The sequence below is a fragment of the Brachybacterium sp. genome, from assembly GCF_036379615.1.
Lineage (GTDB): Bacteria > Actinomycetota > Actinomycetes > Actinomycetales > Dermabacteraceae > Brachybacterium.
The window spans coordinates 1-56,851 of record NZ_DASVGJ010000069.1; the positions used below are offsets into that span (position 1 = coordinate 1).

The 56,851-nt window shown below is 70.1% G+C and carries 53 protein-coding genes and 1 tRNA gene (1 of these 54 cut by a window edge); 19 read left to right on the forward strand and 35 right to left on the reverse strand.

Annotated features, from left to right (window positions below; translation table 11 throughout):
* Positions 1-1,997 (forward strand): 1,4-alpha-glucan branching protein GlgB (glgB, locus tag VF289_RS15600; protein WP_330884822.1); only part of this gene is annotated, 1,997 nt, incomplete at its 5' end.
* A gap of 81 nt (positions 1,998-2,078) precedes the next feature.
* On the opposite strand, the gene VF289_RS15605 is transcribed toward glgB, so the two are convergent.
* From VF289_RS15605 to VF289_RS15615, 3 genes are all read right to left on the reverse strand, one after another.
* A complete protein-coding gene (locus VF289_RS15605) occupies positions 2,079-2,975 on the reverse strand; it encodes a tetratricopeptide repeat protein (RefSeq protein ID WP_330884823.1) in 897 nt (298 codons plus the stop codon).
* Positions 2,976-3,050: 75 nt separating this feature from the next.
* Positions 3,051-4,097, reverse strand: a complete 1,047-nt coding sequence (locus VF289_RS15610; protein WP_330884824.1) for a hypothetical protein — start codon at positions 4,095-4,097, stop codon at positions 3,051-3,053.
* 41 nt (positions 4,098-4,138) lie between these two features.
* Positions 4,139-5,239: a hypothetical protein gene (locus VF289_RS15615; protein ID WP_330884825.1), complete on the reverse strand. Its 1,101-nt coding sequence runs from the start codon at positions 5,237-5,239 to the stop codon at positions 4,139-4,141.
* 192 nt (positions 5,240-5,431) lie between these two features.
* On the opposite strand from VF289_RS15615, the gene nucS reads away from it, so the two are divergent.
* Complete coding sequence (gene nucS, locus VF289_RS15620; RefSeq protein ID WP_330884826.1) at positions 5,432-6,139, forward strand: endonuclease NucS; 708 nt, start codon at positions 5,432-5,434, stop codon at positions 6,137-6,139.
* Positions 6,140-6,256: 117 nt separating this feature from the next.
* Positions 6,257-7,480, forward strand: coding sequence for an N-acetylglucosamine-6-phosphate deacetylase (locus tag VF289_RS15625; protein WP_330884827.1), 1,224 nt, complete (start codon positions 6,257-6,259; stop codon positions 7,478-7,480).
* 98 nt (positions 7,481-7,578) lie between these two features.
* On the opposite strand, the gene VF289_RS15630 is transcribed toward VF289_RS15625, so the two are convergent.
* The 17 genes from VF289_RS15630 to VF289_RS15710 form a co-directional block, all read right to left on the reverse strand.
* Positions 7,579-8,031, reverse strand: a complete 453-nt coding sequence (locus VF289_RS15630; protein ID WP_330884828.1) for a DUF2550 family protein — start codon at positions 8,029-8,031, stop codon at positions 7,579-7,581.
* An 18-nt stretch (positions 8,032-8,049) separates the two neighbouring features.
* Positions 8,050-8,331 (reverse strand): F0F1 ATP synthase subunit epsilon, encoded by a 282-nt coding sequence (locus tag VF289_RS15635; RefSeq protein WP_330884829.1) that lies wholly within the window; start codon positions 8,329-8,331, stop codon positions 8,050-8,052.
* Positions 8,328-9,800: a F0F1 ATP synthase subunit beta gene (atpD, locus tag VF289_RS15640; protein ID WP_330884830.1), complete on the reverse strand. Its 1,473-nt coding sequence runs from the start codon at positions 9,798-9,800 to the stop codon at positions 8,328-8,330. Before atpD ends, VF289_RS15635 begins: the two co-directional genes overlap by 4 nt.
* A gap of 63 nt (positions 9,801-9,863) precedes the next feature.
* Complete coding sequence (locus VF289_RS15645) at positions 9,864-10,775, reverse strand: F0F1 ATP synthase subunit gamma (RefSeq protein WP_330884831.1); 912 nt, start codon at positions 10,773-10,775, stop codon at positions 9,864-9,866.
* 72 nt (positions 10,776-10,847) lie between these two features.
* Positions 10,848-12,473: a F0F1 ATP synthase subunit alpha gene (atpA, locus tag VF289_RS15650; protein ID WP_330884832.1), complete on the reverse strand. Its 1,626-nt coding sequence runs from the start codon at positions 12,471-12,473 to the stop codon at positions 10,848-10,850.
* Between the two features lie 96 nt (positions 12,474-12,569).
* Entirely contained in the window at positions 12,570-13,385 is an 816-nt protein-coding gene (locus VF289_RS15655) for a F0F1 ATP synthase subunit delta (protein ID WP_330884833.1), read from the reverse strand.
* A gap of 9 nt (positions 13,386-13,394) precedes the next feature.
* The gene (locus tag VF289_RS15660; protein ID WP_330884834.1) at positions 13,395-13,940 is read right to left on the reverse strand and encodes a F0F1 ATP synthase subunit B; all 546 of its coding nucleotides are present in this window, start codon (positions 13,938-13,940) and stop codon (positions 13,395-13,397) included.
* Between the two features lie 10 nt (positions 13,941-13,950).
* Entirely contained in the window at positions 13,951-14,181 is a 231-nt protein-coding gene (atpE, locus tag VF289_RS15665; protein ID WP_330884835.1) for an ATP synthase F0 subunit C, read from the reverse strand.
* Positions 14,182-14,288: 107 nt separating this feature from the next.
* The gene (gene atpB / locus VF289_RS15670; RefSeq protein ID WP_330884836.1) at positions 14,289-15,032 is read right to left on the reverse strand and encodes a F0F1 ATP synthase subunit A; all 744 of its coding nucleotides are present in this window, start codon (positions 15,030-15,032) and stop codon (positions 14,289-14,291) included.
* Positions 15,033-15,301: 269 nt separating this feature from the next.
* On the reverse strand, positions 15,302-15,811 hold the full coding sequence (locus VF289_RS15675; RefSeq protein WP_330884837.1) for a hypothetical protein: 510 nt from the start codon (positions 15,809-15,811) through the stop codon (positions 15,302-15,304).
* Positions 15,795-16,919 (reverse strand): MraY family glycosyltransferase, encoded by a 1,125-nt coding sequence (locus VF289_RS15680; RefSeq protein ID WP_330884838.1) that lies wholly within the window; start codon positions 16,917-16,919, stop codon positions 15,795-15,797. Before VF289_RS15680 ends, VF289_RS15675 begins: the two co-directional genes overlap by 17 nt.
* Positions 16,916-17,905 (reverse strand): L-threonylcarbamoyladenylate synthase, encoded by a 990-nt coding sequence (locus tag VF289_RS15685; RefSeq protein WP_330884839.1) that lies wholly within the window; start codon positions 17,903-17,905, stop codon positions 16,916-16,918. Before VF289_RS15685 ends, VF289_RS15680 begins: the two co-directional genes overlap by 4 nt.
* Positions 17,902-18,807, reverse strand: coding sequence for a peptide chain release factor N(5)-glutamine methyltransferase (gene prmC, locus VF289_RS15690; protein ID WP_330884840.1), 906 nt, complete (start codon positions 18,805-18,807; stop codon positions 17,902-17,904). The genes VF289_RS15685 and prmC overlap by 4 nt, the downstream gene beginning before the upstream one ends.
* Entirely contained in the window at positions 18,800-19,942 is a 1,143-nt protein-coding gene (gene prfA, locus VF289_RS15695; protein ID WP_330884841.1) for a peptide chain release factor 1, read from the reverse strand. Before prfA ends, prmC begins: the two co-directional genes overlap by 8 nt.
* A 138-nt stretch (positions 19,943-20,080) precedes the next feature.
* On the reverse strand, positions 20,081-20,293 hold the full coding sequence (gene rpmE, locus VF289_RS15700; protein WP_330884842.1) for a 50S ribosomal protein L31: 213 nt from the start codon (positions 20,291-20,293) through the stop codon (positions 20,081-20,083).
* 179 nt (positions 20,294-20,472) lie between these two features.
* Positions 20,473-21,483 (reverse strand): LacI family DNA-binding transcriptional regulator, encoded by a 1,011-nt coding sequence (locus VF289_RS15705; RefSeq protein WP_330884843.1) that lies wholly within the window; start codon positions 21,481-21,483, stop codon positions 20,473-20,475.
* Positions 21,453-23,465, reverse strand: coding sequence for an aldo/keto reductase (locus tag VF289_RS15710; RefSeq protein ID WP_330884844.1), 2,013 nt, complete (start codon positions 23,463-23,465; stop codon positions 21,453-21,455). Before VF289_RS15710 ends, VF289_RS15705 begins: the two co-directional genes overlap by 31 nt.
* 330 nt (positions 23,466-23,795) lie before the next feature.
* On the opposite strand from VF289_RS15710, the gene VF289_RS15715 reads away from it, so the two are divergent.
* The 3 genes from VF289_RS15715 to VF289_RS15725 are packed head-to-tail and all read left to right on the forward strand — an operon-like array spanning position 23,796 to position 26,946.
* A complete protein-coding gene (locus VF289_RS15715) occupies positions 23,796-25,046 on the forward strand; it encodes an ABC transporter substrate-binding protein (protein WP_330884845.1) in 1,251 nt (416 codons plus the stop codon).
* Positions 25,043-26,026 (forward strand): sugar ABC transporter permease, encoded by a 984-nt coding sequence (locus VF289_RS15720; RefSeq protein WP_330884846.1) that lies wholly within the window; start codon positions 25,043-25,045, stop codon positions 26,024-26,026. The genes VF289_RS15715 and VF289_RS15720 overlap by 4 nt, the downstream gene beginning before the upstream one ends.
* A complete protein-coding gene (locus VF289_RS15725; protein ID WP_330884847.1) occupies positions 26,023-26,946 on the forward strand; it encodes a carbohydrate ABC transporter permease in 924 nt (307 codons plus the stop codon). Before VF289_RS15720 ends, VF289_RS15725 begins: the two co-directional genes overlap by 4 nt.
* Before the next feature lie 166 nt (positions 26,947-27,112).
* Here VF289_RS15725 and rho read toward each other — a convergent pair whose 3' ends face one another.
* The 5 genes from rho to lysA all read right to left on the reverse strand — a co-directional run bounded on the left by rho (position 27,113) and on the right by lysA (position 34,572).
* Positions 27,113-29,329, reverse strand: a complete 2,217-nt coding sequence (gene rho / locus VF289_RS15730) for a transcription termination factor Rho (RefSeq protein ID WP_330884848.1) — start codon at positions 29,327-29,329, stop codon at positions 27,113-27,115.
* Between the two features lie 328 nt (positions 29,330-29,657).
* Complete coding sequence (gene thrB / locus VF289_RS15735; RefSeq protein ID WP_330884849.1) at positions 29,658-30,572, reverse strand: homoserine kinase; 915 nt, start codon at positions 30,570-30,572, stop codon at positions 29,658-29,660.
* Positions 30,569-31,627, reverse strand: a complete 1,059-nt coding sequence (gene thrC / locus VF289_RS15740) for a threonine synthase (protein ID WP_330884850.1) — start codon at positions 31,625-31,627, stop codon at positions 30,569-30,571. Before thrC ends, thrB begins: the two co-directional genes overlap by 4 nt.
* 4 nt (positions 31,628-31,631) lie before the next feature.
* On the reverse strand, positions 31,632-32,999 hold the full coding sequence (locus tag VF289_RS15745) for a homoserine dehydrogenase (protein ID WP_330884851.1): 1,368 nt from the start codon (positions 32,997-32,999) through the stop codon (positions 31,632-31,634).
* Between the two features lie 160 nt (positions 33,000-33,159).
* Positions 33,160-34,572 carry a diaminopimelate decarboxylase gene (gene lysA / locus VF289_RS15750; RefSeq protein WP_330884852.1) on the reverse strand — a complete coding sequence of 471 codons (1,413 nt, stop codon included), beginning with the start codon at positions 34,570-34,572 and terminating at the stop codon, positions 33,160-33,162.
* Positions 34,573-34,894: 322 nt separating this feature from the next.
* Between lysA and VF289_RS15755 the strand changes: the two genes are divergently transcribed.
* Complete coding sequence (locus tag VF289_RS15755) at positions 34,895-37,183, forward strand: bifunctional alpha,alpha-trehalose-phosphate synthase (UDP-forming)/trehalose-phosphatase (RefSeq protein WP_330884853.1); 2,289 nt, start codon at positions 34,895-34,897, stop codon at positions 37,181-37,183.
* 186 nt (positions 37,184-37,369) lie between these two features.
* Here VF289_RS15755 and VF289_RS15760 read toward each other — a convergent pair.
* The 3 genes from VF289_RS15760 to VF289_RS15770 form a co-directional block, all read right to left on the reverse strand.
* Positions 37,370-37,442, reverse strand: a tRNA-Arg gene (locus VF289_RS15760).
* A 78-nt stretch (positions 37,443-37,520) separates the two neighbouring features.
* A complete protein-coding gene (tsaD, locus tag VF289_RS15765) occupies positions 37,521-38,579 on the reverse strand; it encodes a tRNA (adenosine(37)-N6)-threonylcarbamoyltransferase complex transferase subunit TsaD (protein ID WP_330884854.1) in 1,059 nt (352 codons plus the stop codon).
* A complete protein-coding gene (locus tag VF289_RS15770; RefSeq protein WP_330884855.1) occupies positions 38,576-39,538 on the reverse strand; it encodes a M23 family metallopeptidase in 963 nt (320 codons plus the stop codon). Before VF289_RS15770 ends, tsaD begins: the two co-directional genes overlap by 4 nt.
* 346 nt (positions 39,539-39,884) lie before the next feature.
* Here VF289_RS15770 and VF289_RS15775 point away from each other — a divergent pair, with 346 nt between their 5' ends.
* The 5 genes from VF289_RS15775 to VF289_RS19600 all read left to right on the forward strand — a co-directional run bounded on the left by VF289_RS15775 (position 39,885) and on the right by VF289_RS19600 (position 46,702).
* The gene (locus VF289_RS15775) at positions 39,885-40,721 is read left to right on the forward strand and encodes a response regulator transcription factor (RefSeq protein WP_330884856.1); all 837 of its coding nucleotides are present in this window, start codon (positions 39,885-39,887) and stop codon (positions 40,719-40,721) included.
* Positions 40,721-41,812, forward strand: a complete 1,092-nt coding sequence (locus VF289_RS15780; RefSeq protein ID WP_330884972.1) for a HAMP domain-containing sensor histidine kinase — start codon at positions 40,721-40,723, stop codon at positions 41,810-41,812. Before VF289_RS15775 ends, VF289_RS15780 begins: the two co-directional genes overlap by 1 nt.
* A gap of 124 nt (positions 41,813-41,936) precedes the next feature.
* Positions 41,937-45,743, forward strand: coding sequence for a multifunctional oxoglutarate decarboxylase/oxoglutarate dehydrogenase thiamine pyrophosphate-binding subunit/dihydrolipoyllysine-residue succinyltransferase subunit (locus tag VF289_RS15785; RefSeq protein ID WP_330884857.1), 3,807 nt, complete (start codon positions 41,937-41,939; stop codon positions 45,741-45,743).
* 85 nt (positions 45,744-45,828) lie between these two features.
* Positions 45,829-46,473: a GDSL-type esterase/lipase family protein gene (locus VF289_RS15790; RefSeq protein ID WP_330884858.1), complete on the forward strand. Its 645-nt coding sequence runs from the start codon at positions 45,829-45,831 to the stop codon at positions 46,471-46,473.
* A 154-nt stretch (positions 46,474-46,627) separates the two neighbouring features.
* Positions 46,628-46,702: a 50S ribosomal protein bL37 gene (locus VF289_RS19600; RefSeq protein WP_369832988.1), complete on the forward strand. Its 75-nt coding sequence runs from the start codon at positions 46,628-46,630 to the stop codon at positions 46,700-46,702.
* Between the two features lie 104 nt (positions 46,703-46,806).
* Here VF289_RS19600 and rsrA read toward each other — a convergent pair whose 3' ends face one another.
* Together rsrA and VF289_RS15800 are read right to left on the reverse strand one after the other, a co-directional pair.
* Positions 46,807-47,142, reverse strand: a complete 336-nt coding sequence (gene rsrA, locus VF289_RS15795; RefSeq protein ID WP_330884859.1) for a mycothiol system anti-sigma-R factor — start codon at positions 47,140-47,142, stop codon at positions 46,807-46,809.
* Positions 47,139-47,846 carry a sigma-70 family RNA polymerase sigma factor gene (locus tag VF289_RS15800; RefSeq protein WP_330884860.1) on the reverse strand — a complete coding sequence of 236 codons (708 nt, stop codon included), beginning with the start codon at positions 47,844-47,846 and terminating at the stop codon, positions 47,139-47,141. Before VF289_RS15800 ends, rsrA begins: the two co-directional genes overlap by 4 nt.
* A gap of 273 nt (positions 47,847-48,119) precedes the next feature.
* On the opposite strand from VF289_RS15800, the gene VF289_RS15805 reads away from it, so the two are divergent.
* The 6 genes from VF289_RS15805 to VF289_RS15830 all read left to right on the forward strand — a co-directional run bounded on the left by VF289_RS15805 (position 48,120) and on the right by VF289_RS15830 (position 54,270).
* The gene (locus VF289_RS15805; RefSeq protein WP_330884861.1) at positions 48,120-48,686 is read left to right on the forward strand and encodes a hypothetical protein; all 567 of its coding nucleotides are present in this window, start codon (positions 48,120-48,122) and stop codon (positions 48,684-48,686) included.
* 4 nt (positions 48,687-48,690) lie between these two features.
* Positions 48,691-50,016, forward strand: coding sequence for a 3-phosphoshikimate 1-carboxyvinyltransferase (gene aroA / locus VF289_RS15810; protein WP_330884862.1), 1,326 nt, complete (start codon positions 48,691-48,693; stop codon positions 50,014-50,016).
* Positions 50,013-51,170, forward strand: a complete 1,158-nt coding sequence (locus VF289_RS15815) for a ribosome small subunit-dependent GTPase A (protein ID WP_330884863.1) — start codon at positions 50,013-50,015, stop codon at positions 51,168-51,170. The genes aroA and VF289_RS15815 overlap by 4 nt, the downstream gene beginning before the upstream one ends.
* Before the next feature lie 64 nt (positions 51,171-51,234).
* A complete protein-coding gene (gene hisN, locus VF289_RS15820; RefSeq protein ID WP_330884864.1) occupies positions 51,235-52,029 on the forward strand; it encodes a histidinol-phosphatase in 795 nt (264 codons plus the stop codon).
* A gap of 161 nt (positions 52,030-52,190) precedes the next feature.
* Positions 52,191-53,411 carry a pyrophosphate--fructose-6-phosphate 1-phosphotransferase gene (locus VF289_RS15825; RefSeq protein ID WP_330884865.1) on the forward strand — a complete coding sequence of 407 codons (1,221 nt, stop codon included), beginning with the start codon at positions 52,191-52,193 and terminating at the stop codon, positions 53,409-53,411.
* A 31-nt stretch (positions 53,412-53,442) separates the two neighbouring features.
* Entirely contained in the window at positions 53,443-54,270 is an 828-nt protein-coding gene (locus VF289_RS15830; RefSeq protein WP_330884866.1) for a C2 family cysteine protease, read from the forward strand.
* A gap of 12 nt (positions 54,271-54,282) precedes the next feature.
* Here the strand turns inward: VF289_RS15830 and VF289_RS15835 are convergent, their stop codons facing one another.
* Positions 54,283-54,912, reverse strand: coding sequence for an SGNH/GDSL hydrolase family protein (locus tag VF289_RS15835; RefSeq protein ID WP_330884867.1), 630 nt, complete (start codon positions 54,910-54,912; stop codon positions 54,283-54,285).
* 364 nt (positions 54,913-55,276) lie between these two features.
* Here VF289_RS15835 and VF289_RS15840 point away from each other — a divergent pair, with 364 nt between their 5' ends.
* Entirely contained in the window at positions 55,277-55,504 is a 228-nt protein-coding gene (locus VF289_RS15840) for a hypothetical protein (protein ID WP_330884868.1), read from the forward strand.
* Positions 55,505-55,565: 61 nt separating this feature from the next.
* Here the strand turns inward: VF289_RS15840 and VF289_RS15845 are convergent, their stop codons facing one another.
* The 4 genes in view from VF289_RS15845 to VF289_RS15860 are tightly spaced (each overlapping or abutting the next) and all read right to left on the reverse strand, a layout consistent with a single transcriptional unit that may run on beyond the window.
* Positions 55,566-55,943 carry a hypothetical protein gene (locus VF289_RS15845; protein WP_330884869.1) on the reverse strand — a complete coding sequence of 126 codons (378 nt, stop codon included), beginning with the start codon at positions 55,941-55,943 and terminating at the stop codon, positions 55,566-55,568.
* Positions 55,940-56,323 (reverse strand): hypothetical protein, encoded by a 384-nt coding sequence (locus VF289_RS15850; protein WP_330884870.1) that lies wholly within the window; start codon positions 56,321-56,323, stop codon positions 55,940-55,942. The genes VF289_RS15845 and VF289_RS15850 overlap by 4 nt, the downstream gene beginning before the upstream one ends.
* Positions 56,313-56,783, reverse strand: a complete 471-nt coding sequence (locus tag VF289_RS15855) for a hypothetical protein (RefSeq protein ID WP_330884871.1) — start codon at positions 56,781-56,783, stop codon at positions 56,313-56,315. Before VF289_RS15855 ends, VF289_RS15850 begins: the two co-directional genes overlap by 11 nt.
* Positions 56,783-56,851: the end of a peptidoglycan-binding protein gene (locus tag VF289_RS15860; RefSeq protein WP_330884872.1), read on the reverse strand. The gene runs 987 nt beyond the window's last position; 69 of the gene's 1,056 nt are visible here — the last part of the coding sequence; the start codon falls outside the window, past its right edge; the stop codon is at positions 56,783-56,785. Before VF289_RS15860 ends, VF289_RS15855 begins: the two co-directional genes overlap by 1 nt.

Sequence of the window (56,851 nt, forward strand, 5' to 3'; positions counted from 1 at the left end):
AGCACGAGTACGACGGCATCTGGGTGGCCTCGCTCGAGATGACCGCTCTGCCCAGCTACCGGATCCGGGTGACCTGGTCCGTGGGAGAGGAGCCGGTCGAGATCGAGGAGCCGTACCGCTTCCTCCCCACCGTGGGCGAACTGGACCTCCACCTGATCCGCGAGGGCCGCCACGAGGAGCTGTGGCGGGCCCTGGGCGCCCATGCGCGCACCCTGGACGGCGTCGAAGGCACCTCCTTCACGGTCTGGGCACCGAACGCTCGCGCCGTGCAGGTGGTGGGATCCTTCAACGGCTGGGACGGGCGCCTGCACGCGCTGCGCTCCCTCGGCGCCTCCGGCGTCTGGGAGCTCTTCGTCCCGGGGCCCGGGGACGGCGACACCTACAAGTACCGGATCCTCGGCGCCGACGGTGTCTGGCGCGACAAGGCCGATCCGATGGCCCGCTTCGCCGAGGTCCCGCCCGCCACCGGCTCCGTCATCACCACCAGCGACTTCGAGTGGAGCGACGAGCACTGGCTCGCCGAGCGCGCCGCGCACGATGCGGTCTCCTCGCGGATGTCGGTCTACGAGGTGCATCTGGCCAGCTGGCGGCCGGGCCTCGGCTACCGGGAGCTGGCCAGCGAGCTGACCGACTACGTCTCGGAGATGGGCTTCACGCACGTCGAGTTCATGCCGGTGTCCGAGCATCCCTTCGGAGGCTCCTGGGGCTACCAGGTCACCGGGTACTACGCGCCCACCTCGCGCCTGGGCACCCCGGATGAGCTGCGGCACCTCATCGACACCCTCCACAACGCCGGCATCGGCGTGATCCTGGACTGGGTGCCCGCCCACTTCCCCAAGGACGAATGGGCGCTGGGCCGCTTCGACGGCACGCCGCTGTACGAGCACGCCGACCCGCGGCGCGGCGAGCACCCGGACTGGGGCACGTACATCTTCGACACCGGCCGCAACGAGGTGCGCAACTTCCTGGTCGCCAACGCCTGCTACTGGCTCGAGGAGTTCCACGTCGACGGCCTCCGGGTCGACGCGGTCGCCTCGATGCTGTACCTCGACTACTCCCGTGAGGACGGCCAGTGGGTCGCCAACCGCCACGGCGGCCGCGAGGACCTCGAGAACATCGCCTTCCTGCAGGAGGCCACCGCGACCGCCTACAAGCGCGCCCCGGGCATCATGATGATCGCGGAGGAGTCCACCTCCTTCCCCGGGGTCACCCGCCCCACCGAGTCCGGCGGCCTGGGCTTCGGGTTCAAATGGAACATGGGATGGATGCACGACACCCTGGAGTATCTCGGCCAGGACCCGGTGCATCGCCAGTACCACCACGGCGAGCTCACCTTCTCGATGGTCTACCAGTACTCCGAGAACTTCGTGCTGCCGCTGAGCCATGACGAGGTGGTGCACGGCAAGGGATCGCTGCTGCGCAAGGCTCCGGGCGATGACTGGCAGCAGGCGGCGACGCTGCGCGCCTACCTGGCGTTCCAGTGGACCCATCCGGGCAAGCAGCTGGTGTTCATGGGCATCGAGTTCGCCCAGGGCACCGAGTGGTCCGAGCAGTCCGGCCTGCCCTGGTGGCTGCTGGAGTACCCGCTGCACCGCGGCGCCCAGCAGCTGGTCAAGGATCTCAACGCCGTCCAGCGGGAGTTCCCTGCGCTGTATCAGCGGGATCAGGATCCGGGTGGCTTCGAGTGGCTGATCGGCGACGACGCCGCTCACAACGTGCTCTCCTTCGTGCGGCGCGACGAGGCCGGTGATCCGGTCGTGGTGGTGCTGAACTTCTCGGCGCAGCCCTGGCACGACTACCGCGTCCCGCTCCCCGAGGGCGGGACCTGGCTCGAGGTGCTCAACTCCGATTCCCCGGTCTACGGCGGCAGCGGGGTCGGGAACCTGGGCCGGGTGCACGCCGAGGCGCTGACTCTGCACGGCCGCGACCACTCCGTGCGGCTGTCCGTCCCGCCGCTGGGCGCGGTGCTCCTCGCCCCCCAGCGGCTGCGGGGCTGAACCGGTCGCTCACACGGGACGGGGCGGTGGCCAGTGGCCACCGCCCCGTCCCGTGCGTCGCATGCGGGGTGCGAGCAGGAGTCAGTACAGGAGGTTCGCGAGGCGCTTGCGGGCCGGGGCCACGCGCGGATCCTCCGCACCGGCGACCTCGAAGAGGTCCAGCAGCCGTGCCCGCACGATGTCCTTGGTCTCCTGATCCGCGCCGCGCAGCAGGTCCAGCAGGCGCGCGAAGGCGTCCTCGACGTGCCCTCCGAGCATGTCGAGATCTGCGACCAGCAGCTGAGCATCCAGATCACCGGGGTGCTGCGCCGCGGCCTCCCGGGCGGCCGCGAGGTCCGCTCCCTGGGTGCGGCGCATGAGCGTGACGGTGGCGAGGCCCGCCTTCGCCTCGGCATCGGCCGGAGCCTCCTGCAGCTGCTTCTCATAGGCGGCGACGGCGGTCTCGAGATCACCGCGCTCGATCGCCTCGTAGGCCTCGGCGATCAGCGGCGGCAGCGGCTCCTCCTGCGCCTGCGGAGCGGGCTCCCCCTCGGGCAGCTCCATCCCCTGCTGGCGTGCGACCTCGATCACCTGGGTGAGCAGGGTGTCGATCTCCGACTCCGGGAGCACGGACTGGACGATCGGCTGCAGCTGGCCCTGGATCAGCAGCAGCAGCGTGGGCAGCTGCTCGACCCGGAGCGCGGCGGCGACCCGCTGCTGGGTGTCCGCATCGACGGTCCCCAGGCGGACCGCGCCGCCTCGCCCGTCGACCCCACGACGCAGGGAGGCGAGGAAGGCGTCGCCCTCGGGCACCCGAGAGCTGGTGACCAGCAGCAGTGTCGGGATCTGCTGGGAGTCGGCGATGAGCTGCTCGAGTCCCTGCTCGGTCACGGCGACCTCGTGGGCGGCGGGGGCACCGGAGGAGCCCGCACCGCCTGTCGCACCGCCGGCGGGCTTCTTCAGCGCGGCGAGGTCGATGATTCCGTACGGATCGGTCACAGGTGAGCTCCTTCGACGAGTGCAGGACGGACCCAGTCTAGGGAGTCCGTCGGACCGTGCGCTGGGACGGGCGGGTCACTCCCCGCTGGCGTCCAGGGCGGTCTGGGTGGCCCCGACGGGCTGGACCTTCCCGCCGGCGTCCTTCGACGGGATGTACAGCGCGACATGGGTGCCGAACTTGCGCAGGTACTCCGAGGTGAACTCCTTCTTGCCGATCACCTTGGTGTACTTGTTGTCCTCGGCATAGCGCATGGTCGCGCCGTCCTTGATGGCCACCTTGCGGGTCGAGAGCAGGGTGCCCATGACGAGCGCTCCGCCGTCGTCGGTGCGCAGACCGGCGAACTCCTCCTTCTTGACCTTGTAGGTCTCCCGGATGGTCGCCGCCTCGTCCCGCTCCACACCGGCGTTGAGCTCGGAGCGCTCGGTCTGGATGCGCTCGTGGGTCAGGGTCTGGAAGGGGTTCTCGGCGAGCTTGTCATCCGGGTCCGAGCCGTTGCCGCCGGTGAGCACCTTCGCGTAGAGCGAGAGCGCCTTGGCGGGGGTCATCACGAGGCCCTTGGTGTCACGGGTGACCGGCTCCGCACCCACCACGGCGTTCGCGACGGTGGGCATCTCGACGCCCACGGCCTGCTGGGCCCAGCCCCATGCCGAATAGGGGGACTTCGCATCGGCCTGCTGGAGCGCCATGAAGTAGGGCACGCCATCCTTCTCGACCGAGTCCTCGACCAGGGCGATCGCCACCCGCGGGAACTCTTCGGAGACGGAGGTGAGCGGGACGATCAGCTCGGAACCGGGGACCCGGAGCTCCTCGGCCCACTCCTGCGCCTTCTCGATCATCCTGTAGGCGGCGGTGCGGAAATCGACGGCGGAGCCCGAGACGCGCGGCTCCAGCTTCTTCGCGTCCTCGGCCTCGTCCGCCGCGGTGACGGCCTCGTGCACCTCCGGGACGATGCTCGAGAACTGCTCGGTGGTCTGCACCGGGGTCGGCTCGGAGAGCTCCTTGCCGGTGGGCGGCGCCGCGGGCGGTTCCGGCTCGGACCCGCAGGCGGCGAGAAGGCCCGAGGTGAGCAGCGTGCCCGCCCCCAGGAAGAGGCCGCGGCGGCCGACGGGTCGAATGCTCATGACAGAGTCCTTCCGCGCGCTTCGGCGCAGCTCGTGGCGGGTCATCGGCGCTCCTCACCGTCACCGCGGCCGTCGTCCCCGAAGAGGCGGATCGGCTCGGTGCGGTCGATGTCTGCGGGGGCACCCGAGCCGTCCCGGGTGCGCTGGTCGGCAGGAGTGCCGCTCTCCTCGGAGGTCGCCCCCTCGGTGCTGGCCCCGTCCTCGGCGGAGGCGGTCCCCTCGGCGGCGGTCCCCTCAGAAGTGGCGGTCCCCTCGGAGGAGCTCGCCCCGAGCGACCACACGCTCTCCTCACGGACGTCGCCGCCGGGTGCTCCGAGCAGCGGATCGGACCCTGCGGCGGTCTCCGATTCGGGAGCGTCCGTCACGCCGAGGACCTCGGTCGAGTCGTCGATGTCGCTGCGCTCGCCCGCCGCGGTGGTCGCGGCGACGCCGGCTCCCGCCGTCACGACGGAGCTCGTCCCGTGCCGGGGCTGGTGCGGTGCCTCCGCGATCTCGTCGAGGTCGTCCTCGTCGCGACGGCGACCGCCGAGCGAGACCACCAGCATCACGAGGCCGATCACGGCGATCGCGGCTCCGCCTGCGTAGGCGAAGGGAACCCACTCGTTCTCGGCGTCGACCGGCCAGGTGATGGAGACCCTCTGGGCCCCGGCCTCGGTGCCGTCGGTGACGATCAGGAGGGAGCGGTAGACCTGTTCGTTCTCCTCGCCGTTCTCCCCCGCCCAGAAGTCCGCCACGTCGATCGTGTACGGGCTGGGCTTCGTCTCGACGGTGCGCCAGAGGTCCGAGGAGGTGGGGTTCTGCAGCTCATCGGCCCCGTCGGGGTTGACCTCCTGGGTGCTCAGCGTCGTCCAGTCGCTCGCGCCGGTGATCCGGGTGTACCGGACGTCCTCGAGGTAGGCCTCGATGTCGCCGTTGGCCGCCGTGATCACGGAGACGTCGGAGGCGCCCTCGATGACCACCTCACCCTCGTTGTCGCCCACGTAGAGCACTCCGGGATCGATGACGACAGCGGAACCGGGATCGCCGAGCTCCACCGTGGCGGTGGTCTCGGTCGCGGGGGCCCAGGTGGTCTCGCCCAGGCGGCCCAGCGCGAGTCCGATGAGTCCGACCAGGACCAGCAGGACGGCCAGGAGTCGTTGCACGGTAGATGCTCCTTCGGAGGGTCTCGGCACGGGACCGAGCGGGTGACCTGTCCACGATACGAGCGCTACGACATGCGCAACACCCTCGAGTGAGCATCTGCACCTGGGTAAAGCTCTTCTCATGCGCACCTCATCGACCTCTCATGAACGGGGTGCGGCGGGGAGGCCCCTGGGGTGACGTACCCTGGCGGGGTGCGTCTCGTCGTTGCCCGCTGTTCCGTCGACTACACCGGTCGGCTCACCGCCCATCTCCCGCTCGCTCCTCGGCTGCTGATCATCAAGGCCGACGGCAGCGTGCTGGTCCATTCCGACGGCGGCAGCTATAAACCGCTGAACTGGATGACCCCTCCGTGCACGCTGAGCACGTCACGGCGCGGCGACGAAGAGGCCGCGGAGGATCCGGAAGGCGCCTGGATCGAGCAATGGGACGTCGTCCACGACAAGACCGGCGACAAGCTGCGAGTGCGCCTTCACGAGGTCTACGAGGACTCCTCCCATGAGCTCGGCGTGGATCCGGGGCTGCAGAAGGACGGCGTCGAGGCGCATCTGCAGGCGCTGCTCGCCGAGAACATCGACACCCTCGGCGACGGCTGGTCCCTGGTGCGCCGGGAGTATTTCACCGCCATCGGTCCGGTCGACATCCTCGCGCGTGACGAGACCGGCGGCTCGGTCGCGATCGAGATCAAGCGCCGCGGAGAGATCGACGGCGTCGAGCAGCTGACCCGCTATCTCGAACTGCTCAACCGCGATCCGCTGCTGGCCCCGGTGCGCGGGATCTTCGCCGCGCAGGCCATCAAGCCCCAGGCCAGGGTGCTCGCCGCGGACCGCGGTATCGATTGCGTGACCCTCGACTACGACGCCCTGCGCGGCATCGACGACGCCGAGTCACGCCTCTTCTGAGCCGCCCTGTGACGCTGCTCGAGCCCACCTGCCGAGCACGTGGACAACGCCCGACCCTCGAGAACGCAAGATCCTGGAGCGCGCAGGTCCAGGAGAGCGCATGAGCCAGGAGATCGCATGAGCACCGCACCGTCCTCGCCCACCCTCACGGTCGACCTGTCCCTGCACGGCACCGCGGTGCTCGAGCAGGGACTGGTGCCCGGGGCCCTGCTGCTGATCGCCGACGGGGACATCGTCTGGGCAGGGCCGGCTGCGCACGCGCCGCCCCATGCGGCGACCCGCGCTCTCCGCCATGACGGGCTCGTCCTGCCCGGTCTCGTGGACCTCCACTGCCATGGCGGGGGCGGTGCCTCCTTCCCTGACGCGAACGGATCCCAGGACATGCTCACCGCGGTGCGTGAGCACCGCCGTCACGGCACCACCAGCCTGGTCGCCTCCCTGGTCACCGCCGATGCCGCCACCCTGCGCGCACGGGTCACGGACCTCGCGGGGCTCGCCGCCGACGACGAGATCGCCGGGATCCATCTCGAAGGCCCCTTCCTCTCCGTCGCACGGCGCGGGGCGCAGAACCCCGAGCACATCACCGACGGCGACGCGGACCTGGTGCGCGAGCTCGCCCAGCTCGCCGGCGGCGCGCTGGCCACCATGACGGTCGCGCCCGAGGTGCCGGGGGCCGAGTCCGTCATCGAGGCCCTCGCGGAGGTCGGAGCCCTGCCCTCCCTCGGGCACACCGACGGCACCAGCGCCCAGATGACGCGCGCGATCGCCCTCTCCGGGGCGGAGCTGCGCCGGGAGTCCGGACGCTCCGCGCGCCCCACCGCGACCCATCTGTTCAACGGGATGCGGCCGATCCACCACCGCGATCCGGGCCCGGCCCTCGCGGCGCTGGACGCCGCTGCCACCGGTGACCTGGTGGTCGAGGTGATCGCCGACGGCGTGCATCTCGATGCCCGCACCGTCGCGCACGTCTTCTCCCTCGCCGCAGAGGGAAGCGTCGCCCTGGTGACCGATGCGATGGCCGCCGCCGGCATGCCCGCGGGCCAGTACCGGCTCGGCGCGCTGGACGTGACGGTGCAGGACGGCGTCGCCACCCTCACCGATGGCGGAGCGATCGCGGGCGGCACCGCCCATCTGCTGGACGTCGTGCGCTTCGCGGTCACCGAGGCCGGGGTGGACCTGGTCAGTGCCGTGCGCGCGGCCTCAGCAGTGCCGGCCGCGGTGCTCGGGATGCAGGACCGCATCGGGGTCCTCGCTGCGGGGCGACGGGCGGATGTGGTGCTCGTGGATGCCGAGCTGGGCCCGGTGAGCGTCCTGCGCGCCGGCCAGGAGCTCGACGCCTGACCTCACACAGCAGCCGCTGGACCGGTGCAGGCGGTGCAGCGGGTGCAGCGGGTGCAGCGGATCCAGGAGAGGCAGCGAGTCCAGGCGATGCAGTCAGCTCAGTCGGCGTCGCCGAGCACCAGACCGGTCGGGGCCGCCTCCAGCCAGGAGTTCAGCGCCGCGCCGGAGATCAGGTCGACGATCGCGCTGATCTCTCGCCCGTCGGCCATGCTGAACTCGAACAGACTGCTCTCCTCGCCGCCCTCCAGCTGTGAGGGCAGGCGCTTGCGGGTCACGTCACGGATCTCCGAGCGGCGCAGCACCACCTCGGGCCGCAGGTGCAGAGAGAAGGCGCGGAACCAGCGCAGCCGGTCGGTGCCGAAGCGCATCAGACCGTGCTGCCAGCTGCTCCCGCCCACCAGCCCACGCCGCCGCAGGGTGCATTCGAAGGCACCCCGTCGACGGGCGACCACCGGCTGACGCAGCACCAGCACCAGCACCAGCAGCAGCGCCAGCACGACGAAGAGCATCCCGATCCCCATGAGGAGGATCGGGATGCTCAGGTGGTCCATGCAGTCGGCGCTCTCAGCTCAGAGGCGGGAGCCGCTGGCCTGGACGGGCGTGGCGTCGTCGACGCCGATGGTCACGACATCCGCGTCGACGGAGACGAAGCCGCCCTCGACGTCCAGCGCCTCGACGCGCCCGTCCTGGTCGATGATCCGCACCGCGCCGGTGCCGAGGATCGCCAGGGTCGGCTGCATCTGCGGGAGGATGCCCATCGAGCCGTCGATCGCGGGCACGACGACCTGCGCCGCCTGACCGGTCCAGACGGTGCGGTCCGCGGTGACGAAGGTGACTTCGAGCGCACTCACGCGCCGAGCTCCTTGTCGATGCGGTGCTGGTTCTCGAGCACCATGTCGATCCCGCCCACGTTGAAGAAGGCGGACTCGGTGACGTGGTCGAACTCGCCGTCGCAGATGCCCTTGAAGCCCTCGATGGTGTCCTTGAGCGGGACGTCGGAGCCGTCCACACCGGTGAACTGCTTCGCCAGGTGGGTGTTCTGCGAGAGGAACTGCTGGATGCGGCGCGCACGCGAGACGATGACCTTGTCCTCCTCGGACAGCTCGTCCACGCCCAGCATCGCGATGATGTCCTGCAGCTCCTTGTTGCGCTGGAGGACCTGCTTCACGCGCACCGCGGTGTCGTAGTGGTCCTGGCCCACGTAGCGGGGGTCGAGGATGCGCGAGGTGGAGGTCAGCGGGTCGATCGCCGGGTACAGACCACGCGAGGCGATCTCACGGGAGAGCTCCGTGGTGGCGTCGAGGTGGGCGAAGGTGGTCGCCGGGGCCGGGTCGGTGTAGTCGTCGGCCGGGACGTAGATCGCCTGCATCGAGGTGATCGAGTGGCCGCGCGTCGAGGTGATGCGCTCCTGGAGCACACCCATCTCGTCGGCCAGGTTCGGCTGGTAGCCCACTGCGGAGGGCATGCGGCCCAGCAGGGTCGAGACCTCGGAGCCCGCCTGCGTGAAGCGGAAGATGTTGTCGATGAACAGCAGCACGTCCTGGGCCTGCTCATCACGGAAGTACTCCGCCATGGTCAGGGCCGACAGGGCGACCCGCAGACGCGTGCCCGGCGGCTCGTCCATCTGGCCGAAGACCAGTGCGGTCTTCTCGATGACGCCCGACTCGGTCATCTCCTCGATGAGGTCCCAGCCCTCACGGGTGCGCTCACCGACGCCGGCGAACACGGACACGCCGTCGTGGTTGTTGGCCACGCGGTAGATCATCTCCTGGATGAGCACCGTCTTGCCGACGCCCGCGCCGCCGAACAGGCCGATCTTGCCGCCCTGCACGTACGGGGTGAGCAGGTCGATCGACTTGATGCCGGTCTCGAACATCACCGTGGAGGACTCGAGCTGGTCGAAGTTCGGGGCCTTGCGGTGGATCGGCCAGCGATCGGAGATCTCGAGCTGATCGATCGGCTTGTTCAGCGGGTTGCCGACCACATCGAACACGGTGCCGAGGGTCGCATCGCCGACCGGCACCGAGATCGGTGCGCCGGTGTCCGTCACGGCGTGGCCGCGCACGACGCCGTCGGTGGGCTTCAGCGCGATGCCGCGGACCATGCCGTCGCCGAGGTGCTGGGCGGTCTCGAGGGTCAGGGTCGACGCCTCGAGGCCGGAGCCGGTGTCCTCGATCTGGATGGTGAGCGCGTTGTAGAGGGCCGGGATGTTCCCGGGCGGGAACTCGATGTCGACGACGGCGCCGGTGACGCGGGCGACGCGTCCGGTGGCACCGGCCGCCTGGGCGGCGGGAGCCTGACTGTCAGTGGTGGTGGTCATAGCGTTCTCTCCATGTCGTGCCGACGGGGGCGTCGTCGGCCAAAGGTGTCGGCGGCGGATGTCTCAGCGTTCGGTGCGACCGGATCCCGAGAGGGCATCGGCACCGCCGACGATCTCCGTGATCTCCTGGGTGATCTCTGCCTGGCGGGCGGAGTTCGCCAGCCGGGTGAACTTGTTGATCTGCGTCTCCGCGTTGTCGGTCGCGGACTTCATCGCGCGCTGCGTGGATGCGTGCTCAGAGGCCATCGCCTGCAGCAGGATGTTGATGATCCGCGACTCGATGTACCGCGGCAGCAGCTCGCCGATGACGGCTTCCGCGTCCGGCACGAACTCGTACAGCGGGTAGGTGGCCGCGTCCTCTCCCTGCACGTTCCCGATCCCCATCGGCACCATGCGGACGGAGCGGGCGCTCTGGACGAACCTGCTCTGGAATCGCGTGGAGACGACGTAGAGCTCGTCCAGGTGCACGGACGGATCCTCGGTGACGAGGTCCTCGGTGACAGCTGCGGAGATCTCGCGGCCGAGAGTCGGCAGCTCCTCCTCCTTGTACGGCGTCCAGGTCCGCTGCGGCTCGCGGTTGCGGAAGCGGTAGTACGAGTCGCCCTTGCGGCCGACGACGTACATCACCGGGGTCTTCCCCTCGTCGCGCAGGGTGTTCGCGAGCTGTTCGGCCTCACGGATCACGTTGTGCGAGTACGGGCCGGTCATACCCCGGTCCGCAGTGATCAGCAGGATCCCGGCGCGCCCCGTCTGGTGGCGATCGGTGTCCAGGAACGGATGCGAGACCTCGCTGGAATGCGTCGCCACCGAGCCGATCGCGCGGGTGAGCGCCTCGGCGTACGGAGTCGTCGCCTCGACCCGGGCGTGCGCCTTGGCGATGCGCGACGCCGCGACCATCTCCTTGGCCTTGAAGATCTTCTTCATCCCCTGTGCGGAGCGGATCCTCTGTTTGTATACCCTCTGCTGGGCTCCCATGTCTCTCCTCGTGCGGGATCGATGCGTCCTGGGCGGGAGCCGCCGTCCCCTCAGGGACGGCGGCGTCTCGCATCAGCCGCGGACGATCTGCTCCTGCTCGATCCGGTCAGCGGCGAGACGACCATCCTCGTCGTTGCGCGCCGCGTCCTGGCCCTTGCCGGCCAGGAAGTCCTGCTTGACCTGATCGAGGATGCCCGAGAGCTCCTCCTCGGTCGAGGACTCGAACTTGCCGCTGCTGCGGATGGCCTCGAGAACGCCGCCGTTGTGGCGCAGGTGCTCGAGCAGCTGGCCCTCGAACTCGCGGACGTCCTCGACCTCGATGTCGTCGAACTTGCCCTTGGTGCCGGCCCAGATCGAGACGACCTGCTCCTCCATCGGGAAGGGCGAGCTCTGGGACTGCTTGAGCAGCTCCATCAGTCGAGCACCGCGGTTGAGCTGCTGCTTCGAGGCGGCGTCCAGGTCAGAGGCGAACATCGCGAAGGCCTCGAGGTCACGGAACTGCGCGAGGTCGATCTTCAGCGTGCCCGAGACGGCCTTCATGGCCTTGGTCTGGGCGGAGCCGCCGACGCGGGAGACCGAGACGCCGACGTCGACCGCCGGGCGCTGGTTCGCGTTGAACAGGTCCGACTGCAGGAAGCACTGTCCATCGGTGATCGAGATGACGTTGGTCGGGATGTAGGCCGAGACGTCGTTCGCCTTGGTCTCGATGATCGGCAGACCGGTCATCGAGCCGCCGCCCATCTCGTCGCTGAGCTTCGCGCAGCGCTCGAGCAGACGGGAGTGCAGGTAGAAGACGTCGCCCGGGTAGGCCTCACGGCCCGGCGGGCGGCGCAGCAGCAGCGACACGGCGCGGTAGGCCTCGGCCTGCTTCGACAGGTCGTCGAAGATGATCAGGACGTGCTTGCCCTCGTACATCCAGTGCTGGCCGATGGCCGAGCCGGTGTAGGGGGCGATGTACTTGAAGCCGGCCGGGTCGGAGGCCGGGGCCGCCACGATGGTGGTGTAGTCCATCGCGCCGTTCTCCTCGAGCGTCGCGCGCACCGAGGCGATGGTAGAGCCCTTCTGACCGACGGCGACGTAGATGCAGCGGACCTGCTTGTCGGGGTCGCCGGACTCCCAGTTGGCCTTCTGGTTCAGGATCGTGTCGATGCCGATCGTGGTCTTGCCGGTCTGGCGGTCGCCGATGATCAGCTGGCGCTGGCCGCGGCCGATCGGGGTCATCGCGTCGATGGCCTTGAGGCCGGTCTGCATCGGCTCCTTGACAGCCTTGCGCTGCATGACGCCGGGAGCCTGCAGCTCGAGGGCGCGGCGTCCGACGGTCTCGATGCTGCCGAGGCCGTCGATGGGGGCACCGGTGGGGTCGACCACGCGGCCGAGGTAGCCGTCGCCGACGGGGACCGAGAGCACCTGGCCGGTGCGGCGGACCTGCTGGCCCTCCTCGATGCCGGAGAACTCGCCGAGGACGACGACGCCGACCTCACGCAGCTCGAGGTTCAGGGCGAGGCCGAGGGTGCCGTCCTCGAAGCTGACGAGCTCGTTGGCCATGACGTTCGGGAGGCCCTCGACGCGCGCGATGCCGTCGGCGGCCTCGCTGACGCGGCCGATCTCCTCGCGCTCGGTGTTGCCTGCCTGGTAGGTGGACACCGCGGTGTCCAGGGCGTTCCGGATGTCCTCCGGGCTGATCGTGAGCTCCGCCATCTGCTGCTTCGCTTCCTCTCGGTCTCCCCGTGAAGGGGATGGTCTGAACAATGCTGGGGACGCCGGGACCTGGGAGGGATCCGGCATCGAGGTGAGTCAGGCCACGAGCTGCGACCGGGCTCGCGAGAGCCGGGCCAGAACAGTGGCGTCGTAGAGGTCGTCGCCGACCTGGATCCGGAGGCCGCCCACGACGTCGGGGTCCACCTGCAGGTTGAGCTGGACCTCCCGGCCGTAGACGCCCGCCAGGACGGCGCCGAGACGCGACTGCTGGGCGTCGCTCAACGGGACCGCGCTGTAGACCTCTGCGAAGGCGCGTCGACGACGGTCCGAGGCGAAGCGGGCGATCTCCTCGACACGACGGGCCGGCTTGGTCTCCGTACGTCGCCCGACGGCGCGAGCCGCCAGGACGGCGGTGAGCCGGTGGGTGCGGCCCTCCAGCAGAGTCCGCAGGAGGAGGGCGCGACGCGAGGGATCATCCCGTGCCCCGTCGAGGGCGGTGGTGAGGCCGCCGTCGCCGTCGATCAGCTGCGAGACCTCGAACAGCTCCGTCTCGACCTGCTCGAGGGCACCCTCGCGGAGCGCCAGGTCGAGCAGCGACGTCACCCCGAGCAGCTCGAGGGCATCAAGGATGTCCTCCTGCTCGGACCAGCGGCGACGCACGATCTCGAGGGTCGCCTCGAGCGCGCGCGGGCTGACCCGGTTCTCCAGCAGTGCACGGACCGCGGACTCCTTGACCTCAGCCGGGCGGCCGGGATCGGAGAGGGTGCGCACCAGCTGATTGCTGGAGTCGATGGCATCAGCCACCGAGAACAGCTCCTGGGCCTCGGTCTCCAGCGCTGCCCCGTCGGCCGCGGGGGCGGCCTGGAGCTGGCGGAGCACCTCGGCGAAGGAGGTGGAGGAGGTTCCTCGCATCACGGTTCCTTATCGGGTGGTGGTCTGGCTCGACTCGAGGTCGTCCAGGAACCGGTCGATCACTCGGCGTGAGCGGTCGTCATCGGAGAGGGACTCCCCGACGATCTTGGACGCCAGGTCGCTCGCGAGCGTCCCGACCTCCCCGCGCAGCTCGGTCGAGGCCGCGATCCGCTCGGCGCTCAGCTGCTGACGGCCCGAGGCGAGCACGCGCTCGTTCTCTGCCTCGGCACGGGCACGGGCCTCGTCGACGATCTTCTGACCGTCGACGCGGGCCTTCTCGCGGATCGAAGCGGCCTCCTGCCGTGCGGCGGCGAGCTCCTGCTCCTGATCGGACTTGAGCTGGTCAACCTGCTCCTGGACCTTCTCCGCATTGCGGATGCCGCCCTCGATCTTCTCGGCGCGCTCGTCCAGCACGGCGTTCATGCGCGGGAGCACGAACTTCATGAAGACAGCGACGAAGATGAGGAGGAAGATCGCCGACCAGACGATCTCCTCAGGGAGCGGGATGAGCAGCCGCCAGCCGGGGACGGTGTCTGCTCCTTCTGCCAGAATCATGGACTCTGGCTCAGACGAAGATCAGGCCGGTGACGATCGCCAGCAGCGCGAGGATCTCGGTGAACGCGACACCGATCAGCATGGTGGTCTGCAGCTGCGAGCGCATCTCGGGCTGGCGGGCCTGAGCCTCGGCGGTCTTGCCGACGAGGATGCCGAGGCCGATGCCCGGGCCGATCGCGGCGAGGCCGTAACCGATGGTGCCGATGTTGCCGGTCACCTCAGCGAGGATCGTGGACTCCATGGGGTGTTTCCTTTCGTTGTGCCGCGCTGGGGGCGACGATCAGGTCTTTCGGGTCGTGCAGGGGAACCACCGACGCTCACCCTCGGGCAAGCCGCCGGCGAGGAAACTCAGTGCTCGTCGGAGGTGGCGAGCTGGATGTACACCGCGGTCAGCATCGTGAAGATGAAGGCCTGCAGCGCGCCGACGAAGATCTCGAAGCCGTAGATGCCGATCGCCATCGCACCGGCGAAGGGGCTGATCGCGATCAGCCAGTCGCCCGAGAACAGCAGCGCGTGGGTCATGCCGATGAACACGACGATCATCATGTGGCCGGCGACCATGTTCGCGAGCAGTCGGATCGTGAGCGAGGCCCAGCGGATCACGACGACCTGCAGCAGCTCGATCGGGATCAGCAGGATGTAGATCGGCCACGGGATGCCGGGGGGCATGGTCTCGGACTTGAGGTAGCCGAGGAAGCCGTGCTTGCGGATGCCCGCGCCGACGTAGGTGACGAAGGTCCACAGCGCCAGCAGCAGCGGCAGACCGATCACGGAGGTGCCCGCGAGGTTCAGACCGGGGATCACGCCAGCGAGGTTCATCGAGAGGATGAAGAAGAACATCGTGATGAGCATCGGGGCGAAGCGCTTGCCATCCTTCAGGCCCAGCGTGTTCGCGATGATGTTGTTGTTCACGAAGTCGATCATGAGCTCGACGATGCTCTGCACCCGGCCGGGCACGAGCTTCGCGCGGGAGGCGATGACGCACATCGCGATGAGCACCACGGCGAGGACGATGAGTCGCACCAGCTGGACGCGGTTGAACTCGAAGGGCGTACCGCCGAAGAGGATCGCTTCCGGGAAGAACTCACCCAACGTGGGGATGTGGAAGAACGAGTCGTCCTCTGCGTACAGTCTCGGACTGAGGTCTGCGGTGTTCAGCTCGATCTCCCGGGTGCGTGCGGCCGTCGCGGACGGTCTGGATGGTCATGCCGGATCGAGTCCACTCGCGGTGCGGCCACCGTGCGTACGACTTTGGACGTCGCCATGGCATTCCCGGGTGGTCGATCAGCCCTCGTCCTGCTCACGGTTCTTGGCCGTGATCAGCGGTCGAGCGCCTCGAGAAGCATAACAGAGAGTCACGGTCAGCCCTGGGCGTCCACGTCCTCTGCGGGGTCGTCGGCGGGCTGCACATCGAGCGGCCGCCGAGCACGCGCGAACAGCAGACCCTCGACCAGGACGGCCGAGACCGCGCCGACCAGCAATGCGAGCCCGATCCAGCGGGTGGAGACCCCGTCGACCCCTCGGACCGCGAGCAGGACGAGGATCACAATCAGCATCTTGCCCGCCCAGCTGCCGAGGACGGTCGCCGCCATCGAGACGGGCGTGAGCCGCCTGCCGAGGAACGTGATGGCCACGGTGGGCAGAACGATCACGAGCGTCAATCCGGTGCCGACCAGCGCCCCCATGAGCGCGGCAGATTCGTCACGGGAGGCGGCGACACCGATCACGACGGCATCGAGCACCAGTCCGACGGCGAGTGCGATCAACGCGGCGCGCTGCATCGCGAGGTCACCGGCGAGCTGCGGTGACCGCGCTCTGCGGGACGGATCGCCGCCCTCGGGAGTCGGGGCGGTCTCAGGCTGAGGGGACATCGGATTCCTTCCGGTGGCGGCCGGTGCGCCATCTGAGGGGGTCGAAGGTGACCAGGAGGGCGAACAGCAGCCCGATCACCCAGAACAGGACGACCGTGCGCACGGGGAGCATGATCGGGAGCAGCAGCCCCACGGAGATGACCACCGTCCAGGTGTACATGATCAGCACGGCGGTGAACTTGCTGTGGCCGAGGCTGAGCAGGCGGTGGTGGAGATGGGCCTTGTCGGCGTGGAACGGGGACTTGCCCGCCCCGATCCGTCGCACCACCGCGAGCGCGAAGTCGAGGAACGGGATGATCATCACCCCGATGGGGAGCAGGATCGGCAGGAACTGTCCGAAGAAGTCCGCCCCGGAGAGCCGGCCCGGATCCACCTGGCCGGTCACGGCGATGGTGCTGGCCGCGAGCAGCAGGCCCAGCAGCATCGAGCCGGAGTCCCCCATGAAGATGCGGGCGCGGGTGAGGTTGTGGGGCAGGAACCCCAGACAGGCACCGATCATCACGGCGGTCAGCAGCGCTGCGAGCGAGGAGTAGTCGGTGGACGAGGCGCTGCGGGTCAGCGTGTAGGCATAGAAGAAGAAGGCGGAGCCGCCGATCGCCATCACGCCGGCGGCGAGCCCGTCCAGGCCGTCCACGAAGTTCACCGCGTTCATGCTGACCACCACGACGAGCACCGTGAGGATGAGCGCCGAGCGCCCTGAGAGCACGGTCACCCCGTTGATCGGCAGCGTCACCAGGCTCACGCCCTGCCACGCGAGCAGCAGCGCTGCGAGCACCTGGCCGGCGAGTTTGGTGACCCAGTCCAGATCCCATTTGTCGTCCGCCGCGCCGAGCAGGCACACCAGCACCGCGGCGGCAAGGATCGCCCAGGGTTGACGGGAGTCCCGGAACAGCCCCTCGAGGAACGGGACGTTGCTGGCCACCAGCATCGCGCAGAGCACGGCGGCGAGCATAGCGAGCCCGCCCAGCCGCGGGGTCACCGCATCGTGCACATCGCGGTCCCTCACCGCTGTCATCGCTCCGGCCCGGCGGGCCAGCAGCCTCACCGCAGGCGTCACCAGATAGGCGACCGCCGCGGCGAGCAGCAGGAGGAAGAGATAGATCCTCACCCGGGCGTGCTCTTCGAGCCGTCGCCCGTCGACTCGGGTCGGGCGACAGGGGCGGGCGACGGCGCGCCGACGCCGTCGAGAGGAGTCTCGGCAGGTGCGTCCGGTGCGCCGTCGGTCCCGGACGCTGGCTCGGAGGGCAGGTCCAGCACCGAGGTGGCCTGGTCGGCGTCGGGCGCCGTCGTGCCGTCGAGGGCGCCCTCGTCGAGCACCGCGGAGCCCTCGTCCGTCGCGACCTCTGCGGCGTCCGTGGAGGGGGCTGCGGAGCTGTCGGCGTCGGCGGCGTCCGCCTCGGCGTCACGGGCATCGCCGGAGTCGGCGCCGTCCTCGTCCGTGGTCTCGGGTGCGGGCGGGGTGAAGATGTCGCCCACGACCGCGATGATCTGCTCCTTGGTGACGGCGCCCTCGCGCACGATCTCCGCGGGCGTCACCGTGGTGTCCAGGATCGTGGAGCTGGCTCCGATGCGGGCGGGGCCGCCGTCGAGGTAGACCTCGACGGAGTCCCCGAGCTGGGTCGCGGCATCCAGCACGCTCTGGGCGGCGGGCTTGCCGTGGCGGTTGGCGCTGGAGACTGCGAGCGGTCCGGTGCGCCGCAGGAGCTCGAGGGCGACCTCGTCCTCCGGCATCCGCAGCGCGACCGTGCCACGGGTTTCCCCGAGGTCCCAGGTGAGGGAGCGCTGAGCGGTGAGGATCAGGGTGAGCGCACCCGGCCAGAGCGCCTCGGCGAGATCCTCGACGTAGCCGGGAAGGTCCGCGGCGAGGGCCAGCAGCACGGCATGGTCGCCGATCAGCACCGGCGGCGGGGTGTCGCGGCCGCGCCCCTTGGCCTCCAGCAGCGCCTCGACGGCGTCCGGGGAGAAGGCATCGGCCCCGATCCCGTAGACGGTGTCCGTGGGCAGGACGATGAGGTCGCCTCCGCGCACGGCGTCGACGGCGGCGGCGAGGGCGTCCTCGCGGGACTCTGGGTTCTGGGTGTCATGCACGGTCACCGGGACAGTCTCTCACTTCCATCGGCGGGCTCCCCGGGGGCGCGGCGCGCCACCAGGAATCGGTCACGGCCCGTCAGATCGCGGGCGGTGCTGAGGTGGTCGAAGCCGCCGCACTCGTCGGCGGCCCGTCGGGTGGAGGGCCCCTGGACGTCGGCGTGCTCCATGACGAGCAATCCGCCGGGACGCAGCAGCCGGCGGGCCCAGGCGATCACCGCGCGCGGCACCTCCAGTCCGTCGTCGCCGCCCCCGAACAGGGCGCGGTGCGGATCGTGCCGGAGCACCTCGGCGTCACGGGGGACGGCGCCGGCCGGGATGTACGGGGGGTTGGACAGCACGGCATCCACCGGGGCGTGCGCCGAGAGCTCCGGGACGTCCTGGAGGAGGTCGGCACGCAGGATCCGGCCGCGACCGGCGCCGGCGCGCTCGAGGTTCTCGGCGGCCAGCGCGGCGGCGGCAGGGTCGATCTCGACCGACAGCACGCGCGAGTCGGGGATCTCGTCGAGAACTGCCGCCCCTAGCGCGCCGGAGCCTGCACAGAGATCGATGACGTCCGTGAGCGGTCCTCGCGACCGTTCGCGCAGGATGTCCACGGCGAGCTCGGTCTCCGGCCGGGGGATGAACACGCCGGGGCGCACGGCGAGCATCAGGCGACGGAACGGCGCGCGGCCCAGGATGATCTGGAGCGGCTCCCGGCTCTCACGGCGCACGGTGAGCTCCTCGAGCCGCGCCTCGAAGGCCTCCGGCAGCGCATCGAGCAGGACCAGGTGCCGCTCGGTGCCGGCCGCATGGGCGATCAGAGCGCGGGCATCGACGCTCGGAGACGGGACTCCGGCCTCGCCGAGCCGCTGCGTGGTCCCGGCCAGCGCCGAGCGCAGACGCTCCCCCACCTCGGGATCACGCATCAGGCGCCTCCTCCCCCGAGCCGGCCCGCGCCTCGGCCAGGCGCGCAGAGCGCTCGGCGTCGCGGGAGGAGTTGATGAGGTCCTCGAGATCCCCGGCGAGGACCTGGGAGAGGTTCCCGGCCTTGAAGCCCGTGCGGTGATCGGCCACCCGGGATTCGGGGAAGTTGTAGGTGCGGATGCGCTCGCTGCGATCCACCGTGCGCACCTGGGAGCGGCGAGCCGCGGAGGAGTGCGCCTCCGCCTCGGCGCGACGGGCGTCCAGCAGCCGGGTGCGCAGGATCCGCAGCGCCTGCTCCCGGTTCTGCAGCTGACTCTTCTGGTCCTGGCAGGAGACCACCACCCCCGTGGGCAGATGGGTGATCCGTACGGCGGAGTCGGTGGTGTTCACGCTCTGCCCGCCCGGTCCGCTGGAGCGGAAGACGTCGATGCGCAGGTTCGCGGGCGCCATCGCCTCGGCGAGCACCTCGGATTCATCCGTCTCATCGGCCTCGGGCAGCACCAGCACGCCCACGGCCGAGGTGTGGATCCGTCCCTGGGACTCGGTGACCGGAACGCGCTGGACCCGGTGCACTCCGGCCTCGTGCTTGAGGTGCGCGTAGACGCCGGCACCGGGGCCTTCCGCGCCCCGTGCGGCGATCGCGACCGTGACGTCCTTGAGCCCGCCGAGGTCCGACTCGGCGGTGGTGAGGACCTCGACCCGCCACCCCTTGGACTCGGCGAAGGCGCGGTACATGCGCAGCATCTCGGCTGCGAAGAGCGCGGACTCCTCCCCGCCGGCACCGGCCTTGATCTCGAGGATCACGTCGCGGGAATCGTCCGGGTCGCGAGGGGCGAGCAGGTCCTCCAGGTGCTCGCGCTCGGCGGTCAGGCGATCCTCCAGCTGCGCCGCCTCGGCCGCCAGCTCCTCGTCCCCCTCCCCCAGCTCCCCGAGCTCCCGGGCGGTGTCGAGGTCGGCCGCGGTCTCCTCGAGACGTGCGGAGGCTGCGAGGATCCCTTCGAGCTCTGCATAGCGGCGGCCCACCCGCCGTGCGCGAGAAGGGTCCTCGTGCAGGGCGGGGTCCGACATCACCTGCTGCAGGCCGGCGTGCTCACGGCGCAGCGGTGCGAGCCTGTCGCCCTCGTCGTGCACGCCCATCGATGCTCCTGTGTCCACCGGCCTATCCCTCCGTGCTCACATGCGACGACGCCGGTGCACGCCCTGGGGCGCGCACCGGCGTCGGAGAATGCTCTCAGGGGCGGCTCGTCGCCGAGCTCGCTCCTCGCGAGAAGTCCGTCAGGACTTCTTGTTGCCGTAGCGGGCCTGGAAGCGGGCGACGCGGCCGCCGGTGTCCAGGATCTTCTGCTTGCCGGTGTAGAACGGGTGGCACTCGGAGCAGACCTCGGTGCTGATGGCGCCGTCTGCCTTGGTGCTGCGGGTGATGAACGTGCTGCCGCAGGTGCAGGTCACCTGGGTCTCGCCGTAGGCGGGGTGGATCTCGGCCTTCATATCTCTCCTTGCTCGGGGTCGCTGGGTCGGCGCCCGGACGGGCACCGTGAACCAGAACCGAGGACACAGTCTGCCACGGCCCGCCCCGGGCGGGCGAGCCCTCCGGATGCGGCGTGCGCAACATCGCCTTCCCCGCGAGCGGTCGCGCCGGCACCGCCTCCGGTGCGCCCGCCCCTCTCTCAGGTCGAGGCGCGGACCTCGAGGTGGTAGGGCACGGTGCGGCGGGCGTCCTCGCCCGTGAGCGGGACGGTTCCCTCGAGCATCCCCGCCACCAGTTCGACGGTCTCCCGTGCCACCGCGTCGATGTCGATGCTCAGCGACGTGAGCTCCGGGGTGACCAGCTCTCCGAGCTCGAGACCGTCGACACCCACCAGCCGTACCTGACCGGGCACCTCGACCCCCATCGCGCGCAAGGAGCGCAGCAGGCGCACGGCGAGCTCGTCGTTGAAGGCGATGAGGGCGTCGGCCCCGGTGTCCAGGGCCATCTGCAGGGCGTCCTGGTGACCGATGCGGGCATCGACCTCGTGGATCAGCACCTCGCCGTCATCGGTCAGCGCGCTCAGCGCGTCCGCGAGGGTCAGAGCCCGGCCGCCGATCGGGCCACCGGTCAGGTCCAGCACCAGCGGCCGCCGCACACCCACGTCCCGCAGGTGCGCCACGAGCTCGGGCATCGCCTCCTTGAACAGCTGCTCGACCACGCCCCCGGCGTCGACGTGCTTGCGCCCGCCGTCCAGCTGCACCACGGGCATGCCCGTGCCGCCGCGGATGTCGCCCGTGCCCACGCCATAGCCGACGATCGCGTCGACCCGGCGTGCCAGCTCAGCCGCGGCGTTCTCCGGATCGGGAGCGTTCTCCGCCTCGACCAGGACCACGTTCCACCCGTACGGGGCGCAGGCCCGCACCACCGCCGTACCCAGCTCCCCGTAGTACGCGTTGGTCAGGTCCATCACCACGAGACCGAGGGTGATGGGCCCCTGCTCCACCAGGCCCCTCCCGAAGCGGGAGGGGCGGTAGCTGAGCTCCTGGGCGGCTCGAAGAACCCGATCGCGGGTGGCGGCGCTGATGCCGGACATGTCGTTCATCGCGCGCGAGACCGTCTGCCGGGACACCCCGGCGCGCTCCGCGACGTCGATGATCGTGGGCCGGCGCCCCGGCGTGCTCACCTCGTCGGCGACCGCAGATCGAGCCATGCGAGATCGCTCTCGGACAGCTCGACCCCGAGCCCGAGGGTCGACGAGCGCATCTCGGCGATGCTGCGCGGGCCGAACAGCGGGAAGGTCGGGAACTTCTGGTGCAGCACGAAGGCCAGCGCGATCGCGGTGGCGGGGACCCCGCGCTCGGCGCCCAGCGCCTCGGCCCGCGCCAGTCGCTCGAAGTTCTCGTCGCTGTAGTAGCAGCGCACGAGCTCCGCGTCGGAGCGATCCTCGGGGTGAGCACGGCCCGTGAAGAAGCCGCGTGCCTGCGAGGACCACGGGAGCAGCGCGATGCCGCGCTCCTCGAGCCAGGCCTTGGAGTCCGCGTCCGTGGCGTGGACGCAGCCTGCCCAGGGCACGTCGAGCGCCTCGGCGAGCCCGAAGTGGTTCGAGAGGATGGTGAATCCGGCGCGGCCGTTCGCCCGTGCGTACTCGTTCGCCTCGTCCACCCGGGCCGGGGTCCAGTTCGAGCCGCCGTAGGCGCGGATGCGACCGGCGCGCAGGTGCTCGTCCATCACGTCGACGAACTCCCCCACCGGGATGTCGGGGTTGTCGCGGTGCATCATGTAGAGGTCCGCGTACTCGGTCCCCTGGCGCTCGAGCGACTCGCCGAGCTGACGCGTGATCGACTCCGGATCGCAGTGCGGGGTGTGCGCGCCCTTGGTGATGACGACGACGTCCTCGCGCACGCCGCGGTTCTGCACCCACTTCCCGAACAGCTTCTCGATGTACCCGCCGCCGTAGATGTACGCGGTGTCGAAGGTGGTGCCGCCGATCTCGTAGAAGGCGTCGAACATCGCGGAAGCGTGCGCGAGGTTCATCTGGTTGTCGCAGCCCATGACGAGACGCGAGACCTTCTTGTCGACCCCCGGGATCGTCCCGTAGGCCATCGCGGGCCCGGACCGGACGCTCGAGGCGGCGAGCGGACGCCCGGTGAGGGTCGGGATGTCGGCGTCGTCGGCCTCGAACGGGAAGCGCAGGCCGATCTCCTCGCGCCAGAGGTCCAGCGCACGGGCCTGACCGAGTGTGTTCTCGGGCGTGACCTCGGGGACGACTCCTCCGTCGCGCGCGGCCTTCGCCAGGGCGTCGGCCTCCAGGGCGTACGCCGAGGCGGCCGGGATCTCGATGCGCTGGGGCTCCTCGCCGACCACGTCGAGCTCGATGACCTGCTTCTCCGACAGACCCCACGGGTCGGACAGACGGATGACGCCCCGGGATCCGGTGATCGTCGCCGACTGCGGATCGGACAGGCGCACTCCGGTGCGCAGGCTCGCGGTGATGTCGCCGGGGAAGGTGACCTCGGCGGTCGCCCACTCGTCCACGCCCGTCTCGCCAAGGGTGCCGGCACCCTGCAGCGCGGTCGGGTCGACGAACGCGCTGCCCTGGGTGGCACCGGCGACGAAGCGGGCGAACGACAGCGGGTAGCAGCCGACGTCGAGGATCCCGCCGCCCGCGGTGGCGGTGTCGAACAGGCGGCCGCTGCGGCCCCCGGTGTCGAAGGCGAAGGAGGCGTCGACGTGGGTGACGTCGCCGATCGCGCCGTCGGCGACGAGCTCGAGGACGCGCACGGTCTGCGGGTGGAAGCGGTACATGTACGCCTCCAGGAGGACCTTTCCGCTGCGCGCGGCGAGATCGGTGAGCGCCATGGTGGTGCCCGAGTTCGGAGTCAGCGGCTTCTCGCACAGCACGTGCTTGCCGGCCTCGAGGGCGGCCGCGGCCAGCGTGGCGTGCCCGGTGTGCACGGTGGAGATGTAGACGGCGTCGACGTCCTCGGAGGCGAGGATCTCGTCGTAGTCGCCGATGTGGGCCGTGCCCTGGAGGGGGAACTCCTCGGCGAAGGCGCGGGCGCGCTCCGGGGAGGTGCTGCCCACGGCCACCAGGACACCCTCCTGCGAGGAGGGCAGCTGGGAGGCGAAACGGCGAGCGATGGAGCCGGGGCCGAGGACGGCCCAGCGGAACGAGGGAGAGGTGGTGCTCATGGAGACGTGGTCGTCCTTCAAGATCGGGTTCGTTACGAATCGTGAACGTTCACGGGTGCCCTACGCTATCCCGCCCCACCGTGGTCCCACAAGCGCAGGTCGACAACTGCCCGGAGCGAATCGACGACGACGCCGGATCAGATCGCCGATGACTGCACGCGACCGGATTCGTTGACGCACCGGGGCCGCGATGACATGATCTGCGTCACCCGTGAACGTTCACGGTTCTGCGACTGCCACTCGACGAGGAGGGTCCGTATGAGCGCCGCGCTCACACGACGTCCATTTCGAAGTTCCCCACCGCACGGTCGTCCCTCACGACGATCCCTGATGCTCGGCGCCGGGATTCTCCCCCTGGCTCTCGCGGGCTGCGGCTCAGACCCATCGATCTCCGAGGACCCCGACGAACTCGTGCTGTGGTTCTGGGACCGCTCAGCCAGTCGAGATCTGCTGGAGCAGGCGACCCGGCAGATCCCCGGCACCGACCGCCATCTCCGAGCTGACGTGATCGGCACCAGCTTCGACACCAAGCTCCGCACCAGTCTGGCCGGTGACGCCTACATCCCCGACATCACCTACATCAACTCCAACAACTCCCTCTATTTCACCAACGAGGACCTGTTCCTGGATCTGTCCGAGATCGGCGCGGACTCCGTCAAGGGCGACTTCTACGAGTGGAAGTGGAACCTCGGGACGACCCCGACCGGCCGCTTCTGCTTCTTCCCGCTGGACATCGGCCCGACCGGGTTCTTCTACCGCCAGGACGTCTTCGAGGAGGCGGGACTGCCGAGCTCGCCCGAAGACGTCTCGGCGGCGATCACCACCTGGGTGGACTGGATCGCGCTCGGCGCGGAGCTCAAGGGGGCGGCCGACGCCTTCCTCGTCAACGACGCGTTGAACGTCTTCGAGGAATTCCTGAATGCGAGCCCGGAACGCTTCTTCGACACCGACGACAAGGCTCTCTACCTCGAGCCGGACAGCGCCGTCCGTCAGGCGTGGGACACCTCGATCGCCGCCATCGAGGCCGGTGTGACGGCCAAGATTCCGCGGGAACGCGACACCGACCGGAATGCTGCGTGGGCCAGCGGCCGCACCGCCGGGAACATCGGGGCGGCCTGGTGGGCCCAGGTTCTCCAGGAGTCCGCCCCCGACACCGCGGGCGCCTGGCGCCTCGCCTCCCAGCCGGTCCGCCCGGGCAACAGCGGCGGTTCCTTCGCCGCGGTCCCCCACACCTGCAAGGACCCGGAGGCCGCACTCGCCTTCATCACGTGGATCAACTCCGCCGAGAATCAGGCGGCGGCGTACGAGGACGTGCAGCTGTTCCCCTCGACGCCCGCTTCCTTCGAGAACCTCACCTACTCCGGCGACTTCTACGGGGATCAGGACCCGCTCGAGTTCTTCTCCACCGCGGCGGAATCGGTCCCCTCCTCGTTCATCAGCAACGCGGAGACCTTCGTCATGGGCAAGTTCGTCCTCGAGCTCTCGAACGTGGAGAGCTCCGGCAAGGATCCCGACGCCGCCTGGAACGATGCGATCGCCCAGTCGGAGCGGGTCCTCCTGAAGCGAGGAGTCTTCTCATGAGCACCGCAGCCCCGACGCGCCCGCGCGAGGTCCCTGCCGCCGCGGGCCGCACCGCCAGGCGAAAGCGGAGGGTCCGGGAGGTGCTGCCCATGTACGCGGCGATCTCCCCCTTCTACCTGCTCTTCGCCGTCTTCGGCCTGTTCCCGATCCTGTTCTCCATCGTCCTGTCCTTCATGGATTGGGATGGCATGGGAGAGATGTCCTTCGTGGGGCTGGCGCAGTACAAGTTCCTCCTCACCGACGTCCGCTTCTGGAACGCCGTCGGCAACACCTTCATCATCTGGTTCCTCTCGACGATCCCGATGCTCTTCCTCGCGATGGTCATCGCCTTCCTGCTGCACCAGAACATCCGCTTCACGAAGTTCTACCGGGTGGCCTTCTTCCTTCCCAATGTGACCTCGATGGTCGCGATGGCGATCGTCTTCGGCTCGGTCTTCTCCGACACCTTCGGGCTGGTCAACTCGGCGCTCACGGCGCTGGGCCTGGACGCCGTCGCCTGGCTCTCGAGCCCCTGGGGCATCAAGATCACGATCGCGATGATGGTGATCTGGCGCTTCACCGGGTACAACGCGATCATCTACCTGGCCGGTCTGCAGTCCATCCCCACCGACCTGTACGACGCCGCGAAGGTGGACGGCGCGAACCTGGCGCAGGTGTTCCTCCGGATCACGGTCCCGATGATGCGCCCGATCATCCTGTTCACGGTGATCACCTCGACCATCGGCGGGCTCAGCCTGTTCACGGAGCCGCAGGTGCTGCTGGGCGACAGCGGCGGCGCCGGCGAGGCGGGGATGACCATCGTGCTCTACCAGTACAACCAGGCCTTCACCCAGTTCGACTTCGGGTACGGCTCGGCGATCGCCTGGGCGCTGTTCCTCATCGCCGCCGTGTTCGCGATCATCAACTGGCGTCTCGTCTCCGGCCGCGGGGACGACGCCACCGCCCGTCGCCCCCGACTCACGAAGGAGGCGCGCCGATGACCGCCCTCGCCCCCGTCCCCCGCACCGACCCCTCCTCCGGCTCCGGCTCCGGCTCCGATCGTTCGACGGAGGCGGCTCCCGGTGGCCACCACGTGGCCCGAGGTCGGCTCGCTCGCCTGGTCACCCATCTGTGCGTGATCGTCGGCGTGCTGCTGTCGATCTTCCCCTTCTACTGGCTGGTGGTGATGTCGACCTCCACCACCGCGGAGATCTTCGGCTACCCGCCCAAGCTCACCTTCGGCAGCAGCTTCGGGGAGAACCTGCGCAACGTGGTGGCGAGCGTCGACCTGCTGCAGGCGCTGCTGAACACGGTCATCGTCTCCGGCGCCTGTGCCGTGCTGGTGATGTTCTTCGACTCGCTGGCCGCCTTCGCCTTCGCGAAGTTCGACTTCCCCGGGAAGAAGCCGCTGTTCATCCTGCTGATCGCCACGATGCTGGTGCCGGGCAGCCTCTCGCTCGTCCCGAGCTTCATCCTGATGTCGGAGATCGGCTGGGTGGGCACCCTGCAGGCGCTGATCGTCCCCGGTGCGGCGAACGCCTTCGGCATCTTCCTGCTGCGGCAGATGGCGGCCGGCTCGATCCCCGACGAGCTCATCGAGTCCGCCCGGATCGACGGGGCGGGGTTCTTCACCACGTACTGGCGGGTCGGGGTGCCGCTGCTGCGCGGCGGCCTCGCGTTCCTGGGCATCTTCACCTTCATCAGCGCGTGGAACGACTACGTGTGGCCGCTGATCGTGCTGGTGAACCCCGAGCGCCAGACCCTGCAGACCGCGCTGCAGAACCTGAACTCGCTGTACCTCACCGACTACGGGATGGTGATGGCGGGTGCTCTGATCAGCGTGGTCCCCCTGGTGGGCGTGTTCATCATCGGATCGCGGCACTTCATCGCGAACATCGCGGCCGGGGCGATCAAGGGCTGAGCACTCCGGCGCTGAGCGTTCGAGCGCTCAGCGATCAGGCGCTCAGCGATCGGGCGCTCAGCGATCGGTGCCCGGGCCGCATGGTCCGGGTCCCGGTGAACGACGACGGGGCGCCTCCCCGGTGGGAGGCGCCCCGTCATCATCCTCGGACGCGGATCAGCGGCAGTCAGTCGGTGCTGCGAGCACCCACGCTGGGCGTGTTCTTCTGGACCGTCATCAGGAACTCGGAGTTCGACTGGGTCTTCTTGACCCGCTCCATGAGCAGCTCCAGAGCCTGCTGCTGCTCGAGGGAGCCCAGGACGCGACGGAGCTTCCACATGATGGCGAGCTCCTCCTTGCCCATGAGCGCCTCCTCGCGGCGGGTGCCCGAGGCGTTGACGTCCACGGCCGGGAAGATCCGCTTGTCGGCGAGATGGCGCGAGAGCCGCAGCTCCATGTTGCCGGTGCCCTTGAACTCCTCGAAGATGACCTCGTCCATCTTGGAGCCGGTCTCCACCAGGGCCGACGCGAGGATCGTCAGCGACCCGCCGTGCTCGATGTTGCGCGCCGCACCGAAGAACCGCTTGGGCGGGTACAGCGCCGAGGCGTCGACACCACCGGAGAGGATCCGGCCGGAGGCGGGTGCCGCCAGGTTGTAGGCACGGGAGAGGCGGGTGAGCGAGTCCAGCAGCACGACCACGTCACGGCCCATCTCGACCAGGCGCTTGGCCCGTTCGATCGCGAGCTCCGCGACGATCGTGTGATCCGACGCGGGACGGTCGAAGGTCGAGGCGATGACCTCGCCCTTCACCGTGCGCTGCATGTCGGTGACCTCCTCGGGGCGCTCATCGACCAGCACCACCATGAGGTGGACCTCGGGGTTGTTCGTCGTGATCGCATTCGCGATCTGCTGCATGATGATCGTCTTGCCGGCCTTCGGGGGCGCGACGATGAGGCCGCGCTGGCCCTTCCCGACCGGCGAGACGAGGTCGATCACGCGGGGCGCGACAGCGTTCGGCGCCGTCTCCAGGCGGAGACGCTCGTCCGGGTAGAGCGGGGTGAGCTTGCTGAAGTCCACGCGCTGACGCGCGCGCTCCGGGGGCATCCCGTTGACGGTGTCGACCTGGACCAGCGCGGCGTACTTGCTGTTCTGGTTGCCGCCGCCCTTGCCGCGGCGGTTCCGGCCGCCGCCGTGATGCTGCTGCTGAGGCTCGGGCTGATCCTCGCCGTCGCGCGGGGCCTTGACCTGGCCGGTGATCGCATCACCCTTGCGCAGCCCCGCCCGCTTGACCTGGTTCATGGTCACGAAGACGTCGCTGGCCCCGGGCAGGTAGCCGGTGGTGCGCACGTAGGCGTTGTTGTCGCGGATGTCGAGGATCCCGGCGATGGTCATCAGCTCGTCGCCGTCGCGAGCTCCGCCCTCGTCCTGCTGGCTGCCCTGGGGCCTCTGGCCGGCCTGGTTCCCCTGGCCGCCGCGGGAATTCTGGTCGCCCTGCGCATTCTGCTCGCCCTGCTCGTTCGACCCGCCACGGCCTCGACGCTTGCGGTCGCGCGAGCGGTGACGGCTGCGGGAGCGGCCACGCCGGTCATCGTCGTACCCGTCGCCGCCCTGGCGATCGTCGTCCTGCTCGCCCGAGCGATCCGGGAGCTCGATGTCCTCGAGCCGGCGACGGGAGTTCCCGCCACGGCCCTGGTTGTCGCGACCCTGATCGCCACGGTTCTGGTCATCGCGGTTCTGGTCGCCGCGGCCCCGGTTCTCGCGGCCCTGGTCGCCACGGCCCCGGTTCTCGCGACCCTGGTTCTCGCGACCCTGCTCACCGCGTCGATCCTCGTCGCCGCGGTCGGTGCGCTGCTGCTCGTCTCCGCTCTGTGCCGCATCGCCCCCGGAGCGCCGATCGTCCTGTCGGCGAGCCGTACGGCCGGAGGCGGCACCGGACTCTTCGCCCGTGCCACGCGCATCCCCGTTGACGGGAAGCTCGATGCCGAGGTCAGGAGCGGACTCCTCGCCCCGCGCACCACCAGCGGCGGCCCGCGACCGAGAGCGGGAGCGGGTGCGCTCGCCGGTGGCGGATGCTGCAGCGCCGGATGCTGCGGTCTCGGCGGCAGCGGTGCCCGTCTGCCCCTGTGCGGAGCCGTCGTCCGTCGTCGCCGACGCCGTGCTCCGGCGGGCGGAGTCGACCTGAACCGACGACTCTGCGGGCGCGGACGGTGCGGACGTCGGGGCGGCGGACTGCGTCGCGGCGGCCGAGGAGGCGCCGGAGGGCGCTGCGCCCCCGCGGATCGCCTCGATCAGCTCGCCCTTGCGCAGGCGGCGAGCTCCCTTGATGCCGAGCCCGGCCGCGATGGCCTGCAGCTCAGGAAGCTTCTTCGCCGTGAGGTCTGCGCCGGAGGTGGTGTCGTTCACCCGGGTTCCTTCCTGTCGAGCCGATCGTGACGGCTCTTGCGTGGTCTGGGTGCCGCCCAGCACCGGGAACGTCGTGTCTCGGGAAGCTGCGGCAGCGGGTCCGTGCGAGGTTCTCCCCCACGATGCAGTGCATCCTCGGGGACCTGCCGGTGTGATTCGGGGTGCGCCAGCGGTGGCACACGGACCGATCAGTCACATCGTGACAGGTGTGCGAGGTCCGTGCGGGGCGCTGATCAGGGAGCACATCAGAACGCTGAGTTCTGCACGCGGCATCCACCAGGGATCTGCTGCAGGGTTCTGCGTCGTGCGATGTCGCCTGGACGCAGGCTCAACCTACCACAGGCGCGGTGGGGAGCTGCCGCAGCGGCACCTCGGCGATCCGCCAGGCTGCGGCATCGGAGACGAACCGGCGCACCAGCGGGGCGAGCTCCGCCCGGGCCCCGGACATCACCAGCACCGAGGGCCCCGCTCCGGAGATCACCGCGGCGTGGCCCTCACGGCGCAGCACCCGCATCAGCTCCACGCTCTCGGACATGCCCGGCGCCCGCTGCTCCTGGTGCAGCCGGTCCTCCGTCGCCTCGAGGAGGAGCTCCGGGGCCCCACCGAGCGCATGGACGAGCAGCGCGGAGCGGGAGGAGTTGAACACGGCGTCCGCGTGCGGGACCTGCTCGGGAAGCAGCCCGCGCGCCTGGTGGGTGGAGAGCGTCGCGGTGGGCAGCAGCACCACGGGGCGCAGCACGCCTTCGGCGACCTCGAGCGGCACCGCCCGGGCCGTCGCGCCCTGCATCCAGGACAGCACCACCCCGCCGTGGAGCGCCGGGGCGGCGTTGTCCGGATGTCCCTCGAACTCCGTCGCCAGCTGCAGCACCGTCTGATCGTCGAGAGCCTCCGGGGCGGAGACCATCCCGCGCGCCAGCAGCAGTCCCGCGATCGTCGCGGCCGCGCTGGAGCCGAGCCCACGGCCATGGGGGATCCGATTGGTCGCCTGCAGCCGCAGCCCGGTCTGCGGGGCGCCGGCATGGTCCAGCCCGCGCCGCAGCGCACGCACGACGAGGTGGTCCTCCCCGGCGGGCAGCGCGCCCGCTCCCTCCCCCTGCACCGAGATCTCGACCGCACCGGTGGTCGCCTCCACGGTCAGCTCGTCGCAGAGGTCCAGGGCCAGGCCCAGGCTGTCGAAGCCCGGACCGAGGTTCGCGGAGGTGGCAGGGACCTGCACGGACACCTGCGTGTGCTGGATCCTCACAGGCCGATGGCCGCGGCGGCCGCGGCGATGTCCACCGGCACCACCGTCGGGGTGAGGTCGTGCTGGGTCAGCGCGGTGTCGGTGTCCTTGAGCCCGTTGCCGGTGACCGTGATCGCGATCGTCGCGCCCGCAGGGACCAGGCCACGCTCGGCCTGCTGCAGCAGGCCCGCCACGCCGGCGGCCGAGGCGGGCTCGACGAAGACGCCGACCTCGCCCGCGAGGAGCTTCTGGGCATCGAGGATCTGCTGATCGCTGACCGCGTCGATGAGACCGCCGGAGTCGTCCCGGGCCTCGACCGCGAGATGCCAGGAGGCGGGGGCGCCGATCCGGATCGCGGTGGCGACCGTCTCGGGATCGGTGATCGGATGGCCCGCCACGAACGGGGCGGCCCCTGCGGCCTGGAATCCCCACATCTGTGGGAGCGTGTCGGTGATCCCGGCCTCGCGGTACTCGCGGTAGCCCATCCAGTAGGCGGAGATGTTCCCGGCGTTGCCCACGGGGAGGATGTGGATGTCCGGCGCCTTCCCGAGCGCATCGGCGACCTCGAAAGCAGCGGTCTTCTGTCCCTGCAGGCGGTAGGGGTTCACCGAGTTCACCAGCTCGATCGGGTGCTCCGCGTCGAGCTTGCGGGCGATCTCCAGGCAGTCGTCGAAGTTGCCGTCGACCTGGATGAGCTTCGCCCCGTGCACAACGGCCTGGGCCAGCTTGCCGGCGGCGATCTTGCCCTGCGGCAGCAGCACCGCGCAGGTCAGTCCCGCGGCGGTGGCATAGGCGGCGGCCGAGGCGCTGGTGTTGCCGGTGGAGGCGCACACGACGGCGGTCGCGCCGTCGTTCAGCGCCTTGGACATCGCCGAGACCATGCCGCGGTCCTTGAAGGAGGCGGTGGGGTTCATCCCCTCGACCTTGACGTGGACGTCGGCTCCGACGGCCCTCGACAGGGCCGGGGCGGGGACCAGCGGGGTGCCGCCCTCCCCCAGGGTCAGAAGGGTGTCGTTCTCGGCGAACGGGAGGTGTTCGCGGTACTCGGCGAGGACGCCGCGCCACTGATGTGCCATGAGGTCATTCTCCTTCGATGCGCAGGACGGAATCGATGCTCAGCACCGTGGCGGTGGAGGAGAACACGTCCAGCGAGGCGGTCATCGCGGACTCCAGCGCGCGGTGGGTGCTGACCCCGATGTGGGCGCGGGCCTGCTCGCCGGACTGCTCGTCCTGCTCGAGCAGCTCCTGGTGGATGGTCGAGATGGAGATCCCGTAGCCGGAGAAGGTGCCGGCGATCTCTGCCAGCACGCCCGGGCGGTCCTCCACGGTGAGGGAGACGTAGAACGCGCTGCGCAGCTCCTCGAGGGGGATGGACTCCAGCTCCGCGTACCGGGACTCGCGCGGACCGTAGCCTCCGTGCACCCGGGCACGAGCGGCGGAGACCACGTCGCCGAGCACGGCCGAAGCCGTCGGGGAGCCTCCCGCGCCCTGGCCGTAGAACATCAGGGATCCCGCGGCATCCGCCTCGATGAAGACCGCGTTGTACGCCTCGGAGACCGACGCCAGCGGGTGGTGATCGGGAATCAGCGCCGGGTAGACGCGGGCGGAGATCCGCTCCCCGTTCTCCTCCTCGACGCGCTCGACGATCGAGAGCAGCTTGATGGTGCGGCCCATCCGCTCGGCAGCGGCGATGTCCTGGGCCGAGACCTGGGAGATGCCCTCGCAGTGGACGTCGGCCAGCCGCATCCGGCTGTGGAAGGCGAGCGAGGCGAGGATGGACGCCTTGGCCGCCGCATCGTGCCCTTCGACATCGGCGGTCGGATCCGCCTCGGCGTAGCCCAGCTGCTGGGCGTTCGCGAGCGCGTCCTCGAAGCTCGCCCCCGTGCGGGTCATCGCGTCGAGGATGTAGTTGGTGGTGCCGTTGACGATGCCGAGCACACGCTGGATCCGGTCGCCGGCGAGAGATTCACGGACCGGGCGCACCAGCGGGATGGCCCCGGCGACGGCGGCCTCGAAGTACAGGTCCACCCCGTGGGCATCCGCGGCCTCGTACAGGGAGACGCCGTCCTGGGCGAGCAGCGCCTTGTTGGCGGTCACCACGCTCGCGCCGTGCTCCATGGCATCCAGCAGCAGGGTGCGCGCCGGCTCGATGCCGCCCATCACCTCGATCACCAGGTCCGCCGAACGCACCAGGGCCGCGGCATCCTCCGTGAGCAGAGAGGCGGGCACGTGCTCCCCACGGTCACGACCCAGGTCACGGACGGCCACGCCGCTCACCTCGAGCCGCGCGCCGATACGATGCGCGAGCTCGGCATCCTGCTGCGCGAGGAGGCGCAGCACCTCGCCGCCGACGGTGCCGGCGCCGAGCACCGCCACCCGGAGGGTGGGCAGTGCCGAGAGGGTCGAGGAGTCCTGGGGGGCAGGGCTGCCCGGAGGCTGCTGTGACATGTGAGGTGTGGTCCTTCCACAGAGGCCGACGGGTCGGGCGGAACGGGCGTTCGCACTGTATCCGAGCGGGTGGGCGCGATGTGACCTGGGATGAACGAATGCGACGGGGGCCGAGGGAGCGGAGCGCTGACGGGGTGAGGTGCCGACGGGCAGGGCGCAGTCAGCCCACGTCGAGACCGAGCAGGTCCTCCTCCGTCTCACGGCGGAGGAGGGTGCGGATCTCTCCGTCGCGCACGGCGATGACGGGCGGTCGCGGGACGTGGTTGTAGTTCGAGGCGAGCGAGTAGCAGTACGCCCCGGTCACCGGCACCGAGATCAGGTCCCCGCGGCGCACGTCGGCGGGAAGGTACTCGTCCTTGACCACGATGTCCCCGCTCTCGCAGTGCTTGCCGACCACGCGGACCACCTCGGGGACGGCGTCCGAGACGCGGCCGGTCAGCAGGCAGGAGTAGTCCGCGTCGTAGAGGGCCGTGCGCACGTTGTCGCTCATGCCTCCGTCGACGGAGACGTAGACCCGGTGGTGGGGCCCGCCCAGGCGCACGTCCTTCACCGTGCCCACGGAGTACAGGGTCTGGGTCGAGGGGCCCGCGATCGCACGGCCCGGCTCGAAGGACACGTGCGGCACCTCGAGCTCGAGCTCATGGCACTGCTTCTCGATGATCCCCGCGATGCCGGCCGCGAGCGCCTCGGGGCTGGAGGGCGTGTGCTGGGTGTTGTACATGACGCCGAAGCCGCCGCCCAGGTCGAGCTGGCCGATGGTGTGCCCCAGCTCGTCCCGGACCTGGCCGACGAGGTCGAGGACCCGGCGGGCGGCGACCTCGAACCCTCCGGTGTCGAAGATCTGGGAGCCGATGTGGGAGTGCAGGCCCAGCAGGTCCAGGTGCGAGGCCGCGAGCACCCGGCGCACGGCGTCGAAGGCGGCGCCGCCGGTGAGGGAGAGGCCGAACTTCTGGTCCTCGTGCGCGGTGGCGATGAACTCGTGCGTGTGCGCCTCCACGCCGGTGGTCACGCGCAGCATCACCGGGGCCCGCACACCGCTCTCGGCGGCGAGGGCGTCGACCAGGTCGATCTCGTCGAGGGAGTCGATGACGATGCGGCCCACCCCGGCGTCGAGGGCTCGTCGCAGCTCTGCCTCGGACTTGTTGTTGCCGTGCAGCGCGAGGCGGTCCGCGGGGAACCCGGCCCGGAGGGCGACGGCGAGCTCGCCGCCGGTGCAGACGTCCAGGCCGAGCCCGTCCTCCTGCACCCAGCGCGCGACGGCGCCGCACAGGAACGCCTTGCCCGCGTAGTAGACGTCGGCCCCCCGGTGGGGGCGGAAGGCCTCCGCGAAGGCGTCGCGGAAGGAGCGCGCTCGGGTGCGGAAGTCGTCCTCGTCGAGCACGAAGGCGGGCGTGCCGACCTCCTCGGCGATGCGGTGCACGTCCACGCCGCCGACCTCGACGGCACCCTCGGCATTGCGCGCGGTGTTCCGCGACCAGAGTCCCTCGATCAGAGTGTTGACGTCCGCGGGATAGGGCAGCCAGGTAGGGGCCGCATCGTTGCCGTGGAGGGCTCCGGCTTCGTGCGCGCGCATGTCTGCTCCTGATCTCGTACCGTCCCGCCCCGGCGTGATCGCCGGGCGGCTCGCGCCATCGGCGCACTCCGAGCGTAGGTGCGGCGCCGCCGCGGCCGCATCTGTGTCCGGCCTGCGAACAGGGGTGCCGTCCACCCGGTCAGCCGCTGTCCGCGCAGGTCAGAGGTCCAGGTCAGGACGGAGGAGACAGCGGCCGATGGCATGTGGGTGACCGACGGCACTTGATAGTCTCGGGGCGTCGGCGCGGGAGCCGCGGCCCGACCTCTCGGGCTCTCCGTGCACGCTCCCTCGCCTCGAGCTCTCTCTGAGTGAAGGAGACCCGATGCCCACGTCCTCCCCCACCCCCGACCGATCCGATGCACCCGTCCATGAGCTGGTGGTGGTCGCGAACCGGCTGCCGGTGGACTCCCGCACCCTGCCCGACGGCGCGACCGAGTGGGTGACCAGCCCCGGCGGGCTGGTCACCGCGATGGAGTCCGTGATGCGCACCGTCGACTCCGGGGCCTGGGTGGGCTGGGGAGGGTCCCCCGGCGAGGCCCCTGACCCCTTCGAGGCCGACGGCATGGCCCTCTATCCGGTCGAGCTCTCCCAGCAGGACGTCGAGAGGTACTACGAAGGGTTCTCCAACGGCACCCTGTGGCCGCTCTATCACGATGTGATCGTGGACCCGGAGTTCCATCGCGGCTGGTGGGACTCGTACCTCTCGGCCAATCGGCGGTTCGCCGAGGCGGCCGCTCCTGTCGCCGCCGCGGGCGGCACCATCTGGGTCCACGACTACCAGCTGCAGCTGGTCCCCCGCATGATCCGTGAGAAGCGCAGCGATGTGCGGATCGGATTCTTCAACCACATCCCCTTCCCCTCCGTGGAGCTCTTCTCCCAGCTGCCCAAGCGCAATTCGATCCTGCGCGGCCTGCTCGGCGCGGATCTGATCGGATTCCAGCGGGAGAGCGACTCCCTGAACTTCGTCAATGCGGTGCGCAAGCTCCTCGGCTACCACGTGGACGGGTCGACGATCTCCGTCCCGGGGATCGGTGCGGCTCCGGTGCGCGAGGTCGAGGCGCGGACCTTCCCGATCTCGATCGACTCGACCGCGGTCTCGGCCCTCACCGAGGACCCGGAGATCCGGGAGCGCGCCGCTCAGCTCCGCCGGGACCTCGGCGATCCGGATCGGATCGTGCTGGGAGCGGACCGGCTGGACTACACCAAGGGCATCCGCCACCGCCTCAAGGCCTGGGGAGAGCTGCTGGACGACGGCTCGATCGACCCGCACGACGCGGTGATGATCCAGATCGCCACGCCGTCGCGGGAACGGGTGGAGGCGTACCGTCAGCTGCGCGACGAGGTCGAGCTGACGGTGGGACGGATCAACGGCGAGCACGCACCGCTGGGCCGACCGGCCGTCTCCTACCAGCACCATTCCTTTGACCGTCGGGAGATGACGGCGCTGTTCATGGCCGCTGACGTGGTGCTGGTGACAGCGCTGCGCGATGGCATGAACCTGGTCGCCAAGGAGTACGTCGCTTCCCGCCCGGACCTGCAGGGCGTGCTGGTGCTCAGCGAGTTCGCCGGTGCCGCCGATGAGCTTCGCGCCGCGGTGCTGGTGAACCCGCACGACATCGATGAGCTGAAGTCCGCGATCCTGCGGTCCTTGGCGATGCCCGCCGAGGAGCAGGAGGAGGCGATGCGCTCCCTGCGGCACCAGGTGATGGAGCACGATGTCCAGGCCTGGGCGCATCACTTCCTCGAGCGCCTCGAGGCCACGCAGTCCCCCGAGCAGGTCTCGGCTCCGTCGATCCGGATCACCGGCGACCGCCCCAGCGATCCGGCGAGCCTCGAGGCAGCGCTCCGCACCTTCTCCGCGGTGCCGCGCCTGTTGATCGCCACGGACTTCGACGGAGTGCTCGCCCCGATCGTCGCCGACCGGGACGCGGTGCAGCCCGACCCCGACGCGCTCGAGGCTCTGCGCGAGCTCTCCGAGCTCCCGGGCGTCGCGGTCGCCCTGGTCTCGGGACGCGCGCTGTCCGATCTCGACTTCCATACCCGGATGCCGAGCTCGGTGGTGCTGGTCGGTTCCCACGGCGCGGAGGTCGGGGCGCTGCCGCCCTGGATGCAGGCGGAGGTGCTGGACAAGTCGGCCCTGGCGATGTCTCCGGAGAAGGAGGAGCTGCTCGCGGGGATCACGAGCACCCTGCGCAGGATCGCGCGGGCCCATCCCGGGACCGAGGTCGAGACGAAGCCGACGGCCGCTGTGCTGCACACCCGCAATGCCACCGGCCGCGGCGGGATCAATGCCACCGAGTCGGCGCTGGAGTACGCGATGACTCTCCCCGATGTCACGGTGACGCCGGGCAAGGAAGTGGTGGAGTTCGCGGTGGTGCACACCTCGAAGGGCGCGGCGGTCGATGCTCTGGCCCGGGCGAGCGCGTCGGATGCCTGGCTGTACCTGGGAGACGACGTCACCGATGAGTCCGTCTTCGCTCAGCTCGGCGAGAGGGACCTGGGGCTGAAGGTGGGGGCCGGGGACAGCGCCGCGAGCCTGCGCCTGGAGGACACCGAGGCGGTGCGCGGGGTGCTGCAGCGGTTGCTCACGCTGCGCGACGAACAGAGCTGAGCCTCGTCGAGGGCTGAGCTTCGTCGAGGGCCGAGCCTCGTCGAGCGTTCATCCCCGTCGACCGGGGCGCAGCAGCGCCTGCGACGACGAAGTCCCCGGTCGATGGCCTTGATGGCCGTCGACCGGGGACTTCCTCGATGTCCGTGACACTCGATGGTCGTGACGACCGGTGCCTCTGACGATCTGTGCCCGCGACAGGATTCGAACCTACGACCTTCTGCTCCGGAGGCAGACGCTCTATCCACTGAGCTACGCGGGCGGACTCCGGAAGTCTAGCAACACCTCAGCGCGCGTCGAGCCGCGCACACTCCGTGGCCCTCTCGGTGTGAGAGGGACCTCACCGCAGCAGCGGCAGCTGCGCCCCGTGGAGCACGGCGGAGGGGTCCGCGGCGATGCCCAGTCCGCTCGAGGCGGCCCCGGAGCGGACCAGCAGATCGCCGACGGCGGCGATCATCGCGCCGTTGTCGGTGCACAGGCCCGGCCGCGGGATGCGCAGGGCGACGCCCGCCTGGTCGCAGGCCGTCTGCGCCACAGCCCGCAGTCGGGCGTTCGCCGCGACGCCGCCGACGATCACCAGGGTGTCGAGGTTCCGCTCGCGCACCGCCCGCATCGCCTTCTTCACCAGCACGTCGACGACGGCCTGCTCGAAGGACGCGGCGATGTCCGCGACGGGGACCGGCTCGCCTGCCCGCTCGAGGGTCTCGACGGTCCGGGCCACGGCGGTCTTGAGCCCGGAGAAGGAGAAGGTGAACGGAGCGTCCTTCGGGCGCAGCATGGCGCGCGGGAAGGAGAAGGCCGCGGGGTCGCCTCCCACGGCCGCTCGGGAGATCGCCGGTCCTCCGGGGTATCCGAGGCCGAGCAGGCGCGAGACCTTGTCGAAGGCCTCGCCGGCGGCGTCATCGAGCGTGTCGCCGAGGTGCTCGATCGGGTCGCGCACCAGATCGCCGACGGCCAGGAGCGAGGTGTGCCCGCCGGAGACGATCAGCACGATGCTGCGTTCGGGCAGCGGTCCGTGCTCGAGGGTGTCCGCGGCGGCGTGGCCTGCCAGGTGGTGGACGCCGTAGAGGGGCTTGTCCAGTGCCCAGGCGATCGACTTCGCCGCGGCGAGACCCACATGCACAGCTGTCGCGAGCCCGGGCCCGGAGGTCACTGCGATGTGGGATATGTCTGTGGTGTCCACGCCCGCGTCGTCGAGCGCGATCTGCAGGGTCGGGACGACGGCCTCGAGATGCGCGCGGGCGGCGATCTCCGGGACCACTCCCCCGAAGGCCGCATGCTGAGCGGCGCTCGAGGCCAGCCCCTGCCCCAGCAGGACCCCCTCGGAGACCAGGCCGAAGCCGGTCTCGTCGCAGGAGGACTCGACCCCGAGGATGATCGGGGTCCTGGAGGTCGTCACCGCAGGATCGACATCGGGTCGGAGTAGTTGCCCGCCTCGTCCATCTTCGCGAAGTGCAGGTGGCAGCCGGTGGAGCGACCGGTGGAGCCGACGTAGCCGACGGTCTCGCCCGCACTCACCGTGGCGCCCACCGAGGTGTTGAAGCCCTGGAGGTGGTAGTAGCCGGTGACGACTCCGTTGCCATGATCGACCTTGACGCGGTTGCCGGAGGCGTGGTGGTACTCGACGGCGACCACGGTGCCGGCCTGAGCGGCGCCCACGGGCGTGCCGCAGGCGGCGCCGAAGTCCACGCCGTCATGGCCCTTGAAGTAGCCGAGGACCGGGTGCACGCGGCCGCCGTACCCGGAGGTGATCGGACCGCCGACAGGGCGCACGTAGCCGGAGCCGGAGACAGGGGCATCGGAGCCGTCGGAGGTGCTGGAGCCGTCGGAGGCAGCGGCCTCATCGCCCTCGGCCACGACGGGCTCGGGCTCGGGGACGGAGACCTCGATGCCGGTGCTCTGCTCCTCGGAGTCGCTCTTCTCGTCGGAATCGCTCTTCTTGTCAGAGTCGCTCTTCTTGTCGGAATCGCTCTTCGCGTCCTCAGCGGACGTCTCGTCAGAGGAGTCGGCGGACGCCTTCTCCGCGGAGCCGACCTTCTCCTTCGCCGGGGAGGTGCGCTCCTCGGAGCGGGTGGCGCCCTCGTCCTTGCCGCGGCTCTCGACCTCGGCCTCCGCGTCCGTGCCATCGGCGGCAGGGAGCGCGACGGGGGCGGGGGCCTGGGGGGCCGGGGCGGCGGGCTGGGACTGGGCGAGCGTCTCCGCCTGGGGGACGGCGCTCTCGTCGACTCCGGCCGCGGCGGCGGCCAGCGGGGCGGCGATGGTCGCGGTGGCGAGGACTCCGAGGACCCCGACCTTCACTGCTCCCGAGGGGAGGGCGGAGTCTCGGTGGGTGCCTCCGACTGCCCGGTGCTTGCGCACCGTGGCACGTCCTGCAGAGCGATGATTCGCCACGTGCTGACCTCTTCCATTGCGACTGCGTAGATCTCGTGAATGCGTCTGTCCCAGCACGACGCAGGACAGGGGAAGTACGCGTCGCCGAACAACCTCGAACAAACTACGTGCCTGCCACCAGGCATGACGAGCGCGGGGGCCGTGTCATTGCCAAGTTTTTGCCCAGACGCCCCAAAGGTTGCCCGGTCTTGACGGGAGCGCCCTCCGGGACGCGGGACAGGTCACCTCGACGGCGGTGTGCAGACCCCGCAGCGACCTCGACGAGGGGATCGCGTCGAGTGTGCGTCCAGGAGCCGCGGTCTAGAGTGGCGCCATGTCGACCCCGGACAAGAACGTCAAGAACGCCGCCCTCGGCTCCGCGCCCGTGCGCGTGGTGGTCATCGAGGACGAGCCGACGATCACCCGTGCGATCGCCGATCGGCTCACCGCCGAGGGCTGGGAGGTCTCCACCGCCCTGGACGGGCCCTCCGGAGTGCGGACCGTCGCAGAGGTCCGCCCCGACGTCGTGGTCCTGGACGTCATGCTCCCCGGGTTCGACGGACTCGAGGTGTGCCGTCGGATCCAGGCCGACGAGCCGGTGCCGGTGCTCATGCTCACCGCCCGCGACGACGAGACCGACATGCTGGTGGGCCTCGGCGTCGGCGCCGACGACTACATGACCAAGCCCTTCTCCATCCGCGAACTGGTCGCACGCCTCAAGGCGCTGCTGCGCCGGGTGCGCCGGGTGGGGGCGCCCGCCCCCAGCGAGACCGAGAAGCAGGAAGCCCTGCAGATCGGTGACCTGGTGATCGACCGCGCCGGCCGACGTGTGATGCGCGCCGGCGCCCCCGCGCACCTCACCCCGACGGAGTACGACCTGCTGCTGTGCCTGGCGAACGCTCCCGGCACCGTTCTCACCCGCGAGCAGCTACTGGCGGATGTCTGGGACTGGGTGGACGCCACCGGCACCCGCACCGTCGACTCGCACGTTAAGGCGCTGCGGAGAAAGCTCGGCTCCGACCTGGTGCGCACCGTCCACGGCGTGGGCTACGCGCTCGAGATCCCGGAGGATCCCGAGGAGCCGGAGGACGGAGGCGTGCCCACCTCGGACCCGACCGCCGGTGGGCTCTCGTCGATGGCCACCCCGAACCTGCCCACCGACGGCTCGTGATCGCGCCGGCGGGCCGGGATCCCGAGAGCCACCGCCGAGTTCCTGAACGCCTGGACGTCCGCCCCCTGGATCGCTTCCGCTCCTTCAAGGTCAAGCTCGGAGTCCTGGTCGCGGCGAGCGTCACGGTCGCGGCTCTGCTCACCCAGCTGAGCATCCGGGCAGGAATCGCGCCGCTGCTGGCGCTGCCACTGGTGGTGCTCGCAGCGCTCGTGTTCACCCAGGTGCTCGCGCGCGGCATGACCTCCCCGCTGCGGGAGATGACCGGAGTGGCCCGCGCGATGGCTCGCGGCGATTACAGCCGCACCGTCCGGACCACCAGCGCCGACGAGGTCGGTCAGCTGGCCTCGGCGTTCTCGACCATGGCCTCCGAGCTCGAGCAGACCGACCGCATGCGGCGGGACCTGGTCGCGAACGTCTCCCACGAGCTGCGCACCCCCGTCGCCGGGCTGCGCGCCCAGCTGGAGAACCTCGTGGACGGGGTGACGGAGCCGGATCCGGCGGCGCTCGAGGTGGCGCTCACCGAGACGGAGCGGCTCTCCCAGCTGGTGGATCATCTGCTGGACCTCTCGCGTCTCGACGCGGGAGTGGTCGACCTCGATCTCGAACCGGTCGAGCTCACTCCCTTCCTCCACGAGGTGGTCGATGCGGCGGCTCTCGCCTCGGGCGGCCGCGACGTGCGCTGGATCATCGACGTCGAGCCCGCCGATCTCTCGGTTCCCGCCGATGCCGCGCGCCTGCACCAGGTCATCCACAACCTGCTCGAGAACGCCGCCCGCCACTCCCCCGCCGGCGGACGCATCCACGTCTCCGCGGCGCGCGCCGCGAAGGACGAGGGCGTCCACATCGACGTCCACGACGAGGGCCCCGGCATCGCTCAGGAGGACCGCGCCCGGGTGTTCGAGCGCTTCCAGCGGGGCGGCTATGCCGACTCCTCCGGCGGGACCGGTCTGGGACTGGCGATCGCGCGCTGGGCGGTGGGGCTGCACGGCGGCACCATCGAGGTCCTCGACGACCCCCGCAGCGAGGTCGCGCACGAGGGGCGCTCCTCCCTGATCCGAGTGATGCTGCCGGACCCCCAGATCACGACGTGATATCGCGCACCTCGCGGCGTCATGGCCGGTCCCGGCACGAAGGAGCGGACACGAGGGGCGCGTCCTGCCGCTAGGCTGGCACCATTCCGTATCTCTCGACCGTGAGAAGGCTGGCGATCTCAGAGTGTCACAGCAGACACAGGACTCCGACTCCGCGGAGTTCGGCCCGAATCAGTGGCTCGTGGACGCACTCCGCGAGCAGTGGCAGCAGGACCCCTCGAGCGTCGATCCCAGGTGGGCGGAGTACTTCTCCTCCCAGGGCTCGGTGACCGAGGACTCCTCGTCTGCCGGGTCCCCCTCCGGCACCTCCGCGACGTCGACGATGACGCCGGCGGAGACCGCGGAGACCGCCTCATCCCCATCGCAGGCGTCCGAGCAGGACGCCGACCCCGCACCCTCCTCCCAGGACGCCGCTCCCGCGGCCCCCTCCCAGCCCGTGAAGGACTCCCCTGCCGTGAACGCCGATTCCTCCCCGGAAGCCAAGGACTCGAAGGAGTCCAAGGACTCAGCTCCCGCCGTCTCCACGACGTCGGACCGTCCTGCGAAGGTCCCCACCACCACCGCGCAGATCCCCGCGGTGGAGCTGCGTGAGCCCGAGGTCGTCAAGCTGCGCGGCCCGGCCGCGGCGGTCGCCCGCAACATGGACGAGTCCCTCGGGGTGCCCACCGCCACCTCGGTGCGCGACGTCCCGGTGAAGCTGCTCTTCGACAACCGCCTGGTGATCAACAACCACCTCCAGCGCCACCGGCTGGGCAAGATCTCCTTCACTCACCTCATCGGCTGGGCCATGATCGAGGCGATCACCGAGATCCCCGACATGAACAACGGCTTCGATGTCGACGAGAAGGGCAAGCCGCTCCTGCTCAAGCGCGAGGACATCAACTTCGGGCTCGCCATCGACATGCCGCGGCCCGACGGCTCCCGCGGGCTGGTGGTGCCGAGCATCAAGGCCGCGCAGCGCTTCGACTTCCACGGCTTCTGGAAGGCCTACGAGGAGGTCGTCAGGAAGGCCCGCGCCGGCAAGCTCACGATGGACGACTTCAGCCACACCACGGTCTCGCTGACCAACCCGGGCGGCATCGGCACCGTCCACTCGATCCCCCGCCTCATGCAGGGCCAGGGCGTCATCGTCGGCGTCGGCGCGATGGACTACCCCGCGCAGTTCCAGGGAGCGAGCCCCGCCACCCTCGCCGAGCTCGCGGTCTCGAAGGTCATGACGATGACCTCGACCTACGACCACCGCATCATCCAGGGCGCCGCCTCCGGCGAGTTCCTCAAGCGGATGGGCGACAAGCTGCTGGGCAAGGACGGCTTCTACGACCGGGTCTTCGCCTCCCTGCGCCTGCCCTACCAGCCCGTCCGCTGGGTGCCGGACAACCCGTTCCGCCACACCACCTCCGAGCGCCTGGCGCGGGTGATGGACCTGATCCATTCCTACCGTGTGCGCGGCCACCTGATGGCGGACACCGACCCGCTGCAGTACAAGATCCGCACCCACCCGGATCTCGACGTCGAGACCTACGGCCTGACCCTGTGGGACCTGGACCGCCGATTCCCCACGCGGGGCCTGGGCGGCAAGGACGAGATGTCGCTGCGCGACATCCTCGGGGTGCTGCGTGACGCGTACTGCCGCACCATCGGCGTCGAGTACATGCACATCTCCGATCCCGAGGAACGGGACTGGATCCAGAGGAAGATGGAGACGCCCCGCCGGCCCTTCGACAAGGCCGAGCTGACGCACATCATGGACCGTCTGAACTCCGCCGAGGCGTTCGAGACCTTCCTCCAGACGAAGTTCGTCGGCCAGAAGCGCTTCTCCCTCGAGGGCGGCGAGGCCGTCATCCCGATGCTCGACGCCGTGCTGCACGGCGCTGCCCGCGACGGGCTCGACGAGGTGTGCATCGGCATGTCCCACCGCGGCCGGCTGAACGTCCTGTCGAACCTGGCCGGCAAGAGCTACGGCCAGATCTTCCAGGAGTTCGAGGGCAACTACGGCAAGAAGCTCGGCTCCGGCGACGTGAAGTACCACCTGGGCACCGAGGGCGAGTACGTCTCGCGCGACGGCAGCTCGACGAAGGTCTACCTCGCCGCGAATCCCTCCCACCTGGAGGCCGTGAACCCGGTCCTCGAGGGCATCGTCCGCGCGAAGCAGGACCGCCTCGAGCGCCCCGAGGAGTTCCCGGTGCTGCCGGTGCTCGTCCATGGCGATGCGGCCTTCGCGGGCCAGGGCGTGGTCACCGAGACCCTGAACCTCTCGGAGCTGCGCGGCTACCGCACCGGCGGCACCGTGCACGTGATCATCAACAACCAGATCGGCTTCACCACGCTGCCGGACTCCTCGCGATCGTCGTTCTACTCGACCGACGTCGCGAAGTCGACGCAGCTGCCGATCTTCCACGTCAACGGCGATGATCCCGAGGCCTGCGTGCGGGTCGCCGAGATCGCCTTCGAGTTCCGTCAGAAGTTCCACCGCGACGTCGTCATCGACATGCAGTGCTACCGCCGGCGCGGCCACAACGAGGGCGACGACCCCTCGATGACCCAGCCGGAGATGTACAAGCTCATCGCGGAGAAGCCCTCCACCCGCAAGCTGTACATGGAGACGCTGATCGAGCGCGGCGACCTCACCGAGGAGGAGACCGACGGACTGGTGCGCAACTTCCAGGAGCACCTGGACGAGGCCTTCGCCTCCACGCGCACCGGTGCCGCCACCGGACAGGAGAACGTGCAGGGCCTGGAGCTGCCTGCCGCACAGCAGGGCAGCACCGCCCCGACCGAGGCGCGGACCGCCGTCGATGCCGAGGTGCTCGAGCGGATCGGCACGGCGCACTCCGACGTGCCGGGCTCGTTCACCGTCCATCCCAAGCTGATGACGGTGCTGCAGCGCCGCACCCAGATGAGCACCTCGGGGAACGTGGACTGGGCCTATGGCGAGCTGCTCGCCTTCGGCTCGCTGCTGATGGATGGCCATCGCGTGCGCCTGGCCGGCCAGGACTCGCGGCGCGGCACCTTCGTCCAGCGTCACAGCGTGATGATCGACCACGAGAACGGCGACACCTGGACCCCGCTCTCCTACCTCTCGGACGAGCAGGCCCGCTTCAACGTCTACGACTCCTCGCTCTCGGAGTTCGCGGCACTCGGCTTCGAGTACGGCTACTCGGTCGAGAGCCCGCAGTCGCTGGTGCTGTGGGAGGCGCAGTTCGGTGACTTCGTCAACGGCGCGCAGACCATCATCGACGAGTTCATCTCCGCCTCCGAGCAGAAGTGGGGCCAGCACTCGAGCGTCGTCATGCTCCTCCCCCACGGCTACGAGGGTCAGGGACCGGACCACTCCTCCGCCCGCATCGAACGGTTCCTCCAGCTCTGCGCGGAGAACAACATGCGGGTCTCGGCCCCCTCCACGCCGGCGAGCTACTTCCACCTGCTGCGCAAGCAGGCGCTCACCGAGCCGAAGAAGCCGCTGATCGTGTTCACCCCGAAGTCGATGCTGCGCAACAAGGCGGCGGTGAGCGCGGTCGAGGACTTCACCTCCGGGACCTTCGAGCCGGTCCTGCCGGATACGACCGTGGATCCCTCCGGGGTGAAGCAGGTGCTGCTCACCTCCGGAAAGGTCTACTGGGACCTCGTCGCCCGGCGCGAGAAGACCGGCGCGACGGACACCGCGATCGTCCGGGTCGAGCAGCTCTACCCGCTGCCCACCGAGCAGCTGCAGGCCGTCCTGGGCGACTACCCGGAGGCGACGCTGACCTGGGTCCAGGAGGAGCCGCAGAACCAGGGTGCCTGGAGCTTCATGGCGCTGAACTTCGCCGTCGAGGTGGGGCGCACCCTGCGGGTCGTGGCTCGTCCCGCCTCGGCCTCGCCGGCCACCGGATCCAATGCGACCCACAAGGTCGAGCAGGAGGATCTGCTGGACCGGGCCTTCGAGGTCTGAGCATCGGACGCGGGTCATGGGTTCGCCCCTGACCCGCGTCGCCGTGAGACAGTTGTCGTCCCCCGTCCCCGTCCAGGAGGTCCCGGTGCCCACCGTGCCCATGACGCCCGCCCCGACACCGGAGTCCCGCATCCGGATCATCGCGCTCGGTGACGAGCTCCTCGCCGGGGTCGGTGATGCACGGGCGCTGGGCTGGCTCGGTCGCGCGGTGGCCAGCGAGCAGGGTGCGGACTGCCGCATCGACGTGTTCAGCGCCGCACTGCCCGGGGAGACCTCCGCGGAGCTCGCGGACCGCTGGGACGAGGACGTGCAGCGCCGCTTCTCGACGGAGGGGCAGGCCGACGGGTCCGTCGACCACCGGGTGGTGCTCGCGATGGGCCACGCAGACATCGAGTCAGGGCTGTCCCTGGCGCGCTCGAGGCTCAACCTCGCCAAGGTGCTCGACGGTCTGGAGCGGCTGCGGATCCCCGCCTTCGTCGTGGGTCCCGCCCCCAGCCGGGATGCGGGGACCACCCAGGCCGTGCGCGAGCTGTCCGGGGCCTTCGAGGACGTCTGCTCGCGCCGCCGGATCCCCTACGTCGACACGGTCGGCGGACTGGTCGGTCACGAGCAGTGGGAGTCGGACCTCGTCCGCTCCACCGGAGATCACCCCGGGCAGACCGGCTACGGTCTGATCGCCTGGCTGGTGCTCCACGGCGGCTTCGGCCGCTGGCTGGGCACCTCCTCCTGAGCGCATCGTGCGGGGTCGGATCGTGACGTGCCGGGCAGCTTCGACTGCCTGGTGACCTCCGACTCACCCCCGCACGGACCCTCACCCGGACGGCGTCGTGCCGGCCCGGTATGGCACAATCGTCTGGTCATCCGGGCGAAGGAAGGAGATCGTGATGAGCAAGCGAGGACGCAAGCGCAAGGCTCGCCGCAAGAACGGCGCGAATCACGGCAAGCGCCCCAACAGCTGACCGTGACGTCGCCTCGAGCGGCATGACGAAGGGCCACTCCCCTGCGGGAGTGGCCCTTCGTCATGCGCGTTCCGTTCCGGGAGCGGGGTTCCGGGAACCCGGAGTCAGGGAGCGGGGAACTCGCGGCGGGTGCTCGAGGTGCGGGTGATCCGCACGGAGGTGCCGTCGGCCTCGGTGCGGGTCACGGAGACCGTGCGGCACTGCACGGCGATCCGCTCGCGCAGATCCGAGGGAGCCTGATCCGCACAGCTGCGGCGCACCAGCTCCTTCATCCTGCGCACCTGCTCCCATTCCTCGGCGCATTCGGAGCAGTCGTCGGTGTGGCGCTGCATCCGCTCGACGAGCTCGGGCGGCAGCTCGCCGTCGAGCGCCTCCTCGAGCCCGTACCGCAGATCGCGCTGCCCCGGCTCTGCACGGCCCCTGGGATCGTCCTGCCTCATCGTTCCCCCTCCCGGTCCATCGGTCCGGTCGTCGTGTCGTCGGTCGCAGCGCCGCCCGCCTGCGGGTCCTCCCGCAGGAAGCCGCTGCGGTAGGCGTAGTCGGAGAGCCTCTCCCGCAGCTGGCGGCGTCCCCGATGCAGACGGGACATCACGGTCCCGATCGGGGTGTCCATGATCTCGGCGATCTCCTTGTAGGCGAAGCCCTCGACATCCGCGAGATAGACCGCCATGCGGTAGTCCTCGCGCAGCTCGCCGAGCGCATCCTTGACCGCGGAGTCGGGCAGGTGGTCCAGCGCCTCCGTCTCCGCGGAGCGCAGCCCGGTGCTGGTGTGCCCGGCGACCTCTGCCAGCTGCCAGTCCTCGACCGTCTCCGTCCAGGCCTCCTTCGGGCGGCGCTGCTTGGAGCGATAGATCGAGATGTAGTTGTTGGTCATGATCCGGTACAGCCACGCGCGCATGTTCGTGCCCGGCGTGAACCGGTCCCGTGCCCGGAACGCCTTGACGAAGGTGTCCTGCACCAGGTCCTCGGCATCATGCGGGTTGCGGGTCATCCGCAGTGCGCCGCCGTAGAGGGAGTCCAGATGGGAGAGCGCCTCGGCTTCGAAGTCGAAGTCCGGGCCGTCGCCGACGGCCGGTCCCTGCTCGGAGAGCTCGGGGCCCGGCAGGCCCGCATCGGGGCTCAGGGCGGAGTGTGTTCGGGTCATCGCCCTCCAACCTACGCCACAGGGCCGGGTCGGAGCGCGATCGAGCACGTCGACGGTCACAGGCAACCCCTCACCCGGCGGCAGCCGGCATCTCTTCACGCGTGCTCACGGGCCACAGCGCGGCCCGCGAGCGGTGCCGGCGGAGCGCCGCACCATGCCCTTCAACGCGACCGGCACGACGAATGTTCCCCGGGCGGTAGTCTGGTCGCCGGTGAACTGGCCGACATGGCCGGCCACCGGACCTCCTGACACCGTTGAGAACGTGAGGACACCATGGCCCTGGTCCGTCGCATCGCACGACCCCTGCTCGCCGCCCCCTTCATCTTCGAGGGCGTGCGCACCGCGCTCCGCCCCGAGCGGGAGATCGATGTCTACCCGCAGGCCTTCGACGCCGTCGACTCGGCCCTCACCAAGAGCGCCGCCCCGGGCTTCGTGGATGCCCGCACCGTGGTGCGCGCCGCCGGTGCCGTCGCCGCCGGTGCTGGTCTGCTGTACGCCACCAACCGCTACCCCCGCGCCGCCGCGGTGGCCCTGCTGGCCACCACCTCCGTCGGCTGGGCGGGACGCAAGAAGGTCTGGGAGCTGCGCGGGGAGGAGCTGACCCAGGAGGTCCAGTCCATCCTCAGCGACGCCGGCCTGCTGGGCGGCGTGCTGCTCGCGGCGGTCGACCACGACGGTCGCCCCTCGCTCGGCTACCGGGCGAACAAGTTCGTCGAGCGCAGCCAGAAGAAGGCCGCCGCCAAGCAGCGCGAGCTCGAGAAGCGGGCCGGCACGCTGGAGAAGAAGGCGAAGGGAGCGGTCGCGACCGCGCAGAAGCAGCTCGCCGACCAGCGAGGCTGAGAGCATGGCCTCCGAGGTGCTGTGGACCGCCCCGGTCGCCGACCGTCCGGTCGATGCACTGGTACGGGTTCCGGGGTCGAAATCCCTGACCGCTCGCTGGATGCTGCTGGCCGCCGCCGCCACGGAGCCCTCCGTGCTCCGTGGCGCGCTGGTCTCGCGCGACACCCGCCTGATGCGGGACGCGCTCGAACGGCTGGGCGCGGTGCTGGAGGTGCAGGACGGGGAGCTGCATGTGACCCCGCTGCCGCCTCCCGGTGAGCATCCGGCCGAGCCGGTGGAGATCCACACGGGTCTCGCCGGCACCGTGATGCGCTTCGTGCCGATGCTCGCGGCGCTCCACCACGGGGATGTCCACTTCACGGGCGACGAGCCCGCGCTGCACCGCCCGATGGACGCGGTCATCGAGGTGCTGCGTCAGCAGGGTGTGGAGGTCACCGAGCACGGCGAGCCGGGCCGGCTGCCGCTGACCGTGCACGGCACGGGCCGTCTCGCCGGTGGCCGCATAGAGGTGGACGCCTCGGCATCCAGCCAGTTCATCTCCAACGTGCTGCTGGTCGCGGCGCGCGCCGAAGCGGACGTGGAGGTCGTGCACATCGGTGACGTGCTGCCCTCGCTGCCCCATATCGAGATGACCGTGGCGACCCTCGAGCAGGCCGGCGTCGAAGCCTCGCACCAGCTCGACGACCAGGGCCGACCGGCCTGGACCGTCCGGCGCGGCGACATCCGGCCGGTGCACGTCACGATCGAACCGGACCTCTCCAACGCCGGCCCCTTCCTGGCCGCGGCCATGGCCACCGGCGGTGTCATCGCGGTGGACGACTGGCCGGCGACCACCACCCAGCCGGGGGACGCCTACCGCGATCTGCTCGCCCAGATGGGCGGCGAGGTCTGGCGGGAGGACAGCACGGTGTGCGTGCGCGGCACCGGGGAGCTGCGCGGGATCGACGCCGACATGTCCGCCGTCGGCGAGCTGGTGCCCACGATGGCCGCTCTGTGCGCCCTCGCCGACTCCCCCTCGAGGCTGACGGGCGTCTCCCATCTGCGAGGCCACGAGACCGATCGGCTGAAGGCGCTGTCCACGGAGCTGACCAAGATCGGTGCCCGCACCGTGGAGCTCGAGGACGGCCTGGAGATCCACCCCGGTGAGCTGAAGGGCGAGATCTTCGAGAGCTACGAGGACCATCGCATGGCGACGGCCGGCGCGATCATCGGCCTGCGGGTGCCGGAGCTGCGGGTGGTCGACATCGGCACCACGCAGAAGACGCTTCCCGATTTCGTGGGGATGTGGCTGTCGATGCTGCATCCGGAGCCGGCGGCGGACGACGCGTGAGCCGCTCCTCCCGCGAGTACGACGAGAGCGACGTCCGCGTCCGGCCCTCGCGCCGGGGCTCGCGCCCTCGCACCAAGGACCGTCCCAAGCATGAGGATGCCGTCACCGCCCGCGTGGTCTCCGTGGACCGCGGGCGGTGGCGGACCGTCCTGGCCGAGGGCACCTCGCAGGAGCGTGCGGTGACCGCTATGCGCGCCCGGGAGCTGGGCCGCTCCCCCATCGTCCCCGGGGACCTGGTGGGTCTGGTGGGCGATACCTCCGGGCGCGACGGCTCCCTGGCCCGGATCGTGCGGATCCAGGAGCGCAGCTCCTTCCTGCGCCGCAGCGCCGATGACGACGACCCCACCGAGCGTCCGCTGGTCGCGAACGTGGACCTGATGGTGATGGTCACCGCCGTCGCAGACCCGGAGCCGCGAGGCGGCATGATCGATCGCTGTCTGGTGGCGGCCTATGTCGCCGGGATCGATGCGCTGCTGGTGCTCACGAAGTCCGATCTGCGCTCCCCCGACGATTTCCTCACCACCTACGCCCCGCTCGGGCTGGAGCACGTGGTCACCCACCGGGCGACCCCGGCAGAAGCTGCGGATGGCGCGGCCGCCGCTGAGGGTGCTGATGGTGCCGATGGTGCCGATGGTGCCGACGGTGCCGACGGTGCCGACGGAGCGGACCTCGCGGATCCCTCGGCTGACGAGATCGTGGGACTGGAGGCGCTGCGGGAGCGTCTGGCCGGCCGCGTCAGCGTGCTCATCGGCCATTCGGGCGTGGGCAAGTCGACCCTGCTGAACGCCCTCGTGCCGGGCACGGATCGCGCCATCGGCGTGGTCAACGACGTCACCGGCCGCGGCCGGCACACCTCGTCCTCAGCACTCGCGATGCCGCTGCCGGACGACGACGGCTGGGTGATCGACACCCCGGGCGTCCGCTCCTTCGGGCTGGGGCACGTGGATCCGGACGAGCTGCTCGAGGCCTTCGCGGACCTCGCGGATCTCGCAGAGAAGTGCCCTCGCGGCTGCACCCATCTCGAGGATGCCCCCGACTGCGCACTGGATGACCAGGTGGACAGCGGCGGAGCCGGCAGCGCCGGCCCCGCCCGCCTGCGCTCCTATCGGCGTCTCGCGGTCGCACTGCGCAAGAACGATCCCTGGGAGAGCTGAGCGCTGCGGCGCCCGGCCCGCGTCGTTCCCCGGAGCATGCCTTCCCGGACCGTAGGGTGTGCGCATGTCCAGTCGATACGCCGATGACCTGCGCCTGGCCCATGTGCTCGCCGATGCCGTGGACCAGCTGACGATGTCCCGCTTCAAAGCGCAGGACCTCGAGGTCTCCACCAAGCCCGACCTCACCGAGGTCACCGACGCCGATCGCGCCGCCGAACAGCTGGTGCGCTCCCAGCTCTCCCGCTCCCGCTCCCGGGACCAGGTGATCGGAGAGGAGTTCGGCACCACCGGCTCCTCACCGCGGCAGTGGGTCATCGACCCCATCGACGGCACCGCCAACTTCGTGCGCGGGGTCCCTGTCTGGGGCACCCTCATCGGCCTCGTCGAGGACGGACGCCCCGTGGTGGGCCTGGTCTCGGCGCCGTCCCTGAACCGTCGCTGGTGGGGCGGCGAGGGCGCCGGAGCCTGGACGGGGTCGCGGATCAACAACGCCTCCCGTCTGCAGGTCTCCTCCGTGAGCTCGCTCGAGGAGGCCTCGCTCTCCTACTCCTCGCTGCACGGCTGGGCCGAGCGCGACCGGCTCCCGCAGATGCTGAACCTCATGCAGCGCTTCTGGCGCACCCGTGCCTACGGCGACTTCTGGTCGTACATGCTGGTGGCCGAGGGTGCGGTGGACGCCGCCTGCGAGCCGGCGCTGGCACTGCACGACATGGCGGCACTGGCCCCCATCGTCACCGAGGCCGGCGGCCGCTTCACCTCCCTGGCCGGTGAGGACGGTCCCTTCGGAGGGGATGCGGTGGCCACCAACGGACACCTCCACGAGCAGATCCTCGAAGCCCTTGCCGCCCGCGACGACTGAGCCCCGACCGCGCGACGACCGAGCCCCGAGCCTGCGAGGAGCGGGCACTGCCCACGGTCGGCCGACGAGGCGTCCACGGCGGGCCGTGCGGCGACGGTCGTCCAGCTCTCCTCGGTAGACTCGGGGCGTCGTGACCCCAACCGTGAAGGGACCCCCTCTCCATGACCGTCAAGCGCGTCGCACTCCTGACCGCCGGTGGCTATGCCCCGTGCCTGTCCTCCGCCGTCGGCGGCCTCATCGAGCGGTACACCGAGCTGGTGCCGGACGTCGAGATCATCGCCTACAAGCACGGCTACTGGGGCCTGCTCTCCGGCGAGAAGCTGGTGGTGGATGACGAGGTGCGCGCGAAGGCCGGCCTGCTGCACAACTACGGCGGCTCCCCCATCGGCAACTCCCGCGTGAAGCTCACCAACACCAAGGATCTGGTCGAGCGCGGGCTGATCCAGGAGGGCGAGAACGCCCTCGAGGTCGCCGCGAACAAGCTCAAGGACGACGGTGTGGACGTGCTGCACACCATCGGCGGCGACGACACCAACACCACCGCCGCGGACCTCGCGAAGTTCCTGCACGACAACGGCCACGAGCTGCAGGTCGTCGGCCTGCCGAAGACGATCGACAACGACATCGTGCCGATCCGTCAGTCGCTCGGCGCGAAGTCCGCCGCGGAACAGACCAGCGTCTTCGCACAGAACATCATCGCCGAGCACGGCTCGAACCCGAAGATGCTGATCATCCACGAGATCATGGGCCGCGCCTGCGGCTACCTCACCGCGCAGGCGGCGGAGTACTACCAGGACTGGCACTCGAAGCAGGAGTGGCTGCCCGGGATCGGCCACCGCGCCGAGCGCTGGGACGTCCACGCCGTATACCTGCCCGAGCTGAAGCTCGACATCGACGCCGAGGCCGAGCGTCTCAAGGCCGTCATGGACGACGCCGGTTGCGTGAACATCTTCCTGTCCGAGGGCGCGGGCATCCCCGAGATCGTCGCCGAGATGCAGGCCCGCGGCGAGGAGCCGGAGAAGGATCCCTTCGGCCACGTCAAGATCGACACCATCAACCCCGGCCAGTGGTTCGCGAAGCAGTTCGCCGAGAAGCTCGGCGCGGAGAAGGTCATGGTCCAGAAGTCGGGCTACTTCTCCCGCTCCGCGGCGGCGAACCCCGAGGACATCCGCCTGATCAAGTCGATGACCGACTTCGCGGTCCAGACCGCCCTCGAGGGCGGCTCGGGCCTGGTCGGCCATGACGAGGAGCAGGGGAACGTGCTGCGCGCGGTCGAGTTCGAGCGTGTCGCCGGCCACAAGTCCTTCGACATCTCCCAGCCCTGGTTCCATGAGGTCATGGAGCGCACCGGCCAGCAGATCGTCGCGGCCGAGGCGCACTGAACCTCGCCATGACGACCGGGCGGCGCTCCTCGTGACCAGCTCCCGCCCGCGCTTGCGCACCTGGCGCCGCACCTTTCGCGCGCTCGCCCTCACCGGGCGGGCGCGCGATGCGCGTCTCGGGGCGCTGGATTCTGGTGCGGCGACGACCGGGTCGGACACCTCCCACGGTCTGCATCACCTCCCGCCCGGTCCGCACGCCACCGCGCTCAAGGAGGACCGCGGGCCGCTCACCCCTCCACGGCTGCTGAGGCCCCGTCAGGGCCGGCTCGGCGACTGCTGGGTGATGGCCTCGATGCTCGCGATCCACGAGACCGCACCGGAGCGGCTGCGTGCTCTCCTCTCCCCCGAGCAGGACGGCATCGTCGCGGTGCGGCTGCCGGCGCTGACGGAACCGATCCGGGTGGACCGGCGGTTGCCGGTGGATGAGCGGGGAAGCTTCCTGTACGGCCGACGGGACGGCGCGAACCCGGGCTGGGTGGGCGTGCTCGAGAAGGCGATCGCCGCCCATGTGGCCGGGGACTACCGCTTCCTGCAGCGCGGCGTCGCGCGCTTCGGCTTCGAGATCCTGCTGGGCGAGCGGGCGCGCTCGCAGCTGCGGATGCCGAGCGCCGCGCAGATCATCGCCTGGCGCGACGAGGGGCGTGCGATCGCCGCCTCCACCCATCCGCTCAGCTCCCGGGTGCCCACCGCTGCCGGTCCGCTGCCGCGCAACCATGTGTTCGCGGTGGTCGGTGCGGACGCGCGCAGCGGACACGTGCACCTGCGCAACCCCTGGCGCCCCGAGCAGCTGCTGGTGCTCGATGCCCGCAGCTTCCGGCGCGGGTTCCTCTCGGTGGACGTGACCGGGCCGCTGGGCTGACCCGGCGCCTGCTCAGCGCCCTGCCGCGTCGAGCCAGGCGTCGGCGATCAGGCGGTGCCCGGGCGGGGTGGGGTGCACGCCGTCCTCCGCGATGCTGTGCGCGGTATGACCGGCAGCGAGCGCCATGGCGAGCATCTGCTCGAGGTCCACGATCCGGTGCCCGTGCTCCTGCGCGAGAGAACGGATGATCGCGACCTTGCCGTCGAGGTCGCTATGGATCTGCGCGGCCTGCCCATCGATATCCGCGACGAAGGGCACGATCATCAGCACTGGTGCGCCGGGCACGGTCGCGGCGAGCTGCTCGAGCAGGTGCCGGTAGCCCTGCTCGAAGGATTCGTCGCTGATGTGCTCACCGCGCGTGAAGCGGTGCCAGGCGTCGTTCACGCCGACGTAGATCGTGACCATGTGCGGGGCGTGGTCGAGGCAGTCGGTGCCGAAGCGGGCCTCGAGGTCGGCGACCTTGTCCCCGCCGATACCTCGGTTGATCACGGTGGCGGTGGGCTCATGGGCGGCGAAGTGCTCCGCGAGCAGGCGCACGTAGCCGTGGCCCAGCTCCTGGGGATCCTCGCGCCGACCGCAGTCGGTGATGGAGTCGCCGATGAACAGCAGCGTGCGAGGGGCGGGAGAGGCAGGCGATGTCATGGGCGTCATGATCTCAGACATGGCAGAAGGCCCGGACAGTGTTTCCACTGTCCGGGCCTTCCTCTTCGTAGCGGGGGCAGGATTTGAACCTACGACCTCCGGGGTCTGACGTCTATATTTCATGAACGCTTCGTGACCTGCAACGATACGACGAATAGACGAGCCGCGCTCATGCTCTAGACGGACCGTTCAGCATTTCAAGACGCCCACCAGCATCTTCCCGCACCACAGTCGAAGGCATTTCCGGCCAATAAGCGGCGTCCCGGTTCGAACCCCCGTGACACTGCCCGAGCCTCCCCCGCCGAGCGTCACCATCGGCACGTACCATCGAGCCACCCCCACCGAACGACCGAAAGCGACGACGATGAACGACTACACCTCCGGGTACCAGCGCGGCTATCAATGGGGCCGCACCGCCGAAGCGATCATCCAGGATGAACCGCTGTGGGCGTACACCGCACTCCTCGACGTAGTCGCGAAGATGAACGAGTTCATGGACGCCGACCATGTCACGACCGAGCTCGAGGCGATCCAGGACGCGATCATCTCAGCACAGGAAGACTGGGAGACGAAGCGCTCCGGCCCGGCCTGACCCCGGAGACGACGAAGCGGCCCCCTCCCGCGATGGGAGAGGGCCGCTCGCGCGCCAGGGGTCAGGGCTGCTCGTCGTCGTTGGTGATCCGCCGGAGCTTCTCTGCCTGTTCGGCGGTGAGGACGGTCTCGGGACGGCCGCTGTCGTTCCGCACCTCGTAGACGCCCGCGTCGTCCTTGGGCGTCGCCGCGAGCCACGGCAGGTAGCGCCGCAGGAACTCGTCGACGATCGGCAGCGTCATGACGCGCTGCACGGCGGCGAGGATCGCGAGGGCGGACGCGACCCATCCGACAGCCTGCCCGGGCTCCTGCTGAGTCGCCGCGGTGTAGATCAGCGGAGCCATGGCCGCGAACGCCACGATCGCCCAGAGGACGGTGCGGAGCGTGGACCGCCAGGGGTAGCGGATCTGTGCGGGGCCGGGCTTGCGGTACGTGTTCACGAGGAATCCTCTCGGGACGGGAAGTGCGATGGAAAGTAGTGGCGGATGGGGTCAGGTGGGGCGGGTGCCCCCTGCGTTCCGAGCGCGCGGGAGAAGTGGTCGAGGAGGGTCTGTGCGTAGCGGACCAACAGCCACTTCAGCGTGCGCTCCGTAGTGAGCTCCTCCTCGACGACTGCGAGGCGGGCTTCGACCTTGTCCAGCCGCCGCTCCAGCCGGTCGATGAGACCCCCGGAAGGGTCCGGGGCCGGCGGCTGGGTCTGCACGTCCTCCGACTTGACGCCCTGCATGCGGGACTCCCGCAGCTGGACGAAGTGCTTGATGGCGGGAGCGGCGATCAGCGCTATCGCACCGATGATCGCGACCCAAATCTCAGTACTCATCCACGGGCACCTCCGGAATCTCCCCGGTCCGCGTGGCGACCACTCGACGGCGTGCCTCGAGGTCGATCAGGGACAAGACGATCGCGCGGCCGAGGGTCCGGCCGAGGCCGTAGACGAAGAACAGCAGGGTCGGAGCGCTGGCGATGATGGTCTCCGTGTCCGCGGCGAGCACGCCCATCGCGGTCACGGCGAGATAGACGCTTGTGCCCATCACGATGCCCCAGCACCCCATCCACTCCCACCGGTACCGATCCCGGGCGACGCCCCAGACGCATGCGAGCGCGGAAGGGAACGTCAGGCCGCCCCAGATGCCGAGAACGACCCAGCCCTCGATGGGCTGCCCGGACGAGGCCACCACGTACAGCACGATGCCGCCCGCCAGCGCGAGCGCCCCGTACGTGAGCAGAGCGGTGACCGTCCACGAGCGGGACGGAGGCACCGGGTACGGCGTCGTCCGCATCACCTCACCGGCTCTTTCCAGGCCGCGGACCAGGTCGCCGGACCGATCTTGCCGTCGACGGTCAGGCC

What these genes read in the sequence shown, in the direction of transcription:
- VF289_RS15610 (WP_330884824.1), bottom strand. Translation starts at nt 4,097, where the DNA reads ATGAGCATTCGACCCGTCGGCCGCCGCGGCCTCTTCCTGGGGGCGGGC.
- VF289_RS15625 (WP_330884827.1), top strand. Translation starts at nt 6,257, where the DNA reads ATGAGCACCGCACCGTCCTCGCCCACCCTCACGGTCGACCTGTCCCTG.
- VF289_RS15630 (WP_330884828.1), bottom strand. Translation starts at nt 8,031, where the DNA reads ATGGACCACCTGAGCATCCCGATCCTCCTCATGGGGATCGGGATGCTC.
- atpD (WP_330884830.1), bottom strand. Translation starts at nt 9,800, where the DNA reads ATGACCACCACCACTGACAGTCAGGCTCCCGCCGCCCAGGCGGCCGGT.
- VF289_RS15645 (WP_330884831.1), bottom strand. Translation starts at nt 10,775, where the DNA reads ATGGGAGCCCAGCAGAGGGTATACAAACAGAGGATCCGCTCCGCACAG.
- atpA (WP_330884832.1), bottom strand. Translation starts at nt 12,473, where the DNA reads ATGGCGGAGCTCACGATCAGCCCGGAGGACATCCGGAACGCCCTGGAC.
- VF289_RS15655 (WP_330884833.1), bottom strand. Translation starts at nt 13,385, where the DNA reads ATGCGAGGAACCTCCTCCACCTCCTTCGCCGAGGTGCTCCGCCAGCTC.
- VF289_RS15660 (WP_330884834.1), bottom strand. Translation starts at nt 13,940, where the DNA reads ATGATTCTGGCAGAAGGAGCAGACACCGTCCCCGGCTGGCGGCTGCTC.
- atpE (WP_330884835.1), bottom strand. Translation starts at nt 14,181, where the DNA reads ATGGAGTCCACGATCCTCGCTGAGGTGACCGGCAACATCGGCACCATC.
- VF289_RS15675 (WP_330884837.1), bottom strand. Translation starts at nt 15,811, where the DNA reads ATGTCCCCTCAGCCTGAGACCGCCCCGACTCCCGAGGGCGGCGATCCG.
- prmC (WP_330884840.1), bottom strand. Translation starts at nt 18,807, where the DNA reads ATGCGTGATCCCGAGGTGGGGGAGCGTCTGCGCTCGGCGCTGGCCGGG.
- prfA (WP_330884841.1), bottom strand. Translation starts at nt 19,942, where the DNA reads ATGGGCGTGCACGACGAGGGCGACAGGCTCGCACCGCTGCGCCGTGAG.
- rpmE (WP_330884842.1), bottom strand. Translation starts at nt 20,293, where the DNA reads ATGAAGGCCGAGATCCACCCCGCCTACGGCGAGACCCAGGTGACCTGC.
- VF289_RS15705 (WP_330884843.1), bottom strand. Translation starts at nt 21,483, where the DNA reads ATGGCTCGATCTGCGGTCGCCGACGAGGTGAGCACGCCGGGGCGCCGG.
- VF289_RS15710 (WP_330884844.1), bottom strand. Translation starts at nt 23,465, where the DNA reads ATGAGCACCACCTCTCCCTCGTTCCGCTGGGCCGTCCTCGGCCCCGGC.
- VF289_RS15715 (WP_330884845.1), top strand. Translation starts at nt 23,796, where the DNA reads ATGCTCGGCGCCGGGATTCTCCCCCTGGCTCTCGCGGGCTGCGGCTCA.
- VF289_RS15720 (WP_330884846.1), top strand. Translation starts at nt 25,043, where the DNA reads ATGAGCACCGCAGCCCCGACGCGCCCGCGCGAGGTCCCTGCCGCCGCG.
- VF289_RS15725 (WP_330884847.1), top strand. Translation starts at nt 26,023, where the DNA reads ATGACCGCCCTCGCCCCCGTCCCCCGCACCGACCCCTCCTCCGGCTCC.
- thrC (WP_330884850.1), bottom strand. Translation starts at nt 31,627, where the DNA reads ATGGCACATCAGTGGCGCGGCGTCCTCGCCGAGTACCGCGAACACCTC.
- VF289_RS15745 (WP_330884851.1), bottom strand. Translation starts at nt 32,999, where the DNA reads ATGTCACAGCAGCCTCCGGGCAGCCCTGCCCCCCAGGACTCCTCGACC.
- lysA (WP_330884852.1), bottom strand. Translation starts at nt 34,572, where the DNA reads ATGCGCGCGCACGAAGCCGGAGCCCTCCACGGCAACGATGCGGCCCCT.
- VF289_RS15755 (WP_330884853.1), top strand. Translation starts at nt 34,895, where the DNA reads ATGCCCACGTCCTCCCCCACCCCCGACCGATCCGATGCACCCGTCCAT.
- VF289_RS15775 (WP_330884856.1), top strand. Translation starts at nt 39,885, where the DNA reads ATGTCGACCCCGGACAAGAACGTCAAGAACGCCGCCCTCGGCTCCGCG.
- rsrA (WP_330884859.1), bottom strand. Translation starts at nt 47,142, where the DNA reads ATGAGGCAGGACGATCCCAGGGGCCGTGCAGAGCCGGGGCAGCGCGAT.
- VF289_RS15800 (WP_330884860.1), bottom strand. Translation starts at nt 47,846, where the DNA reads ATGACCCGAACACACTCCGCCCTGAGCCCCGATGCGGGCCTGCCGGGC.
- VF289_RS15805 (WP_330884861.1), top strand. Translation starts at nt 48,120, where the DNA reads ATGGCCCTGGTCCGTCGCATCGCACGACCCCTGCTCGCCGCCCCCTTC.
- aroA (WP_330884862.1), top strand. Translation starts at nt 48,691, where the DNA reads ATGGCCTCCGAGGTGCTGTGGACCGCCCCGGTCGCCGACCGTCCGGTC.
- hisN (WP_330884864.1), top strand. Translation starts at nt 51,235, where the DNA reads ATGTCCAGTCGATACGCCGATGACCTGCGCCTGGCCCATGTGCTCGCC.
- VF289_RS15825 (WP_330884865.1), top strand. Translation starts at nt 52,191, where the DNA reads ATGACCGTCAAGCGCGTCGCACTCCTGACCGCCGGTGGCTATGCCCCG.
- VF289_RS15835 (WP_330884867.1), bottom strand. Translation starts at nt 54,912, where the DNA reads ATGACATCGCCTGCCTCTCCCGCCCCTCGCACGCTGCTGTTCATCGGC.
- VF289_RS15840 (WP_330884868.1), top strand. Translation starts at nt 55,277, where the DNA reads ATGAACGACTACACCTCCGGGTACCAGCGCGGCTATCAATGGGGCCGC.
- VF289_RS15850 (WP_330884870.1), bottom strand. Translation starts at nt 56,323, where the DNA reads ATGAGTACTGAGATTTGGGTCGCGATCATCGGTGCGATAGCGCTGATC.
- VF289_RS15855 (WP_330884871.1), bottom strand. Translation starts at nt 56,783, where the DNA reads ATGCGGACGACGCCGTACCCGGTGCCTCCGTCCCGCTCGTGGACGGTC.